Below are 57,671 nucleotides of genomic sequence, written 5' to 3'. Positions count from 1 at the left end.
TTTGGCATCTTGTCTAGACGCGGTGAGAGCGCTGATGTCGGCGGGAATCGCTTTTGCTGCGACATCGCCCGTGTCGATCGGCGGTTTCGGACAATTTGCTACTCGCAATTTATCGCAAAGCATTAATACACGCGCAACACCCTGGCCAATGTAGATAGAGTCACTGCTGGTTCCCGTTAATTGGGAATCCTTATTTTTTAAAGGAAAATCGTAATCGTTCCATTTATGCATGCTGTTGATGTCGGACACGACTTGTCCATCCGCTACGATGGTGCGTGACACGCCAGCGTCGGAATTCCCGCCAAGCCCTGTCAGACTAAGCGACGGGCTTACGACGGCTAGCATAGGCGCGAGGACCTTGTCGTTCTTCAGCAGATCAACGACTTCCTGATAGCGTTCAATTCCATACTGGCCTGGATTAGCCGTTCCGAAATCAAAGTAGCCTTGCTTGACGATCTGGAAGTGGCCTTCGTCTTGCACATAACCTGTTTCAAGTCCGTATTGAATGCTATCCACGTACCCACCGAACAACAGAACAGCAGTCACGCCAAGTGCCGTAGCGGCGACGGTTGCAAGCGAGCGTCGTTTATTGCGAATTAAATTGCGAAAGGCAAGGGCTATTGTTCTCATACCGCAAGCTCCGGATGATCGATGTGAGTTTTAGTTGAAATCACTTTTCCGTCACGAATCGTGAATATATCGTCGGCTGCTTTCAATACCATACTATCGTGCGATGAGAAGATGAACGACACACCGAGATCGCGTTGCATCTTTCGCATCAGCTCAATGATGGATGTGCCGGTCACGCTGTCCAGATTGGCGGTAGGCTCGTCGGCAAGTACGATGTCAGGCTGAGTAGCAAGCGCGCGTGCGATGGCAACGCGTTGGCGCTGCCCGCCCGACAACCGGCCCGGTGTATGGTGATGTTTGTCGGCTAGGCCAACTGCCTGCAGAAGGTCCAAGACCCGGCTTCGGCGCTTCGATACGGGAGTCTTCGCTAATATCAGCGGGTATTCAACGTTCTCATAGGCGGTAAGAACCGGCAGCAGATTGAAGTTCTGGAAGATGTAACCAATATGTTTTGAGCGGAATTCTGAAAGAGCGTTGTCTTTTAACTGGCCTACGTCGGTTCCCGCAATGACAACGCTCCCTTCATTGGGCTTATCGATACATCCGATGATGTTGAGCAACGTGGTTTTACCGCTGCCAGACGCGCCAGAAAGGACTGTAAAGCGTCCCGCCTCGACGTCTAGGCTGACATCGTTCAACGCCATAACGTTGACGTCATCCATATGATACGTCTTTGATATTTTCTTTAGTGACACAACAGGCATGACTCTCTCCAGGTTCAGATGTCATTCAAACGACTCTTTAAATTCTCGGCTAAGATTCCGAACTTTCCGACATCATTCGTTTCCGTCGATGATTCTTTTCAATTGGTCAACGTAAAGCGTGAATGCGCGCCGACCCACTGCTGTGATTGCTATGCGTGTGCGTGGTCGCTTCGCAGCGAAATCTTTGCTGATTTCAACGTAGCCGGCTTTCTCCAGAACGGCAACGTGCGCCCCGAGATTTCCTTCCGTCGTTCTAACGATTTCTTTTAGGCGAACAAATTCAATTTGTTCACCTTTTGGAAGCGCCTTCAAAGCGGCGACAATTCTGAGGCGTACCGGTTGGTGAATCGTGTCGTCGAGTTGGTCCATTCAAGCTGTCCTCAACCACAAGCCGGCGACGATCAGCGAGCCCCCTCCAAACACTGCCATCCAAAGGTTGTAATAGGAGGCGATGAAGAAGTATCCAAACAACGTGACAGCCGCGAGCAAGACTCCCATGACACCAATCCGCGGGCTACCCCACAGACCTCTGAAAGCGTATGCGGCTGCAACGATCAGTCCCATCAACGCTGTCGACTGTCTCTCAGCGGTGGGCGCCATAATGATCTGGACCAAAACGAAAAACGCAATGACGATCATGACTGACGCCAGCCAGCGCCAGGTTCTTTCCGATCTTTCGGGCATTGCGTGATCGGAGGAGTGTCCCCACAACCTCGCAAGATACATACTGCCTGCAATCCCGATCGTGTCAAGAACTGACCAGATCAGGTTGATATGGTCATGGAAGAAATTCGCCATGCCGAAACCGAACAGCCAGATCGCACCCCACAGAACAAGATGAGGTGCTGCACGCCGATACCCATATAAAGTTCCACTTAAGGCGCTTACTTCTTCTGCGTTGCGCAAAACCCGCGCAGCTTCTTCCGATGACAGTGGCATATATACTCCATACGTCTGTGTTTAGATAACTCTACAGCGTAGAGTTATCTACTGTCAACACATCACAATGCTTTCCCCCAATTCTCCTGGACGCATCAGCTGCGAAGCGCTCGCGCGATTTCGACCGGGAACATAGGGCGGCTCTACGCGAGTCAGAGCCGACGCTGGCGGGCTATTCGAGGAATAGGCGTGGAGAACCTGGCGAGGGTTGATTTATCGGTTATAGGCACACCGATTATCGTGCCGAGCTGCGCGATGGTAGGTGCGTTGAAAAACGTCTCAATCGTCAGGTTCGACTGGAATCGTTTCCTTATGTCGGACACGATCTTCACGGCCAGCAGAGAATGGCCACCGAGTGCGAAGAAGTTGTCGAAACGGCCCACGCGTTCCACGTTCAGCAGCGGTTCCCACAGTGATGCGAGCGTCGTCTCGACGTCACCCTGCGGGGGCTCATAGGCCTGACGTGCGAAGGCCGAGTCCTCGGGCGCAGGCAGCGCACGACGGTCAAGTTTGCCGTTTGGGGTGAGCGGCAGGGTGTCGAGCCTCACGTAGGCCGACGGCACCATGTAGTCGGGCAGCGAGCCGGCGAGGTGTGTGCGTAGCCGGCTGGCGAGGGTGGTTACCTGCGCGTGCGGGGTGGCCGTCAGGTATGCGACGAGGGCCCGGTCGCCGGGGGTATCCTCGCGAACGATGACAGCGGCGGTTTCGACATCCGGGTGTTCGGTCAGGCGTGCCTCGATCTCGCCGGGCTCGACACGAAAGCCACGGATCTTGACCTGCTGGTCGTTGCGGCCGAGGAACTCGATGTTGCCGTCTGCACGGTAACGCGCGAGGTCACCGGAGCGATACATGCGTGCACCGGGTACGGGGCTGAACGGATCGTGAACGAAGCGCTCGGCGGTCAGTTCGGGGCGGTTCAGGTAGCCCAGCCCGACGCCCGGGCCGCCGATGCAGATTTCGCCGGGGGCACCGATGGGCACGGGCTGGCCGAACGCGTCGAGCAGATAGATGCGCGTGTTCGCAACAGGCCGGCCAATCGGGATCGCGCGACCGGTATCGACCGAGACGATCGGATGAACGGCCGCGAACACCGTGGTCTCGGTCGGTCCGTAGCCGTTGATGAGGCGCTGTGGCGGCGTACCACGCAGGACCTCGGTGATCTTCAGCGGGTCGAGCGCATCGCCGCCCACCATGACGGTTCTGAAGCGAGGAAAGATCGGCGCGAGCGTGGCGGCGATCTGGTTGAACAGTCCCACCGTCAGCCAGATCGTGTTGACACCGGTTGCCTCCAGCGTGTCCCTGAACAGCTGGGCAGACAGCAGCGCTGCCTGGTCCACGATCACGACGGCGGCGCCGTTGAGCAGGGCAGGCCAGGTTTCAAGCGTATTCGCGTCGAACGCGGGATTTGAGCAGAACGCCATCCGGTCGCCCGGGCCATACTGCGCAAAGGTGCTGTTGATCGCGAGCCGGTTGATCGCGCGATGCGGGATCAGCACACCCTTTGGCGTGCCTGTGGAGCCCGATGTGTACATCGCGTAGGCGGCCGATTCGCTTGACAGTGCGAGATCGGGGTCGGTGTCCAGGCCGGGCGCCATCAGCGTGCTGACTGCGATGGTGGCTGACGTGGTGCCGGGGATCGCTGCGCCATCGTCTGTCAGTACGAGCGCTGCGGCGCAGTCGGCGACGATCCAGGCCTGGCGTTCAACGGGCGTCTGTGTGTTGATGGGCACGTAGGCGGCGCCGGCCTTCAGGATTGCGAGCTGGCTTGCGACGAGTGGCACGCCGCGCTCCAGCACGGTGAGGACATGATCGCCGGGGCGCACGCCCTGTGCAATCAGGCGATGCGAGATCCGGTTGGCGAGCGTGTTTGTTTCGGCGAACGTGAGTGTCTGCGTACCGTGCACGAGCGCGACCGCGTCCGGTGTACGGCGCGCCTGTTCCTCGAATACCTGATGCGTGCAGCGCGTGGCGGGAAACGGCGCATCGGTCGCGTTCCATGTTTCGAGCTGTAGCGTGCGCTCGGCATCGGAGAGCAGACTGACGCGTGCCAGCGGCTGCGTGTGGTCGGCGATCATTGCATTGAGCACGGCCAGCAGATAGCCCCTGTAGCGTTCGATCGTGGCAGTATCGAAGAGCGCGGTTGCGTAGCGCAGGTGGCCAGAAATGCCGTCCGCGTCTTCCGCCAGATCCAGTTCGAGATCGAATTTGGCGACTTCGTAGCCGGTATCGATCTCTTCAATGTGCATACCAGGCAGCTCAAGGCGTCCGACTTCGTTGCTTTGCCAGGCGAAGATAACCTGAAACACCGGCGTGCAGTCGGCGCGTCGTATCGGCTGGGCAATTTCGACGATCTGCTCGAATGGCACATCGGCATGCTCCTGGGCGGCGAGCGTGATGTCGCGAATGTGTGCGAGCAGGGTTGCGCAATCGGGGCGGTCGGAAAGATCGATGCGCAGCGGCAGGGTGTTCACAAAGAAGCCGATCAGCGGTTCAATGTCGAGATCCCGCCGGTTGGCCGTGGGAGTGCCGATAACCAGATCGTCCTGTCCCGAGAGGCGACTCAGGACCACGGCCCAGGCGGCCAGCACAACGACGAAAAGTGTGCAGTCGTAGCGACGTGCGAGCTGCGTGAGTTCGCGAGTCACTTTGGCGTCAATGCGCACCTGCAATGCGGCGCCCTCAAACGACTGTTGTGCGGGTCGCGATCGGTCCGTCTGCAGTTGCAGTGTTTGCGGCGCATCCCGTAGCATATCGCGCCAGTAGTCGAGCTGGGCCTGCAGGTGTGCGCCGGTGAGCCAGCGATGCTGCCACGCGGCATAGTCGAAATACTGAACCCGCAGTGAGGAAAGCGAGTCGCATGTCGTGCCGTGGTGGGCAGAGTACAAGCGGCTCAGGTCCCGGAAGATCAGATTCATCGACCAGCCATCTGTCGCGATGTGATGGAGCGTTAGGAGCAGGACGTGGTGTGCCTCATCCATCTGGATCAGCCGTGCGCGGATCGGCGGAGCGGCTGTGAGGTCGAAGCGCGCATGCGCTTCTTCTTGGGCCAATTGCCACAGTTGTCCGGCTTTGTCCAACTGATACCGTAAGTCGTGCTCGAGCAGCGGAAGACCGGTGTCAGGCGCGAGCAGCCTGACACGAGGCTGTCCGTGATGGGCGAGGAACGTAGCGCGCAGTGCTTCGTGCCGCGCAACGAGGTGATTCAGGCTATAGCGCAGTGCCGCGCGATCCAGCGCGCCGTGCATGCGTAGCGCGATAGGCACGTGGTACGTCGTCTCCTGACCTTCGAGCTGCGCAAGAAACCACAGGCGCTGTTGTGCGAATGACGGCAACAACAACGTGTCCCTTGCGACGGGTTCAATAGGCGGTAACCCGCTTCGCTCCATGGAGTCAATCTGTGCGGCAAAAGCTGCCAGTGTCGGATGAGAGAACAGCGTGCTCGCCGGAAAAGTAACGCCGAGCTCGCGATGCAGCAGACTGTTCAGACGCATCACGAGCAGAGAATGGCCACCGAGTGCGAAGAAGTTGTCGAAACGGCCCACGCGTTCCACGTTCAGCAGCGGTTCCCACAGTGATGCGAGCGTCGTCTCGACGTCACCCTGCGGGGGCTCATAGGCCTGACGTGCGAAGGCCGAGTCCTCGGGCGCAGGCAGCGCACGACGGTCAAGTTTGCCGTTTGGGGTGAGCGGCAGGGTGTCGAGCCTCACGTAGGCCGACGGCACCATGTAGTCGGGCAGCGAGCCGGCGAGGTGTGTGCGTAGCCGGCTGGCGAGGGTGGTTACCTGCGCGTGCGGGGTGGCCGTCAGGTATGCGACGAGGGCCCGGTCGCCGGGGGTATCCTCGCGAACGATGACAGCGGCGGTTTCGACATCCGGGTGTTCGGTCAGGCGTGCCTCGATCTCGCCGGGCTCGACACGAAAGCCACGGATCTTGACCTGCTGGTCGTTGCGGCCGAGGAACTCGATGTTGCCGTCTGCACGGTAACGCGCGAGGTCACCGGAGCGATACATGCGTGCACCGGGTACGGGGCTGAACGGATCGTGAACGAAGCGCTCGGCGGTCAGTTCGGGGCGGTTCAGGTAGCCCAGCCCGACGCCCGGGCCGCCGATGCAGATTTCGCCGGGGGCACCGATGGGCACGGGCTGGCCGAACGCGTCGAGCAGATAGATGCGCGTGTTCGCAACAGGCCGGCCAATCGGGATCGCGCGACCGGTATCGACCGAGACGATCGGATGAACGGCCGCGAACACCGTGGTCTCGGTCGGTCCGTAGCCGTTGATGAGGCGCTGTGGCGGCGTACCACGCAGGACCTCGGTGATCTTCAGCGGGTCGAGCGCATCGCCGCCCACCATGACGGTTCTGAAGCGAGGAAAGATCGGCGCGAGCGTGGCGGCGATCTGGTTGAACAGTCCCACCGTCAGCCAGATCGTGTTGACACCGGTTGCCTCCAGCGTGTCCCTGAACAGCTGGGCAGACAGCAGCGCTGCCTGGTCCACGATCACGACGGCGGCGCCGTTGAGCAGGGCAGGCCAGGTTTCAAGCGTATTCGCGTCGAACGCGGGATTTGAGCAGAACGCCATCCGGTCGCCCGGGCCATACTGCGCAAAGGTGCTGTTGATCGCGAGCCGGTTGATCGCGCGATGCGGGATCAGCACACCCTTTGGCGTGCCTGTGGAGCCCGATGTGTACATCGCGTAGGCGGCCGATTCGCTTGACAGTGCGAGATCGGGGTCGGTGTCCAGGCCGGGCGCCATCAGCGTGCTGACTGCGATGGTGGCTGACGTGGTGCCGGGGATCGCTGCGCCATCGTCTGTCAGTACGAGCGCTGCGGCGCAGTCGGCGACGATCCAGGCCTGGCGTTCAACGGGCGTCTGTGTGTTGATGGGCACGTAGGCGGCGCCGGCCTTCAGGATTGCGAGCTGGCTTGCGACGAGTGGCACGCCGCGCTCCAGCACGGTGAGGACATGATCGCCGGGGCGCACGCCCTGTGCAATCAGGCGATGCGAGATCCGGTTGGCGAGCGTGTTTGTTTCGGCGAACGTGAGTGTCTGCGTACCGTGCACGAGCGCGACCGCGTCCGGTGTACGGCGCGCCTGTTCCTCGAATACCTGATGCGTGCAGCGCGTGGCGGGAAACGGCGCATCGGTCGCGTTCCATCGTTCGAGAACTAGTCTGCGCTCGATGGGCGGTAGCATGTCGAGTCTTCCGATCGGAAGAGATTCGATGCAGTGCTTGGCCGCCTCACGCAGCAAGCACAATAGATAACGCGTCATGCGTACAACGCGGTTCCTGCTGACGCGCTGCTGATCGTAAATAAAGCGAAATCTGGGAGATTCGATCTGTACCTGCAAGGTGATCAGTGCACCAAGGGGAGTGGCTTCAGTAAGAGGTGATGCACTCATCCAAATAGCAACGTCGAGAGGCTTCTCTGGGTCGGCAGAATTGATCCTTTTGTTGAGAGACTTGTACGCCGAGGCTTTTACACGTTCGATTTCTTTCTCGATGGAAAAACATGTCGTCGTGAAGTTGCTTGTCGGATCAAGTCTGGCTCCGAACGGGATCAATAACTTTGCATGATGTTCGCGACAAAGCATGTGCGGCATGGGATCGGTGATCCAGCCGACTAAATATTGAGTTTCATTTGCGAGCCGTGACAAGCAGGTCAGCCACGCGGCAATCGGAGCAGTGCCCACGTTCGTACCCATGACGTAGAGATCCGGATTGACGCTGTTCCAGTCCGTCGCTTTCCATTCGGGAATGTCGCCTGGCTGGGCACCAAACCACGCATCCAGTCGCAGCGGATTCAGGTCTTCGGCTACGTCTTCAGTGTAAGCAAAGAGGGGAGAAGCATTAGCCTCAATCGTTACTTGTTTGGACATGGTATGACTCAGAATTGCGCATTCTTTATTGACGGATCCCCGGCCAGTTTGGCGGTGCCGTAACCTTTTGAGCCGCGCCGCTGGGCGAGACTCGCAACGAACTCAAATTTCCCCGCTCAGCGCAGATACGCCAGCATTTGCGTTTTGCTTCTCTGTGCGCTGAACGTCCAACCAAGCTACGGCGCGGATATCTGCAGCGCCTTCACTCGCCTACTCATCAAACAAATAGCGAATATCCATGTCAGTCAATGGCCGTGCAGCATGGATGTCAGCTTCCAGCGGGCGAGTATGTCGGTGACTAGCGAAGTTCGATGTGCCTTCAAATAAAAATGATCGCCTTCGAAACTACGAATCGCAAAATCTCCCGGCCGACTGTGCTCTGCCCACGCGGCTATGTCGGGAAACGCGACGCTCTCATCGTGGCTCCCCGTATAGGCAGTAATTGGAATGCCTAGCTCGCCGGATTCGTGTGCGATGTAACTGTCGACAATCCGGAGATCGGCACGGAGAACGGGGTACAGCATCGCCGCAAATTCAGGCATTTCCAATATCTCGCGCGGCATTCCACCCAGCTTGAGGAGCTTATCGATGAGTGCGGTGTTATCGAGTTCCCCCTGATTGGGTTCGGCTGGGGGTAGGTGCGGCGCGCGGCAAGCAGACACAAAAAGATGGTCGGGGCGCGATTTACCTCGCTCGCCTAACTGACGCGCAACCTCGAAAGCGACGAGCGCCCCGAAACTGTGGCCGAAGAACGCAAATGGTCTGTCGAGGGGCAGGGCGTCGACTAGGTGCTTGACGAGGAGTTGTATCCTGTCGACCGGGGGCTCCGCGATACGCGCCTCCCTCCCCGGCAGCGCGGCGGCTAGGATTTCCGTACCCAGCGGACAGTCGGGCCACCAATCACGAAATGCGGATGCACTGCCACCCGCATGGTGAAAACAGATGAGTCGCTGCTTAACGCCGATACCATCGCCAAATCGGCGATACCAGCCGCGTTGTGTATTAACGCTAACAGCCCTTGCCTCGCCGCTCATTCGTTTGCATCCTTGTGTTTATTCTGCCGCCGGATGCGCGGAATCGTCTCCGACCACACCCGCGAGATGTATTCCAGACATTCGTGCCTTGTTCCCACGTATCCTTCGCGCGACCATCCCGCTGGGGCGGGACGGTCGTTGGCCCAGATTGAATACTGCCCTTCTTGGTTGAAAACCACGGCGAATCTGACCACGTCATCCATTTAAAGACTCCCGCTCGATGCGAACTTGCCGGCACCGTTCTGCTGCCTCAGGTATTGATATCTTCTAGAGCGCGTTTTAGCGTGTCCTCGTCGAGGTCGTCGACGAGCGTGCCGACTATCGTCGCGGCGATTCCTTCGACGGTTGGGTTGCTGTAGAACGTCGCCACCGAAAGCTCGATCTCGAATTGCTGACGAATCCGCGAGGTCAACTGGATGGCAAACAGCGAATGTCCACCGAGGTCGATGAAGTCGTCGCAGACGCCGATTTGATCGAGGCCAAGTACGTCCTGCCAGATCTGTGCGATGGATTCTTCGAGGGGCGTGCGCGGTGCGACATATGGCGTCGCCAGACTGGGTCGCGGGTATCGCGCACCCTTATCCGCCGGCACGGAGTCGGCTGCGTTGGCTACCGAGTTGCGCGTGTCGGCAGACTCTTGAAGCAAATAGTGAATCTCGCGCGTCGACGTTTCCACACGCGAGACGCCTGACAGGCTTAGCACTCTGCGGAATACCTCGACGCCATCTTCAGAGGTGAGCTGCCGGTCGGCCCCTGGCAGCGCTGCCGAACGTGGCCCGAATTGCTGCAATTCCAAGGCCGGCGCCGCGACGTTCCTGACAAGTTTCATTCCGTACCCTTCGATGCGTATACATTCGCTACCGTCCGTGTCAAGTATCGACAGATCGAAGCTGAGGAATTCGTCGGTAGCCGATCTCGCCGGCACGAAGCGCGCATAGCTGACGACCTCAGCCGGCAACGCACGGTAAAGATGAATTCTGTTGTATCCGAAGGGCAAGTAACTGCCCCCCTTGCTAGCGAATTGAACTGGGAATGCGGTGGCGACATCCAGCAGCGCCGGATGCACCCCGTAGTCGCCCAGATCCGCATGATAGTTAGGCGGTAGAGCCAATGCGGCAAGCGCGGTATCAGCGCCATGTGTAATCGCGCGTACTGAGTTCCAGCGTTCGCCAACCTTTACCAGAGGATGGTCTTCCATCAAATTGGCCAAGTTGCCCTCAGCGCCGAGATAGAAGTCCGTCGGACACTTTTCGCGTAACGCTACGAGATCGTGTCGGCCACCAGTCTCATCCCGTTGCGTGCTGATGGTGCCCGTCGCGTGAACCATCCAGCCGCCCGCCGGCAGCAGGCTGCGAATCGCGAATTTCGCGTGATTGCCGGTATGCGTTAACCTCACCTGTAGTTCGCGCTGTTCCGTGGCTGCAAGCATCAGTGCGCCGGTGAAAACTAGATCGTGAATCTGCACGCTAGCGGGATTCCGGCGATACATGTAGGCGCTGGACGCGAATTGCACATAGCCAGTGCCGACCATGGCCGGCTGGCCGCCGAGATGATGCTCCGCGACCAGCCAATGTTTGCGTGCATCGAGATGCACGACGAACACCTCGTCGTTTTCGTCGACGAAACGGGCGTCGAACAGCGGATGATCGACCTCCTCGTAGGCGACTGCATGGTTGGCCTCCGGGATCGACGCGTCCGGATTCACTGCCATTCCGATCTCGTCCCAGCGGTCATAGTCAATAGAAACAGGCGCGACCCGGGTCTGATGCCGGTTCGAACTGACGAACGCGCCGATGAAAGAATTGGCCGCTGCGTAATCTGATTGACCAACTTCGCCGAGTACCGCCAGCAGCGAAGAACAACTGATGAAAAACCCGAGCGGGTCGTCTTTCAGCGTTGCATCGAGTACGATGGTTCCCTTGATTTTTGGGGCCAGCACGCGTGAGGCCACTTCGCGATTTTTGAGTTCCATCATACCAACGCCCGGTACGCCGGACGCATTGATTGCGCCTTCGATCGGACCGAACGTCTCTCGAGCCACTGCAACCGCGGCAGTCATGCTTTCCATGTTGGAGACATCAGCGGCTAATACCAGCACTTTGGCGCCGAGCTCTTCGAGCGCCATTACTTGGCGCATCCTCTTACTGTCACGGTTATGTTCCCCGCGCCTTTGCAGCCAGTTGTGCCATTCATCCCGCGGCGGCAAACCGGTCCGCGATACCAGCACGAGACGTGCACGCACCTGCTCCGCGATGAATTTGGCCAGCGTGAGCCCAATTGCGCCAAGACCACCGGCAATCATGTAGACCCCCCCGTCACGCAGTGGCAGCGCCGAGCGATCAGCCGGCCCTACCGGGAGTGCGGCGAAATCCTGCAGCCATCGCCGGCCGTTGCGGTACGCGACGACTTCCTGTTCGCAGCCATTTAGGCATTCTGCGAGAACGTCTTGCGAGAGGCGCTGTAGGCGGGTGTGGTCGCCCGCTTCCGGGAGGTGGATGTCAATCCAGTGGCTCTGGACGGCTTTTTGTTCGCGCGACAGAGAGCGGATCGGGCCGGCGACTGTTGCGTGAACGGGCTCAACCGGTTCGTCGCCGAGTACGTTGTGCGCGTTCGACGTGACTGCGTGCATCTTGACAGGCACGCCCGTCAGTTCGGAGCCGAGTGCGGCGCTGAGAAATAGCACGCTAAAGAACGAGGTGTCGAGTCCCGCATCGAGTCCCGTCATCGAGAGTGCGCCCTGCGAATGCGCAGACAATGCCCACAGGTGAAGAATCTCGTCGGGTGTTTGGGACGTGCTGCGCAAGGCTTTCATAAGCGTCGCGTAGTCGTCCTTTTCACCAGGTCGAAGCGTAAATTCATGCTCGTTTAGCCTTTGGAACTCGTTCCCGGGCGTCACTGTGACCACCTTGTATCCGCGCGCGGCGAGGCCTTGCACCAGACCCTGACCGAGTCCCGACTGGTCGACGAATACGAGCCAGTTCAATCCGGCCGCGCTGGTAACACTGGTAAGCGGGGCAGTGCCGGTCCACGTCGGCACAGTGAACCACTCCGCTATTTCTTTGCGCTTTTCTTCCGAGATCGATTTCACGTCGCGACCTGCCCCCGCTGAGGCGTCGAAAGTCAGCCGATAGCTCTGATGCTCAAACGGGTAGGTTGGAGCGGGCACGCGCGTGCGCGTTTCGGGTGCGTGGATGGCTTCCCAATCAGGCGTCGCGCCCTCGCACCAAAGCCGGCCGAGCGCCATCAGTAGCGCGTCGCGTGCATCTTTCGTTGCATTTTTTGCAGAGGGTAAAGACGAGACGACTGTGAGCGCTGGGCCTTTTGCTGGATGCTGATTGGCGAGCGCGGTCAAAGTCGTTCCCGGTCCGACTTCCAGAAGTATCGTGTCGGGTTCGCTAAACAGCACTTCGACGCCATTCGAGAACAGCACGGCTTGTCGCAGATGATCAACCCAATAGGTCGGGTCGGTGGCTTGTTGTGCAGTGATCCAGGTGCCCGTTACGTTCGACAGGTACGGCAACTCTGGCGGCTGCAGACGAACGGCTGCAACGATTTCACGGAACGCCGCGCAAGCCGGTTCCATCATTGCGGAATGGAACGCGTGCGAGGTTTTAAGGCGCGCACAGGGCACCTGCATCGCGGCCATATTTATTTCGAATTGCGCTACCTCTTCATGAGAACCCGAAACGACACAGGTGTCAGGCGTGTTGATGGCCGCAATGGATAGCGTCGGCATGGTGCGCAAGATCGGCTCGATGAGTGACGCGGAGGCGAGCACTCCGACCATTGCACCCGTGGGCAAATCTTGGATGAGGCGACCGCGAAGCGCGATGAGGTTCAATGCGTCGTCGAGAGAAATCACCGAAGCAAGGCAAGCGGCTACATATTCGCCGACGCTATGGCCGATCATGGCCGCCGGCTGAATGCCCCACGCCATCCAGAGGCGCGCGAGCGCATACTCGATCACGAACAGTGCCGGCTGTGTGTAGCGGGTCTGCGCAAGCTCGAGAGCAGCGGCTTCCTCCTGTCCGTTGACCGGATAGATTATCGCTAGTAGCGACCGGCCTAATAACGGCGTGAGTTTTTCACAGCATTCATCTACGACCGAGCGAAATAGCGGTTCCGTTTCGTAGAGTGCGCGTGACATATTCGGGTACTGTGAACCTTGACCGGGGAACATGAAGCTGACCTTCGCAACGTAACGATCACTCCTGAGCACCAAGGCGCCCGTCACACCGGCATCGCTGTGGGCAGCGGATAGTTCGTCACGATCATGAGCCACAAACGCCATTCTTTGTGCGAAGCGACGTCTGCCAACTTGCAGCGTATAGGCCGTGTCGGCGAGCTCAGCCTCAGGATGCTGATGGAGGTGTTCGCTCAGATTGGCGGCCATCCGTGTCAGCGCGCTTTCGGTGCGCGCAGACAGAAGCAGCAATTGGGAAGTGCGCAGACTTTGTCCTGATGTGCTCGGGGGAGCCTCTTCCAATATTACGTGAGCGTTCGTTCCGCCCATACCGAATGAGTTTACAGCTACGCGTCGCGGCGAATGGCCGCCGACCCAGTCCTGCAGCGTTGTATTGACAAAAAAAGGCGAGCGTTCGAAATCGATCTGCGGATTTGGTGTCGAGAAGTTCAGACTGGCCGGAATCTGGCGGTGACGTAGCGCGAAAACAGCTTTAATGAAACCCGCAGCGCCAGCCGCCGCGTCGGCATGTCCTATGTTTGTCTTGACCGAGGCCAACGCGCAACGGCCAGGCATGTCGGCTTGGCCACCGTAAGCTCGAGCGAGCGCCGTCACTTCGATGGGATCGCCGATTAGCGTGCCAGTGCCGTGACACTCGATGTAGTCGATCGTCTCAGGGGCGACGTCGGCCATTAGCAGGGCATCTCTCGCCGCAAGCACCTGACCTTCGACACCCGGAGCGGTGAAGCCGGCACGCGACGCACCGTCGTTGCTCAGACCATAACCTATCATCACTGCGTGAATCGTGTCGCGATCCGCGATTGCGTCCTCAAGACGTTTGAGCACAACGACACCGACTCCGGCCGCCCATACGGTACCCTTGGCGGACGAGTCGAACGTGCGGACCACACCGTCAGGCGAGTTTATGCTGCCTTCCATATAATTGTATCCCGGGGGTGCCTCCGCATCGAGCGACACGCCGCCAGCCAGGACCATATCCGTCTGATAGGTCAACAGACTCTGTGCGCCGAGCGAAATAGCGACGAGTGAAGTCGAACATGCTGTCTGCACTGCGACGCATGGTCCGCGAAGATCCAGTTTATGCCCCACGCGAGTGGCAAGATAGTCCCGGTCGTTGTTCGTCATGACCGCATAGGGATCGAGTGCACGAGACAGTGCGGGATCCTTGAGAATCTTGAAAAGATAGGTAGTGATGCCGGTTCCACCGAAGACTCCGATACGCCCGTCGTAGCGTAGAGAATCGTAGCCGGCATGCTCAAGCGCATGCCAGCTATGCTCGAGGAAAATTCGATGTTGTGGATCCATCACCTCGGCTTCACGCGGCGTGTAACCGAAGAACGAAGCGTCAAAATCAAACGGTCGCTCATAGATGCCACCGGCACCTACATAACTGGAACTGGCGGCCAACTCCTTGGGCACTCCCGCTTCGATAAGTTCTTCTTCGGAGAAGTAGGTGATGCTGTTTTTACCGGCCACTAGATTGGCCCAGAAGCCTTCCAGATTTTCCGCACCCGGATATCGGCCTGACAGTCCGACAATGGCAATTTTGTTGAAGTAATCGTTCGTTGTTGTATCAGTCATTGCAAACCCCGTTCGAGTGCGACTTAGGATTGACGCTTTGTTTGGCTTTGTTGTGCGAAATACTGCCGAGCAAGACCAGCGCGACGAACTTCTGCTGACAAGCTTGGTGTTCTGTTGGCGCTTCCTTCGACGTGGGCGATCAGGGAGCGGATCGTTGCATTGCCGAATAGGTCCACGATCGAAATGTCGATACCGTATTCTTTCTGAAGCGCAGCCCGCATTTGAAGTGCGAGCATCGAGTGGCCACCGAGATCAAAAAAATTGTCTTCAACGCCCACACGATTGATCTGCAGCAAGTCTGCCCATAGCTTTGCGAAGCCCTCTTCGAGTTCGCCACGCGGTGCACGATACTTACCGCTCGCGTAAGCATCGTCGTCGGGTTCGGGCAGCGCTGGTCGATCGATCTTGCCGTTGCCAGTCAACGGCATCCGCTTGAGCTGAACAAGCGCGCCGGGCACCATGTAGTCGGGCAAGCGGCGGGCCAGATGTTTTCGCAGTTTAACGATGTCTGGCATCTGTCCGGCGCCGCCGGCCACCCAGTAAGCAACGAGTCGTTTATTTCCTCGCTTATCCTCGCGTGCCACTACCACCGCTTCACGCACGCCTTCATGCGCGCATAAATGATCCTCGATTTCACCCAGTTCAATGCGGAACCCGCGCAACTTGACCTGAAAGTCATTCCTTCCAAGACATTCGACGGTGCCGTCGGGTAACCATCTACCAAGGTCGCCGGTTCGGTACATGCGCGCTGACGGATCGGCTGCAAAGTGATTCGTCACGAAGCGCTCCCGGGTCAGTTCCTCACGGTTCAGGTACCCATACGCCACACCGGTTCCAGCAATATAGATTTCACCGGTCACGCTGATTGGTGACGGCAGTCCGTGGGCGTCCAGAATATAGATCTGCGTATTCGCGATCGGTCGTCCGATCGGCACGGAGCGCGTCGAATCGGGGCGGCATGCATGGACGGTCGCATAGACCGTGGTCTCGGTCGGCCCGTAGGCATTGAACATGGTGTGCGTGGCGGACCATTGTGCGGCCAGCGGAGCCGGACAGATTTCGCCAGCCACAATGATCGCGACCTCGTCCGAGAACGAGTGCTCGGGTAGAGCGGCTAGTGCGGACGGTGGCAGGGAAATATGTGTCGGCGCATGCGCGGCGATGGTTGACAACAGTGGCTCGCCCGGATAGAGACGTTCCTTCTGCGCGAGACGGAGACTGCCGCCGGCGCACAGCGCCATCAAGTATTCCGAAATACTGACATCGAAACTCAGAGACGCGAATTGCAGAATTCGGCTTTCAGCACTCACGCCAAACTGGACGGCTTGCGCGCTTGCGAGATTGCACATTCCACGGTGGTGTCCCATAACGCCCTTCGGCATACCGGTTGAGCCGGAGGTATAGATGACGTATGCGAGGTGGGAAGGGGTGAGCCCGAGCGTATTTGGGGCAGGGTTCGTGTCCGGAAAGCTAGCGATGTGTGCGGCGTCGTGCGCGCGATCTAGAGCGATGAGCGGTACAGCGACGGGCGGAAGCGCAGTACTAACGTTCGATCGCGTCAGTACGGCGACAGGGGCGCAGTCGTCGATCATGTAGCTCAGGCGCTGGGTAGGGTAGCTGGGATCGAGCGGGACGTATGCGCCACCGGCTTTGAGGATGCCCAAGACGCCGATTACCATATCGAAGCTGCGGTCGACGCACAGCGCGACGCGGTCGTTAGGCCGAACGCCTCGCGCGATCAGTGCATGGGCAAGCTGATTGGCACGTCGATTTAGGTGTCCGTAGTCGAGGCTCTGGCTATCATAGGCGAGTGCGACAGCAGTGGGGTGACGCGCGGCCTGGTCTTCAAACAATTGATGGACCAGCGTATCGCGAGGGTAACTGGTGCGAGTGTCATTGAAGGCGTCCAGTACCAACAGGCGCTCGGCCTCCGACACAAGATCGAGTGTTGGCACTGGGATCTGGCGCGGGTGATTCACGAAACCTTGCAAGAGCGTCTCGAAGTTGGCGAGCAGGCGGCGTATGGTGTCGGCGTCAAATAGATCCGTGCTGTACGTGGCGAGCAGAGTGAGGCCGTCAGGACTGTCGACGAAGCTCACGCTGAGGTCGAACTTGGCGGAGGCGATATCGAGTTCGGCAATGTTGCAACGCGTACCATCGAACTGGTGGCAGTTGGAATCCGTATCGAGCATGCTAAGCATGACCTGGCACAGCGGCATATAGCTCATGCTGCGTTCGGGGCGTACGGCGTCGACTACGTGGTCAAACGGTAGTTCCGCGTGCGCGAAGGCACCGAGCGTAGTGTCGCGAACTCGTGCAAGCAGTTGCGTGACGGTGGGCTGGCCGCCGAGATTGGTGCGGATCGCGAGGGTATTGACGAAGAGGCCGACTAGTTGCTCGAGATCGACGTGTGGCCGATTGGCAACGGGAATGCCAACGACGATGTCATCGCTGCCGCAATAACGCTGCAGCAGCGCCTGAAACACCGCCAGCAGAGCCATAAACGGCGTGACGCCTTCGTTTAGGGCAAGTACGTGGACAGCGTCGCGCAATTTGGGCGGAATGGCATGGCTAAGGCTTGCGCCGTGCATCGACTGCACAGGAGGGCGTGGCCGATCGGTTGGGAGATCGAGCACGCCGCCGAATCCGGCCAATTGTTTGACCCAGTACTCACGTAGAGAGTCCGCCTGCGCAAGCCAGGCGCGTTGCCAGACTGCATAATCTGCGTACTGGATAGGTAAGGCGGGCAACGCCGCTTCGCGTGAACCTCGAGCAGCAGCATAGAGTTCGGCCAGATCGCGCCAGAGTATCTGCATCGAGAGTCCGTCGGTAACGATGTGGTGCAACGTCACCACGAGTACCGGTTGATCGGAGTCGGCGCGTAGCAGAAGGGCGCGCAGCAAAGGTCCGTGTTCAAGGTCAAAGGGGGTCTTGGCTTCGGCAGCCATGCGTTGCTGCAACTTGGCTTCATCCAGTTCGTCGGACGAGACGACCCAGTGGATGGACTCTGAGGCAGAACGAATCTCTTGAACAGGACCGCCTGCATGAACCGGAAAACGAGTCCGTAGCACTTCGTGACGGTGTAACACACGTTCAAACGCGGCTTCTAGTGCATCACCATCTACGCGACCATCGAAGCGTAGCGCGTATGGCACGTTGTAAAGTGCCTGTCCGGGATGCCATTGATCCAGAAACCATAGACGCTCCTGTGATGACGATAGTGTCAGCGTGTCGGCTTCTGCTAGGTCACTCCCGTCATTCGTCAGTACATCATCGCTACCGAAATGCGACCGGTGTATTTGTTCCATTTAAGCCAGGCCCCTGTATGGCAAAAGACACAGCAAAGCACCCGGCCTCGCGATTGTTTCGATGCCAAGTTCAGTGAAATACGGAATGGAAGAAGCGTCCGACCGGAGTGAGCGGGTAAGGTGAAAATTTGCCGCAAAGTCCCTGTCTTTGTTTCTTTAGGTACGTCGACAACAAGCGAAATAACCAGAAAGCTATTGGCGAAGCAATGTAAAGTCGAGATCGTTCCGCTTAGCGATAGACTCCAGCCTAGTCGCACGGATCCGTGGTGTCCGACAGCCGTGCACTTGGCCTGTTTCGTGTATTTTCGATAGCCTCCCTATTTGGTTGCCCAATCTTCGGAGATAAGTCCATCTTCTATCTATAAACATGCAACGCCCATCCTAATATGTCTATTGATCAGGTTGTCATCTGCGACGCTACGTAGTGCAAGCTGGCAGAGAAACCATATTTATTCCTGCGACAATGACGACGGAGAATGTGCCACAGCACACCACATACGCAGTATGAGTAGGAGTGCAAATTTCATGAAATATACCGAAAGGTACTTCCCGGCAACCAATTCAATAAGTCAGATTAGAGCCAATACATCAAATAGCTTGGCGCGTAACACATCCGTCTTATCAGATGGCCTCGCGAAAGAAAAAGGTTTTCCTCCGGACAATCTTGTCTTTTTCGAAGAGATAGACATCACAAAACTGTTCATTCAATGCGTTACCACTGCGTGATTTTCCATAGAATGAACCGCACACCGCCACGCCCCCCAATTCGGACTGGAAGAACGAATGAAGGGTGTGTCTGCCCTCGGCGATGATTCTTACCTTCTCATAGAAATGCATTAAGGCGGATAGGCCGTCGATGGTCTCGTAACCCGGTCGCTCATATGCAATCTGCGCATGGAAAAAATCTGGCAAGCGCGCGAAGTTTCGCGAATCGACGGCCTCGAACATGCGCTCGATAATTGCGTCCAACGAGATTTGTGTTTGTTTCTCTGGTGCTTGCAAAAGCATGCTGGTCCCCCATGGTCGATTTCTGTAGATCGTTTTTTCCATTCCGGCTGTGGGGCATTTGTTAGTAATCGATGTTCCCCGCACCATTTCGACTTCCACCGTCTCGATATACGACGGAGTAATGCACTAGCTTCATCAGCTGATGTTGATGGAACATCTAAACTTATACCCAAAACAAACTACCGCTCGTTTCGGCGCTCGACCGTCAATTCGATTGGCTCAGCCGAAGCTGCACGTGTAAAGCCGATGCTTCTAACCATTCAACTTTGTAATCAACCGTAGGCTGATTGACAAAGCCCCCGGAGAACTGATCATTTGTCTGACGATAACACGAACAATTTACTCTGTGTCAAGCATGATCAAAAATTTGCGTAGAAGTTCAGGAGTCGTCTTCACATTCAACTATGCCGAATGAATCGATCAGGGTGGTCGCCGCCCGTTTTGTCAGTTTTAGGGGGTTTTAGGCAAGGTGCTGAATCGCTTCAGTCGTCACAGGCACTTATGTGGCGACGGCTTTGTGCTCGTGTTCGGCCGGTATTTGCTGTCCGCTGCAAGTCGGCCTGACGGGTGACGGCCAATGTATCTGGTCAACAGCGGCTTGGTGACGTCGCTGATCGATGAAACGCGTTGTTCCAGAACTGCGCGAACTTTACAGCAACTATGGTGGTACATGTGCGACTTGAATCACTCCCACAAGGTCGTGATGGAATTCGCCGCTGCGAAGGCTGCTGCAATTTCTAGCGACATTCTGGTTCCGTTAGCGGCGACTGTTCGGCGGCGATGATCTCAGGCGGAAGCTTTTATCTTTTTAGCATGGATTGCACGCTGATAAGGCACGGGAGTCCATCGAAGATAGACGGATATACGTGCTGTGGGAGGTTCAATTTGCGCTCGATGGCGTTGCTCCCGAGTCTAATTATCGGAAGAGGCGAACTCACGATACCGTTGTCAAGGGAGCGTTTTCACACTGCAATGATTGCCGGTAACCGTACCTGATCTTCAGCGCACGTTGCTTAAGGGCATCTGGGATGCGATCGATCGGCCTGCTGGATCCGCCTCTGCGAGACAATCGACGATACGATTGTTCGGTGGCCGAGGTCGGAATCCTGTAATTCGAATTCTTAGAGGCAAATGTTTTCGGCCGACGGTTGGAATTTCAATGCGAAACGGCTGATTGGGCGAGCTACTTTGGCTGGATGCTCAGCGCCTAGTTAAGAGATTTACCCGTTCGCGAGATCTTTAGCGATACGTCAGGGGAGATGTCGAGAAGGATAGATGCCGTTGACGTGGTCTGAATGGATAGCTCCAATCGCACAGGAACCGATTGCCGCGCTCGGGTTGCATGAAAACTATCGACGAAGACGACGTAACTCATGTGCGCGAACGTTGTTCGCCTTCTCCAAATGACTGGCTCGACGACGAAGAGGGAGAGCTTACCTTGGAAAGTATGCAAATCGCTGTACGCCTCAAGAGGGTACACAAACTGTTTAATTATTTCGCGATGGCCCGTATGCGATGCATGCCGGATGTTCATCAACATCGAACAGCCAATGAAAGCGCAGCATATGCGCGTTGACTAACGCAGACGTCTCCTTGACTACGGGCTGTTGGACACCTTGAGAGGTTGGATCTACTATCAAATTTAGCAGGTCCTCGGCAATGCCGATACCCATCGCCTTAAGAATGGCTTCCTTCGCAACCCAGTAGCGCATGAAGAGTTCAGACTGCATTTGCTCCGGTGCGTCCTGCAAGACTTGTTGCTCGCCGCCGGTACAAACGAGCGCAGCGAGTTCCCGCCAATGAAGTGATGGGTCGCGAAGCTCCAGATCCACGCCTACGACACGCCGATCGGAAATCGCAAGCAGCGCAGCATTGCCGGAATGCGAAACGTTGAATGACAACTCTGGATGATCTGGTAGTTCGAGTCGCCCTCGCTCATTTGCGACGAATAGCAGTTCGTTTGGAGGCACTCCAAGTCGGGCGCCAAGTAGTTTTCGCAAGGTTGAGCGTGTTGTTATGAAGCGTCTGCGATCATCGCGCCGTACATAGCGATCTGCGCGCGCACGCTCAGCAACATCGAGGTTTAGGTGAATCGTATCCTCGAGAGCAGCAACGTCTCGCATGTCGACATGCCAGAGAGTGACGTCGTCTGGCCACCGTCCGTTACTTGGAATGCGTGCCGCCAAGTCAATGTCGTTTCCGCGCATACCTGTCCATTCTCCTTTCAAATTCCCTATGCTATGCGAGCATAGCTTGCTAGATCCTGTAACGCTTCTGGTGTCTGTCGACCGGAAGAATCCCAAAGCTTTTCCCGTGGCTTGCAAATGACCTCTGCATCAAGAGATTTCAAGTCCCAAGACTCGATACCTCCCGCAACTTTTGTGGATTTGTTCTTCTGTCGCTGGAATGATCCATGCGAATTGTATGCATCACTTTCTCAAGGGAGGCCCGTGGGATGCGTGGCTGCGGATGAAAAGCACCTGGGGACCGCCGCTCTCTACACTTGAGCGTGCGCAATGATATCTGACCTAATACTAAAAGCGTAGAACGTTAGGGCTTGTACGCGGTCGCGCTGTCTTATCGCCATATCTAATCAAAACGTAAGTCAGTAGATTCCAGCACTGCGACTGCGTTAGCCTGTCGCGAAGTAGTTGTCTTTGCCTGTGGTTTTGAGTTAATCGAACTGCCTCCCATTCCGCACGGCGAAGCTCTCTTTCGAATTCCCTGCGCGAGACACTATTTGTCTACATCGCGAGCCAATAGATCAATGCGGCCGAGATTGATTAAATTTTCAGCGCGTAAGTTGAAATGCGCTGTCGCAGCCAGCCGTTTTTCGATCTGTATTCAAGCCATCAACACAACTAAAATTTAAGACTTTGGCTCGTATTTGTCAGGCCTACTTAGTGACTGGGAATTGCAGCTCGGCGATCGCAAAATCAATCTCACATGCAAGCATCAGCTTTGAGTTTCGCTTGTTTGAGATTTAGCCAACCATTTGCGCCTCGTAATCTTCAAGTTTCAGAACGCAAGTTTATAGAGCGTATGCGTATTGAAGATTGATGCGGAATGGCAGCGATCATCGATAGCGCTATCGCTGAAGAAACGCTCAAATTCGGATAACTGCTTAACGTGTTGCAGCGGATTAGGATTTCGACGCAAAGCCTATAACTCGAGAGAGTTAGAAGGTTTATGACAGGAGTCGCGGGGGTATAGCGTTACTCCATGATGTGTAAGGCAAAAATGACTGCCGGCTGATTCGGACAGCCAGTTGCAAAAAACGATCGAAAATTCTAAGACGATGGACTTTATCAATCAACAGACGTATTTCGCTCGCCAATATGAGTTTGCGGTGAGTGCGCAAAATTCATTCGGATTGTTGCCAATCCGGGCAGCACTCGGTCCAGACGCCTGAATGGCTGGAGTCAACACACGCTTCGTTACCTTGCTCAAAAAAAAAGAAATTTGCCTTGACTACATTTGATGCGACGAACTGGAAAGTCGAAGCCGCAGTTTTGCAGCGCGGCGCGGACACGTTCGCGGCTTTCGCGCACTTCGAGATCGGGAAGTCCTACGATGGAAAAAGAGGGTAATCCGTTGGCGAGGTGGACCTCGACCGTTACTTCAGGCGCGCGGCCAGAGGCCGGCGCGCGACTGCGCACCACGGCAAGCGACATGTTTTCTCCCGTCAGACGGCGCGCCGGCGGCGCGCGCGACTCCCTAAAACGCTGATGACGTCACGGCTCGCTTGCCTGTGATGTGCAGCATTCGAAACTGCGTCAGGACGTGTGCGTCACCGGCAGCTTCTGTTCGAGCTCGGCGACACGCCGCTCCAGTTCCTCCAGCCGGGCGCGCGTGCGCACCAGTACCTGGGTCTGGGTATCGAATTCCTCGCGCGTGACCAGATCGAGCTTGGAGAAGCCCTGCGACAGCATGGCCTTGACGTTGCGTTCGACATCTTTGGCCGGCGAGTTCTTGAGCAGATCGCTCACGCGAGCCTGAAAATCGTTGAAGACGTCGTTTGGTTGTTTCATGGTGTTCCCCTTGGGTGCACAAAAAGTGTGCATATCTCATTACGTCTGTGCCCCGGCTTCTTCGATGCGCGATTCTGGTGCGTGACCAATTCACCCCTCCCGCGGCATGAGCGCCTTTGGTGCGCGCATTCGTATCCGTTGCGTGCGAACACTCTAGCAACGATCCAGGCGGCGCGCCACCGTCCACCGGCCACGTTAGCCATCCGGCCAGGGGCAAGCAGGGCGTTTTGGGGTACCGGTTCCAGCCCTCCTGAAAGGCACTTGGCATGCGAGTTGCTGTTACTGCCCGGCGCGCACCGCCGGCTGGTTTTTACCGGCGCTGCATCGAATGCGGTTTGAACACCGGTCGCAGATCGACGCAACGGTCCAGGGGAAACAGAGGTTACGCAAACGGGTTACGCAACTACAGCGAGGATTTCATGAAACTGATTACCGCAATCATCAAGCCGTTCAAGCTCGATGAGGCGCGCGAAGCCTTGTCGGCAATCGGCGTCTCCGGAATCACGGTGACGGAAGTGAAGGGCTTTGGGCGTCAGAAAGGCCACACCGAGCTGTACCGCGGCGCAGAGTACGTGGTCGATTTTCTGCCGAAAGTGAAGATCGAGGCCGCGGTCTCGGACGACATCGTCGATCAGGCCATCGAAGCGCTCGAACGTGCGGCACGCACCGGCAAGATCGGCGACGGCAAGATTTTCGTCACGCCGATCGAGCAAGTGATTCGGATTCGCACCGGGGAGACCGGGGCGGACGCCCTGTAATTAGAACGATAGCGACTAGCTACAAGAGGAAAACAAGATGCGCAAATTAATGATGTCCCTGCTGATGGCCGGATCGCTGCTCGCGGGCGGTGTCGGCGTCGCTCTCGCGGACGACGCGTCCGCACCCGCAGCGGCCTCGGCGCCTGCCGATACGACCGCAAGTGCTCCGGCGCCTGACGCATCCGCAGCCGCGGCCGCAGCCTCGGCGCCGGCAGCCGACGCATCCGCTCCGGCAACCGCCACGGCGGCATCCGCACCGGATGCATCGGCCGCAGCAGCCGCCGCCGCACCGGCCGCGCCGACCGCACCGTTCTCGGTCGACTCGTCGAAGATCAACTCCGGCGACACCGCCTGGATGCTGACCTCCACCGCGCTCGTGCTGTTCATGACGATCCCGGGTCTCGCACTGTTCTACGGCGGCATGGTCCGCAAGAAGAACGTGCTGGCGACGCTGATGCAAAGCTTCGCGATCACCTGCGTCGTGACGATCGTCTGGGTGGTGGTGGGTTACAGCATCGCGTTCACGCCTGGCGGCATGTTCATCGGCGGCTTCTCGCGCATCTTCATGTCGGGGATGAACTATATCCACGGCGACAAGGCGACTACGCTGACCGTGAGCCACCTGGCTCCGACGATCCCGGAAACGGTCTACTGCGTGTATCAGATGACCTTCGCGATCATCACGCCGGCGCTGATCACCGGTGCCTTTGCTGACCGGATGAAGTTCTCCGCGATGCTGGTGTTCATGACGCTGTGGTCGATCATCGTCTACTCGCCGATCGCGCACATGGTCTGGGAACCGACCGGCTGGCTGGCTACGGCAGGCATCCTCGACTTCGCCGGCGGCACGGTGGTGCACATCAACGCCGGTATCGCGGGTCTGGTGTGCTGCCTGGTACTCGGCAAGCGCGTCGGCTACGGCAAGGAAGTGATGGCTCCGCACAACCTCACGCTGACGCTGATTGGTGGCGCGATGCTGTGGGTGGGCTGGTTCGGTTTCAACGCAGGTTCCGCCGTGGCAGCAGACGGCCGTGCCGGCTTCGCCATGTTCGCCACGCAAGTCGCAACGGCAGCCGCAGCACTCGCATGGATGTTTGCTGAGTGGATCGCCAAGGGCAAGCCTTCGGTGCTCGGTATCGTGTCGGGTGCAGTGGCAGGTCTGGTGGCGATTACGCCGGCTTCGGGCTTCGTCGGTATCGGCGGTTCGCTGGTCATCGGTATCGCCGCAGGCGTGATCTGCTTCTGGTCGGCAACGTGGCTCAAGGCCAAGCTCGGCTATGACGATTCGCTCGACGCATTCGGCGTGCACTGTATCGGCGGGATCGTCGGCGCACTGCTCACCGGCGTGTTCGCAGTCAAGGACATCGGCGGCGCGGACGGCAGCGTCATCCTGCAGGCCAAGGGCGTGCTGACGACGCTGGTGTACAGCGGCGTGGTGAGCTTCGTCCTGCTGAAGGTCATCGACCTGGTGATGGGCATCCGCGTGACGGAAGAAGAGGAACGCGAAGGCCTGGACGTCAGCCTGCACGGCGAACACGTCGAATAAGGTTGCAAGGCTTCAAGGGCTTTACGTATCACGATCACGAAATCAAGCGCAGCGACTTTGGCCCGCCTTCTGGCGGGCCTTTTTCTTGTGGGTCCGCAATCTGCTGCGCATGGATGAATCGCGCTAAACTCGTTGGCAGGAGCCGTTCCCGCCGCTATCGTGCCGATAGCCAGAACGCATCGGTCCCTGCTTGCGAATGGAGAAACCGTCCCCAAATGGGCAGAGCGTTTGCTCTACAATCTTTTTTCTCCAGTCTGCGAGTGATCAATGGTTCCGCACCTAGTTACGGCGTTAAACGGCCCGCTGCTCGACCTCGAGCGGAAGATCCTCGACGCAACACCCGCTATCGAACGTTGGTTCCGTCTTGAATGGCAGGAACATACGCCGCCGTTTTATTGCTCGGTCGATCTGCGAAACGCGGGTTTCAAACTCGCGCCGGTCGACACCAATCTGTTCCCCGGCGCGTTCAATAACCTGCCGCAGGAAGTGTTGCCGCTTGCCGTGCAGGCGGCGATGGCCTCGATCGAAAAAATCTGTCCGGACGCTAAGAACCTGCTCGTCATTCCGGAGGGGCACACGCGTAACGCGTTTTATCTGGAGAACGTCGCGCGGCTCGCGACCATCATGCGTCAGGCCGGGCTGAACGTGCGTTTCGGCACGCTCGACGAAAGCATTGTCGGGCCGGTCACCATTGCGCTGTCGGACGGTCAGAAGATCGTGCTCGAACCGCTCGAACGCACGCCGCGCAGACTCGGGCTGAAGAACTTCGATCCGTGTTCGATTCTCCTGAACAATGATCTGTCAGGCGGCATTCCGCCGATCCTCGAAAATCTGCACGAGCAATACCTGCTGCCGCCGCTGCATGCGGCGTGGGCGGTGCGCCGCAAGTCGACACACTTCTCCTGTTACGACGACGTCGCGAAGAAGTTCGCCAAGATGGTCGAGATCGACCCATGGATGATCAATCCTTATTTTGCGCATGTGGAAGGCGTCGATTTCCAGGAGCGCACAGGTGAAGAAGCGCTGGCCGACGCGATCGACGGCGTGCTGAAGAAGATTGCCAGGAAGTACCGCGAATACGGCATTTCCGAGAAGCCCTATGTGGTGATCAAGTCAGACGCGGGCACCTACGGCATGGGCGTGATGACGGTGCACGATGCGTCCGAAGTCGCTGCGCTCACCAAGCGCGAGCGCACGAAGATGGCTGCCACCAAGGACGGCCTCGAAGTGCATGACGTGATCGTGCAGGAAGGGGTTTACACTTTTGAGCGCATCGGTGAGGAAGTGGCCGAGCCGGTCGTGTACATGATCGACCGTTACGTTGTGGGTGGTTTCTACCGCGTGCACGGTAGCCGCGAGCGCGACCAGAACCTCAATGCGCCGGGTATGCATTTCGTGCCGCTCGGCTTCGAACACACCGCATTGCCCGACGCGCATGCAAAGCCGGGCGCGGCGCCGCCGAACCGCTTCTATATGTACGGCGTGGTGGCGCGGCTTGGACTGCTGGCCGCTTCGGTCGAGCTCGAAAAGACCGATCCGGAAGCCATTCAGGTCTGAGTTCGGACCTCGCGTCTGTTTATTTCGGCGCAGCGCAGCTGCGCCTGACCGACGGGCGGCGCGAAGCACGCAACCGCCCTTGTTTAACGCATCATGCCAAGCCCATCAGGGCGCATCAGGACCCCCATGGACATTCTGTTTATCGCCGATCCGCTGGATCACTTCAAGATCTACAAGGATTCGACCTACGCGATGATGGCCGAGGCCGCGCGGCGCGGCCACACGCTCTACACCTGCGAGCCGAAACATCTGGCGTGGACGGGGGCGGATGTCGAGGCGAACGTGCAGCGCTTTGCGATCGTCGGCGATCAGACGGACGGCCATCGCGAGACCTGGTACGCGGCCGATGCCGCTGCGCCGCGCTCGCTGAAGAGCTTCAGCGCAGTGGTGATGCGCAAAGATCCGCCGTTCGATATGGAGTACGTGACGTCGACATGGCTGCTCGAGCTTGCAGAACGCGGCGGCGCCCGCATCTTTAATAAGCCGCAGGCGATTCGCGATCACTCCGAGAAGCTGGCCATCGGCGAATTTCCGCAGTTCGTGGCGCCGACGCTAGTGACGCGCGACGCGGCAAGGCTGCGTGCCTTTCACGCCGAGCATGGCGACGTGATCCTGAAGCCGCTCGACGGCATGGGCGGCATGGGCGTGTTTCGGGTGAAGGCCGACGGCATGAACCTCGGTTCGATCATCGAAATGCTGAGCCACGACGGCGCGCGTTCGGTGATGGCGCAGAAATTCATCCCGGAGATCAAGGACGGCGACAAGCGCATCTTGCTGATCGGCGGCCAGCCGGTGCCGTTTGCGCTCGCGCGGATTCCGCAGGGCAATGAAGTGCGCGGCAATCTGGCCGCGGGCGGCCTCGGGGTCGCGCAGCCGCTGAGCGCGCACGACCGCCACGTTGCCGAAACGCTTGCGCCGGTGCTGGCGGCACGCGGGCTTTTGCTGGTAGGCCTCGATGCAATCGGCGACTACCTGACCGAGGTGAACGTAACCAGCCCGACGTGCTTCCGTGAAATCATGGAGCAGACCGGTTTCGACGTCGCCGGCATGTTTATCGACGCGCTGGAGCGTGCGGCCGCGTAGGGAGCGAGGAGCGAACGCGTGGCGCAAGCGTGAAAATGGGCCTGTTACAATGCCCGCTCCTCAGCGGCGCCCAGCGCCCAGCGCCCGGCGTCATGGCGACGCACCGCAGCGAAGGTTGGCTGCGCAGTCGGCGTGAAAGGCGCAGCCGCAGAGATGAAGCAGGCATGACGCACGCATCGCCCGGCAGCACAGGCCAGGCAGGCGGGCGTCGAGAAACGCCGATCCGACCCTCACGACCATCGGCCGGTCAAGGGTGTGACGACCCGGTGCATACCGGGCCAAGGTTCAGGGCCGTTTTTTTGCAGCAAGGCTGACATGGCAGGCATTCTGATCATTGCACACGCTCCTCTCGCCACCGCGTTGAGGGACTGTATCGCGCACGTCTACGGTGGCTTACCGGCTCGTATCGGTGTCATCGACGTGTCGCCGGATTGCGATCCCGCAGAGGTGGTCGCATTCGCGTACTCGGAAATCGAGCGGCTCAAGGAAGAGAACGGCGCGCTCGTGCTGACCGACATGTTCGGTGCAACGCCCTCCAACATCGCCGCGCGACTCGCAACGCTACCGGAAGTGCGCGTGCTGGCGGGCGTGAATCTGCCGATGCTGCTGCGCGCCGTCTGCTATCGCGCAACGCCGCTCGACACGCTCGTCGACAAGGCGTTGTCCGGCGCGACGAAGGGGGTACAGCCTATCGTCCCGGGCACGCCCGCAGCGGTCACGTCGCCTTCCACGCTGGTGGACTGTGCACCGCCGGTCATGCCTCCCGAGGGCGATTTCAAGCAGAAGCTGGGCTCGACGAGCGTCTAACGGTTTCAATACGGTTTCATTTTCATCCTTCATAACATCTCATTACCCGCGCTTCGGACCATCACATGCTGCAACAGGAAACGACTATCGTGAACAAGCTGGGCCTGCACGCGCGCGCGTCGGCCAAACTGACTCAGCTGGCGGGTAACTTCCAGGCTGAAATCTGGATGAGCCGCAATGGCCGGCGCATCAACGCAAAAAGCATCATGGGCGTGATGATGCTGGCTGCGGGTATCGGCAGCACGGTGCTGATCGAAACCGAAGGCTCGGACGAGCAGGACGCCATGGACGCCTTGCTCAAACTGATTGCCGATAAATTCGGCGAGGGTCAGTAAAGGGCTGCGCGCACGGCTTTGTTCAGGCCATCACGCCGCGGTTTTCCGCGGCGTTTTTTTTAACCCGTCACAATGGGCCGTGTTGCGCTGCACATCCGCGAAACGCGCGTTGAGTGGCTGCGGAATTTATAATGGCGAGCAAGGTCTGAGAGCATTGCAGCGGTCCACCGCGGCATTACACAACTAGAGGAGGTGCGCGTGTCCTTCACGCTGCATGGAATTCCCGTGTCACGCGGTATTGCCATCGGGCGGGCCTATCTGATCGCCCCAGCGGCACTCGACGTCGACCATTATCTGATCGAACCTGCCCAGATCGAGGGTGAGGTCGAGCGTTTCCGCTCGGCCCAGCAACTCGTGCACGGGGAGCTCGACGCATTGCGCGAAGATCTCGCGGCCGACGCGCCGAGCGAGATGGGCGCGTTCATCAATGTTCATTCAATGATCCTGAACGATGCCATGCTCGTTCAGGAAACCATCGACCTGATCCGCACGCGCCGCTATAACGTCGAATGGGCGCTCACCGAGCAGCTCGAGCGTCTTTCGCGCCACTTCGACGACATCGAAGACGAATATCTGCGCGAACGCAAAGCCGATATCCAGCAGGTAGTCGAACGCGTACTGAAAGCGCTGGCCGGCGCATCGGCGGGAAGCCTCGTGCAGAACGTGCACGGCGCCTGCGATGAAATGATCGTCGTCGCGCACGACATCGCGCCTGCCGACATGATGCAGTTCAAGACGCAGACGTTCCAGGGCTTCGTCACGGACCTGGGTGGACGGACTTCGCACACGGCCATTGTCGCGCGCAGCCTCGGCATTCCGGCGGCAGTCGGCGTGCAGCATGCGAGCGCGCTGATTCGCCAGGACGACCTGATCATCGTCGACGGCGATCACGGCATTGTGATCGTCGATCCCGCGCCGATCGTGCTCGAGGAATATTCGTACCGGCAAAGCGAGAAGGCGCTCGAGCAGCGCAAGCTGCAGCGTCTGAAGTTCTCACCCACGCAGACGCTGTGCGGCACGCGTATCGAGTTGTGCGCGAACATCGAATTGCCCGACGACGCCAAGGCGGCAGTGGATGCCGGTGCGACCGGCATCGGCCTGTTCCGCACCGAGTTCCTGTTCATGAATCACAAGGACAAGCTGCCGGCCGAAGAGGAGCAGTTCGAGGCGTACAAGCGCGCCGTGGAACTGATGAACGGGTTGCCGGTGACGATCCGTACCATCGACGTGGGCGCGGACAAGCCGCTCGATTCGATGAACAGCGGCGACGGTTACGAGACCGCTGCCAACCCCGCGCTGGGGTTGCGGGCCATCCGCTGGAGCCTGTCCGAGCCGCACATGTTCCTGACGCAGTTGCGCGCGATTCTGCGGGCGTCGGCGTTCGGCACGGTGAAGATCCTGATTCCGATGCTCGCGCACGCGCAGGAGATCGATCAGACGCTCGACCTGATTCGCGAAGCCAAACGGCAACTGGACGATGCGGGCCTCGTCTACGACCCGAATGTGCAGGTCGGCGCGATGATCGAGATCCCAGCGGCGGCGATTGCGTTGCCGCTGTTCCTGAAGCGGCTCGATTTCCTCTCGATCGGCACCAACGATCTGATCCAGTACACGCTGGCAATCGATCGCGCCGACAACGCCGTCGCGCACCTGTACGACCCGCTGCACCCGGCGGTGCTGCATCTGATCGCCTTCACGCTGCGCGAGGCGAAGCGGGCGGGGGTGCCGGTATCGGTATGCGGTGAGATGGCGGGCGATCCGGCGTTGACGCGTCTATTGCTCGGTATGGGACTCACCGAGTTTTCCATGCATCCGAGCCAGTTGCTGGTCGTGAAGCAGGAGATCCTGCGCTCGCATGTGAAGACGCTGGAGAAGCCGGTGGCGGATGTGCTGGCTTCGTTCGAGCCGGAAGAGGTGCAGGCCGCCTTGAAGCGGGTGATGCTGGCTTGAGTCGTGGGTGGCGCCGCTTTCGAGCGGCGCCAAGGTGTTGGGATGTCCCGCTTGTCTTAACTACGATGCGCTTCGCCGCACACCGGGCAATCCGGCTGGCGCGCGAGGCGCATGGTATTCCACTCCATGCGCAGCGAGTCGAGCATCATCAAACGGCCCACGAGCGTCGTACCGATTCCCGCAATCACACGCAATGCCTCCGCTGCCTGCATCGCGCCAATGATCCCCACGGTTGGCGCAAACACGCCCATTGTCGAGCAGGCCACTTCCTCGAACGGCTGATCTTCCGGAAACACGCACGCGTAGCAGGGCGACGCCGGGTCGCGGAAGTCGAACGTGCTGATCTGGCCGTCGAAACGCAACGCCGCACCTGAGACGAGCGGCACCCGGTGCGTTACGCACGCACGGTTGATGGCATGCCGGGTGGCGAAGTTATCCGTGCAATCGAGCACGACGGTGGCGTGCGGTACAGCCGCGTCGAGCCAGGCGTCGTCCACGCGTTGGGCGATCGCGTCCACCACCACCTCGGGGTTGAGCTGCGCAATCGCATCGCGACCGGATTCGACTTTGCTGCGGCCGACCGAAGCCGTCACGTGCAGGATCTGACGTTGCAGGTTGGTGAGGTCGACCGTGTCGGCATCCACGAGGGTGAGCTTGCCGACGCCGGCTGCGGCGAGATACATCGCGGCAGGTGAGCCAAGCCCGCCGGCGCCGACGACGATCGCATGCGCATCGAGAAAGCGCTGTTGAGCCTCGATGCCGAGTTCGTCGACGAGGATATGGCGGGAGTAACGGAGCAGTTGATCGTCGTTCATGGCGGGGGCGCAGGAGTGAATCGCGCAGTGACGGCAGACAGGCCGACGGCCTGCAAGGTCAGGCATTGCCTGTTGCGCGAGTTTTCGTTCGGGTTATTTTAATCGCGCTGAAGGAGAGGGTCTTCGCAGCATGCGCTGCGAAGACCCTTAGGTGAAACTTGCTGCCTGGTTAGTTGCTTTGCGAGGCCGGCGTCGGCGCGGACGCCGGCGTGGTGCCCGATGCGCCCGTGCCCGGAACCTGCGCGGTCGATTTGACAGCCACCGGCGCCGAAGCCGATTGTTCCGGCTTGTTCTGCGCAAGACGGCGTTCCGAGAGCGACTTCGACTCCTGCACCGGCTTGCCTTCCAGCTTGTTCAGGCCTTGTTGCAGCATGAAGTCGTCTGCCGAACCGAACTCGACCGGCTTACGGTCGCGGTCTTTCTGACGTTGTTCCGGCGTTTTCTTGTCGTTCTGCTCTTCAAGAATACGCAGCTGTTCCATACGGTCCGTCTCGCGCTGATCCTGTTCCTTCTTCTCATTCGGATCTTGCGTGTTGGCAAGGTGATTCGAGTAGTCGACTTCGCGCGTCACCAGTGCGTCGTCCGGATCGCCGTCCGCATATTGATCCACTGCGAGGTCCGGGCGAATGCCCTTGTTCTGGATGGAGCGGCCGCTCGGCGTGTAGTAGTACGCCGTGGTCAGACGCAGTGCCGTGTCAGCGGTCATTGGGCGCACGGTCTGCACCGAACCCTTGCCGAACGACGTCTTGCCGACGATCAGCGCGCGATGCTGGTCCTGCAGCGCACCGGCGACGATTTCCGATGCCGACGCCGAGTAGGCGTTGGTCAGCACGATCATCGGCACGGTCTTGAAGATCGGCGCTTCGTCTTTCAGCGGATCGCTGTCGAACGACGGCAGGCGGTAGTTATCGTAGGTGTCGCGGTAGACCTGTTTCGAGTCAGGAATCTGCCCGTTGGTCGACACCACCACCGAATCCGGCGGCAGGAACGCACCCGCGACGCCAACCGCGCTTTGCAGCAAACCGCCGCCGTTGTTGCGCAGGTCGAGGACAAGGCCCTTCAGGTTCGGCTGCTGACGCGCGATTTCCTGCAGCTTTTCTGCCAGATCAGGTGTGGTGCGTTCCTGGAAGCTGGTGATGCGGATGTACGCATAGCCCGGCGCCAGAATCTTCATCTTCACGCTCTGCACGCGGATGATGGCGCGCGTGACCGTGAGCGGGAAGGTGCGGTCGTCGGTCTTGCGGAAGATCGTGAGCGTGACCTTGGTGCCTGGGTCGCCACGCATCTGCTTGACGGCCTGGTCGAGCGTCATGCCGCGCACCGGCTTGTCGTTGATGCGCGTGATCAGGTCGCCCGGCCGGATGCCGGCGCGGAACGCAGGCGTGTCTTCGATCGGCGAGATCACCTTGATCAGGCCGTCTTCCGACGAAATTTCAATACCGAGGCCGGCGAAACGGCCCTTGGTCTGCTCCTGCAGTTCTTCGTAATCGGTCTTGTCGAGATACGACGAGTGGGGGTCGAGGCTCGACACCATGCCCTTGATAGCGGCCGTCAGCAATTTCTTGTCGTCGACCGGTTCCACATATTCATGCTTGATCTGCCCGAACACTTCGGCAAAGAGCCGCAACTGGTCGAGCGGCAACGGCGCGGCCGCGTTAACGGCAGCCGCGCTGCTGGCGGGCTGCTGGGCCGAGGCCGAAAGTTGCAGAGTTGCAAAAACGCCGGTAACAAGGCCCGCGGCAATCAGGCCGATATTTTTCAGGTTCTTTCGCATAGAGTCTGTTGCGGTCGGAAGCGCGTGGCAGCGTCAAAGAGATGGGGACGGACAAGTATAACTGCACACCTGCTCAGGCAGTGCACAGCATCGTAATCGCAGTTCGACAGCCTGTGGCGTGTCAGGTTCTGGGGATTTGCCCTGTGGTACGGAAGAAATGTCCCGTAATAGGGGAGGGTTGGGCCCGCCACGGCGGCGCAGGCCACCGTGCGCTGCGCACCCGGCTGCTGTTTGCCGGTGTGCACAGTGCGTTTATGGCAGTGTTGAATTGCGCGTTCTGAAGCCAATGCGCACGCTCCGCCGGCGGTCAATCAGGAGCCCAAACGAGCGCCGGGCAGGCCCGCCGCGCGGAATCAGCCTGCCTTGCCCTGCTTGGCAACCGCAGCCTGGGCCTTCGCGATGGCTTCCGGGTCTCCCAGATAGTAGTGCGTGATGGGCTTCAGGTTCTCGTCCAGTTCATAGACGAGCGGTACGCCGTTCGGGATGTTCAGACCGACGATGGCGTCGTCCGAAATGTTGTCGAGATATTTGACCAGCGCGCGGATCGAATTGCCGTGCGCGGCGATCACCACCTTGCGGCCGGACTTGATGGCGGGCGCGATCGACTCGTTCCAGACCGGCAGCACGCGTGCCACCGTGTCTTTCAGGCACTCGGTGAGCGGCAACTGTTCGCGCGGCACCTTGGCGTAGCGCGGGTCGTTGTAGGCGGTGCGTTCGTCGGACGGGTCGAGCGCCGGCGGCGGCGTGTCGTAGCTGCGGCGCCAGACCAGCACCTGTTCGTCGCCGAACTTCGCCGCGGTTTCCGCCTTGTTCAGGCCGGACAGCGCGCCGTAGTGACGTTCGTTGAGGCGCCATGAATGGACCACCGGCAGATACATCAGGTCCATCTGGTCCTGCACGTGCCACAGCGTGCGGACCGCGCGCTTGAGGACCGACGTGTAGGCGATATCGAACGTATAGCCCGATTCTTTCAGCAGCACGCCAGCCTGCTGCGCTTCACGATTGCCCTGCTCGGTCAGGTCGACGTCGACCCAGCCCGTGAAGCGGTTTTCCTTGTTCCACGTCGATTCGCCGTGGCGGATGAGAACGAGTTTGTACATAAGATGGCCGGTCGGTAGTAAGGAAGCGGTAAAGCGCGGCGGACGCGGCCCGATGGGCCGTCGCCATCGCGTCAGGCGGTTATTTTATAATGGTCGGATTGCCCCTTTCTGATTTTTCCGATTTCTCTCTTTTTCGGCGGATTTTCCGTGAAGTTTTTCACCGATTACACAAACCTTGTACTCATCGCGATCGTCCTCATCTCCGGTGGGTTGCTCCTGTGGCCGACGATCAGCCGCCGGGGCCGCGGCGGCCTGTCCGCCGCGGCTGCCACCCAGCTGATCAACCGGCGCAACGCTGTGGTCATCGACCTGCGGCCGTCCGCGGAATTCGCCAACGGTCATCTGCCCTCGGCACGGCATCTAGAATTCGCCGATCTGCAGGCGAAGGTCGGCCAGCTCGTGAAGAACAAGAGCAACCCGGTGCTGCTGGTATGCCAGACCGGCCAGCAGTCGAACAAGGCGGTACGCGTCGTGCAGGACGCGGGCTATGCCGAAGTCCATGTGCTCGAAGGCGGTCTGAACGCCTGGCAGCAAGCCGGCATGCCGGTTGTGAAACAAGGAGCAGTGAAGTGAACAAGGTAATCATGTACAGCACCCAGGTGTGCCCGTATTGCCAGATGGCCGAACGTCTTTTAAAGTCGCGCGGCGTCGAGAACGTCGAAAAGGTGCTGATCGACAAGGATCCGGCCCGGCGTGAGGAAATGATGAGCCGCACGGGGCGTCGTACGGTGCCCCAGGTGTTCATCGGCGAGACGCATGTGGGCGGCTATGATGACCTTTCCGCGCTTGATCGCGCGGGCGGCCTGATGCCGCTGCTCGAGGCAGCCTGAGGCTGCGCGCTGAAGAGGTAGCTCACAGGCTGCCTTGCTGGCGCCTTGCAGCCGCTACGGTGGGTTAAGCGGCTGCGCGCACGCAAAGCAGTACCCAAACAAGTCGGTTCGTGGACGCCCGTGGTGGGCGGCGCGCACCGCACAGATCCGGCACGTCATGGAAGCATGACGTGCCGCAATGACCATATTCAGGGAATATCCAATCATGTCCGACGAGAATAACCAGCCGTTCTTCAACATCCAGCGCATCTACCTGAAGGACATGTCGCTCGAGCAGCCGAATTCGCCGGCCATCTTCCTCGAACAGGAAATGCCGTCGGTCGAAGTGGAAGTGGACGTGAAGGCCGAGCGCCTCGCCGACACCGTGTTCGAAATCCTCGTCACCGGTACGGTAACGGCCAAGGTGTCGGACAAGGTGGCGTTCCTGATCGAAGCCAAGCAGGCTGGTATTTTCGACATCCGTAACATTCCGGCTGACCAGATCGATCCGCTGGTTGGCATTGCCTGCCCGACGATCCTGTTCCCGTACCTGCGCTCGAACATCGCCGACGCGATTACCCGCGCCGGTTTCCCGCCGATCCACCTCGCCGAAATCAACTTCCAGGCCCTGTACGAGCAACGTCTCGCGCAGATCGGCACGCAAGAAGGCGCGGCGCAGAACGGCGTCACGCACTAAGCGTCGCGCGCGGTGCCGGGTATGAAAGTCGCCGTTTTCGGCGCTGGTGCATGGGGTACCGCTCTCGCGGGCCATCTGGCTGCGCGGCACGACACGGTGCTGTGGGCGCGCGAGCCGGCGCTGATCGCCGAGCTTGCCGCCGCGCAGGAAAACGCCCGCTATCTGGCGGGCGTTGCTTTACCGGCTGCGCTTCGATATGAAGCGGATCTCGGCGAGGCGCTCAGTCACGGGCAGGCAGACGACGCGCTATGCGTCGTAGCCACGCCGGTGGCGGGCTTGCGCGGGTTGTTTCAGGCCATGCGCGACGCCGGCAAGGTGCCGGCTCATGTGGTCTGGCTTTGCAAGGGCTTCGAGGCGGATACCCAGTTGTTGCCGCACCAGGTGGTCGCGGCGCAACTGGCCGGCCACGCGAGCAATGGCGTGCTGTCGGGCCCCAGTTTTGCACGTGAAGTGGGACAAGGCCTGCCGGTTGCGCTGACGGTCGCCAGCGCCTCGACGGCTTGCCGCGAACGGACCGTGGCGGCGTTTCACCACGGCGCAATGCGGATCTACACGGGCGACGACGTCGTCGGCGTGGAGGTGGGCGGCGCGGTGAAGAACGTGCTGGCCATTGCCACGGGCATCGCCGACGGTCTGGGTCTTGGACTCAATGCACGCGCCGCGCTGATCACGCGTGGCCTCGCCGAAATGTCGCGCCTCGGCGTGACGCTGGGTGGTCGTGCGGAAACGTTTACCGGTCTCACCGGTCTCGGCGATCTGATCCTGACGGCTACCGGCGACCTGTCGCGCAATCGGACGGTAGGTCTACAACTGGCCGCGGGGCGTACGCTGGCCGATATCCTCGGCGGGCTCGGTCATGTGGCCGAAGGTGTGCGCTGCGCCCAGGCGGTGCTGGGCATTGCCCAAGCTCACTCGATCGATATGCCGATTACCGAAGCCGTCTGCGCCGTGCTGTTCGACGGTGTCGCGGCACGCGATGCCGTCAGTGCGCTGTTGCGCCGCGACGCCAAAGCCGAATAAGCACTGCTCAGCGCAAGTGGAAGCGCCTGCCAGGCGCTTCCACTTGCGCTTCCTCGCGCCTCCTCCGGCGCTTCCACTCGTGGCTCCTCTTGCGGTTCTCAAGGCTCCGTCAGGCGCCGCCTTCGAAGCCTGCCTGACGCCACGCTTCGAATACCACCACCGCGACGGTATTCGACAGATTCAGGCTGCGGTTGCCCGGCCGCATCGGCAGGCGCACGCGCTGTTCAGCGGGGAACGGCTGCAGCACCTGATCCGGCAGCCCGCGCGTTTCCGCGCCAAACACGAACCAGTCGCCGGGCAAGAACGCATGCGCATGGAATGCGCCGGAGCCGCGCGTGGTGAACGCGAACATCCGCGCCGGATCGGGCGCCGCCGTGTTCAGGAACGCGGCCCAATCGGCATGCACATGCATCTGGGCGTATTCGTGATAGTCGAGTCCGGCGCGCCGCATTTTCGCGTCGTCGAGTGGGAAGCCGAGCGGCTCGATCAGATGCAGGCTGGCGCCGGTATTCGCGCACAGACGGATGACGTTACCGGTGTTCGGCGGAATTTCGGGTTCGACGAGAACGACGTTAAACATGATGTGAGCCAGTGGAAACCATGATGTGAACCGTTGGAAACTAGTTTTTCGGCGTGCGCAATGCGACGAAGTTGGTCACGCGGCGCGCGCCGGCGGCCTTCAGCACATGCGCGATCGCTTCGAGGGTGGCGCCGGTGGTCATCACATCGTCGACGACACCCACATGCAGGCCGTGCACCGTGTTGTTGACCCGGAACGCCCGTCCGACATTCTGCCGCCGCGCGTCGAGGTCGAGCCGCGACTGCGGCGCGGTTTCGATCACGCGTGCGAGCAGGATGGCGTCGCTGCGCACCTGCAACGCGCGGCCGAGCGGCTTCGCAATCTGCCACGCCTGGTTATAGCCGCGTTCGACGAGACGTCTCGCCGCCAGCGGCACGGGCGCGATCACGTCGGGCCGATGCGAGGCGTCCGGCATATCGTCCGCGAGGCGCGCCAGCCGTTGCGCGAACTCACCGGCCAGCCTGAGCCGGGCGCGAAACTTCAGGCCCACGGCCAGCGTATCGAGCGGCGCACGGTAGTCGGCAAGAGCCAGCGTGGCATCGAACGGCGGCAGCGTGACGACACAATCCGCACAACGATAACCGGCGCTTCTGTGATGGCGCGCATTGGCTAGCGGCACAGCGCAAACCAGGCAACGCAGCCGCGTTTCATTGGCATAAGCCTCGTCACATCCGCGGCAAAGCGTGTTCTGCGACATATTGCCGCACAGCGCGCAGAGGTTCGGCAGAAGTGCCTGAGCGAGGCCTGGCCATGACGAACCGAGCCGGGTTGCAAACTTTGCAAGCCGGCCGCGTGTTGATGAACCGGATGCCGGAAATCGCATCGATGGGCCGCCCGCGAGGGCCTCCTACGCTGAAGGGAGAGGAGCGAGCGAGTATACTTCGAGCTCTTCGTCCGTGTGACTCCCATGCCCCCAACACCCGCAAAATCTAGCCGTCCGGCCTATGATTCCCGGCGCCTTCGACGGATTTTCGACCGTCGTGCCGCGACCTTCGACGACGTCGCATTCCTGCCGCGCGAAATTGCGCAACGCATGCGCGAGCGTCTCGAGTACATCAAGGTCAGCCCGGCCAGCGTGCTCGACGCGGGCTGCGGCGCGGGCGACGACCTGCCCGGCCTGCGCGAGCGGTTTCCCGAGGCACCCGTATTCGGCATGGATCTCTCGCATGCGATGCTCGCCCGCGCGCTGCATCATGACGCGGGCGACACGAGCTGGCGGCGCTTTCTGCCGGCTTCGATCGGCAAGGCGCTGGGCGCGCGTGGCCCGCGCTTCGCACAGGCCGACTTTTCCGCGTTGCCCTTTGCGCCCGCCGCGTTCGAATTCATCTGGTCAAACCTGGCCTTGCACTGGCACTCGCGGCCCGATCTCGTGTTTCCTGAATGGCAACGCGTACTCAAGGTAGGTGGTCTACTGATGTTCAGCACGCTCGGTCCCGATACACTGAAGGAACTGCGCGGTGCGTATGCTGAAGTGGAAGCGGCTCATGGTGTCCCGTCCGCGAAGCATGTGATCGATTTCGTCGACATGCACGACCTGGGCGATATGCTGGTGGAAAGCGGCTTTGAAATCCCGGTGATGGATCAGGAAACGATCACGATCACCTATCAGTCGCCGCGGTCGCTGCTCGCAGATGTTCGCCGCTGGGGCGCTTACCCGTTCCAGCGCGAGGCCGGCGGTAATCCGGCTGCACGGCGTCTGCACAAGGCATTGCTGGGGGCATTGGAAGCCCGCCGTCGCGCTGACGGCACACTTCCCCTGACCTTCGAGGTGATCTACGGACACGCATGGAAAGCGGTGCCCCGCATGACGGCTGAAGGACATGGGATCGTGCGTCTCGAGGACATTGGACGAGGCCCGTCGAAGAATCGCTGAAGCGGTAAAGAGGGCATCTGTTATGTCTGAAATTACGCGGGCAAAAGTGTCTCGCAAGTTGCGTCAAAATGGCGCAGAGGCTTGTCGGGCTTGGCTTTCGGGTCGATGGGGCGTTGCTTGTGGATGCCATGGAACGCGCCTATAATGCGTCAGTTTGTCGCTCGGGGCTCCCATGTCCGCGGCGGCAGGCCCGAAGGGCTGGGCAGCAGGGCAGGGCGGCATGAACTGGCAAGAGGCAAGGTAAGAGGCAACTCGCAGGAGACAGCGATGGCGTCATCTGATCTGCTGGCGGAGTCGGAACCGGTCCTCAAGGACTGGACGATGAAACGCAACTGTTCGGTGTCCCCTAAGCAGTTTGTTTGCTTCTATCTGTCGCTTGCAGTGGTCTCACTGGTTATTGCTTTCATGCTGGATCTGATCGGCGCCTGGCTGGTGCTGCCGTTCACTGGCATCGAGTTGCTGGCAGTCGGTATCGCTTTTGCAATTTACGCGCGTCATGCTGTGGATTACGAACGCATCAGACTGTTTCCGAACCGGCTCGTGATTGAGCGGGTGAGTGCGGAGCAAGTCACGCAGTTCGAATTCAATCCGCGTTGGGTGCGGATCGAGCATGGCGCAACGCCGCGTGACCCTATCAAACTGGTCTCGCGTGGTGAGACGATCATGATCGGGCAACACCTCGCGCAGTATCGGCGCGCGCAATTCGCAGGTGAGTTGCGCATGTGGCTCAGGCGTTGCTAGACGCTTCGAGGCTCGCGCCGTTACGGGGGCGCGCGAGACAGCCTTCCAGCGGGGTCGAGGGTTTGAATGGAAAATTTGGGTAAGGAAGCTATGAAAACAATCAAGCGAGCCCTCATGGGCGGGCTGGCGCTTACCGGACTGCTCTTTGCCGGCGCTGCACTGGCAGTCGGCGACAGTCCGGGCGGCCCCGCCGTCAACGAGATCAACCTCCAGCCGCCTGCAACCGCTATCGCTGAGGAGCTCTATCACCTTCACACCTTCATGTTGATCCTCTGTACGGTGATCTTCGTGGGCGTGTTCGGCGTGATGTTCTATTCGGTCTTTGCCCACCGCAAGTCGAAAGGCTACAAGGCCGCCCATTTCCACGAAAGCACCACCGTCGAAATTATCTGGACGATTGTCCCGTTCATCATCGTCGTGCTGATGGCGCTGCCTGCCACCAGGACGGTCGTGGCGATGAAGGACACCTCGAACGCCGACGTCACCATCAAGGTAACCGGCTACCAGTGGAAGTGGGGCTACGACTACGTGAAGGGTCCGGGCGAAGGCATCAACTTCCTGTCCACCCTCAGCACGCCGCGCGCCGAGACGGACGGCCAGCAGCCCATCACCGATACATATCTGCAGGAAGTCGACAACCCGCTCGTGGTGCCGGTCGACAAGAAGATCCGCATCATCACCACCGCCAACGACGTGGTCCACTCCTGGTACGTGCCGGCCTTCGGCGTGAAGCAGGACGCAATTCCGGGCTTCGTGCGCGACACATGGTTCAAGGCCGACAAGGTCGGCACGTTCCGCGGCTTCTGTACCGAGCTGTGCGGCAAGGAACATGCGTTCATGCCGGTCGTGGTCGAAGTGCTTTCGGCTGACGACTACGCGAAATGGGTCGACGACCAGAAGAAGAAAATGGCCGCCGGTGCTGACGATCCGAACAAGACCTACACCATGGCCGAGTTGATGGAGCGGGGCGGCAAGGTCTACGCATCGAACTGCGCCGTGTGCCACCAGCCGACCGGCAAGGGCGCAGGCGCCTTCCCGGCGCTGGACGGCAGCAAGATCGCCAATGGTCCGATCGCGCAACACGTGAGCATCGTGCTGAAGGGCAAGAACGTGATGCCGTCGTGGGCGCCTACCCTGAACGACGTCGAAATCGCCTCGGTCATTACGTTCGAGCGCAACTCGTGGGGCAACCACACGGGCGACATTCTCCAGCCGAAGCAGGTTGCGGACGCCCGCAACGGCAAGCTGCCGGAAGGCGGCGACCACCTCGCAGCGGGCGCTGCAGCAGGCGCGAGCAGTGCCGCTGCGGCTAGCGGCGCGGACGCCGCGTCCGGCACGGCGCCGGCCTCCGGCGCGTCGGACAGTGCCGCGGCCTCGCAGCCGCAGGCAGCCCTGCCGGCCAATACGCTGAAGACAGCCAGCATTGCCGGAAACTCCATTACTTCGAAGAAACCGCAAACGGTCACCGGCGGTAGCGACGCCAAAGAAGCCCAGCGTGTTCAGATCAGCCCGGCTGCCTGACGTGTTCATGGTCAGTACCGCAGAATTAGCTTTAGGAGATTGTCATGTCTAGCGTTGGACACGATGTAGTTGCGGGCCACGAGCACGTCCATGGCGACCCCCATGCTCATGGGACGCCGCATGGCTGGCGTCGCTGGTTGTACGCCACGAACCACAAGGATATCGGTACGCTGTACCTGATCTTCTCGTTCACCATGTTCCTCTCCGGGGGCGTGATGGCGCTGTTGATCCGTGCCGAACTGTTCGAACCGGGCCTGCAGATCATGCGTCCCGAGTTCTTCAACCAGCTGACCACCATGCATGGACTCATCATGGTGTTCGGTGCGATCATGCCGGCCTTCGTCGGCTTCGCGAACTGGATGGTGCCGCTGCAGATCGGCGCATCGGACATGGCCTTCGCGCGCATGAACAACTTCAGCTTCTGGCTGCTGCCGGTGGCGGCGGTTCTGCTGGTGGGTTCGTTCTTCGCGCCGGGTGGTGCCACGGCTGCCGGCTGGACGCTGTACGCGCCGCTGTCGACGCAGATGGGCCCGGGCATGGACTTCGCAATTTTCGCGGTCCACTTGATGGGTGCCTCGTCGATCATGGGCGGGATCAACATCGTGGTGACGATCCTGAACATGCGCGCGCCAGGCCTCACGCTGATGAAAATGCCGATGTTCGTCTGGACATGGCTCATCACCGCTTACCTGCTGATCGCCGTGATGCCGGTTCTGGCCGGCGCCATCACCATGCTGCTGTTCGACCGCCACTTCGGCACGTCGTTCTTCAACGCAGCAGGCGGCGGCGACCCAGTGATGTACCAGCATATCTTCTGGTTCTTCGGGCACCCCGAGGTGTACATCATGATCTTGCCGGCGTTCGGGATCGTGTCGCAGGTGATCCCGGCCTTCGCCCGCAAGCCGCTGTTCGGCTATAGCTCGATGGTGTACGCCACGTCGTCGATCGCGATCCTGTCGTTCATGGTCTGGGCGCACCACATGTTCGCGACCGGCATGCCGGTGACGGGCCAGCTGTTCTTCATGTACGCCACCATGCTGATCGCCGTGCCGACGGGCGTGAAGGTGTTCAACTGGGTCGCCACGATGTGGCGCGGTTCGCTGACGTTCGAAACCCCCATGCTGTTCGCGGTGGGCTTCCTGTTCGTGTTCACGTTCGGCGGTCTCACGGGCCTGATGCTCGCCATGGCGCCGCTCGACATCCAGTATCACGGGACCTACTTCGTGGTGGCTCACTTCCACTACGTGCTGGTGGCGGGGTCGCTGTTCGGTCTCTTCTCCGGCTGGTACTACTGGTCGCCGAAATGGACCGGCTGGATGTACAACGAGACGCGCGGCAAGATCCACTTCTGGGCCTCGATGATCTTCTTCAACCTCGCCTTCCTGCCGATGCACTTCGTGGGTCTCGCAGGTATGCCGCGTCGTTATGCGGATTACCCGGCGCAGTTCACCGACTGGAACCAGGTCATCACGATTGGCGCATTCGGCTTCGGCCTCGCCCAGGTCTACTTCCTGTTTGCGGTCGCACTGCCGGCATATCGCGGCGGTGGCGAGCTCGAAAAAGCGGGCGACAAGCCGTGGGACGGCGCAACGGGCCTCGAATGGACCGTACCGAGCCCGGCTCCGTTCCACACGTTCGAACATCCGCCGACAGTCGAGTAAGCCAGGTTGTGAGGCGGCATTCCCGGTTCTGGCGCAAGCCGGACCGGGTGCAGCGAAGGCGCAGTGCCGCAGCGTCATAGCGTGGTCCGGCGGCGCCCCTATTGATGAAGTACCGAGAAACTCCAGCATGACCCGGAATCCACTACAAAGACGTACGCCCGAGGAGATCCGCGCGGGCAATCTGCGGCTCGGTCTCGTCATGCTTGCCATTGCCGCCGCGTTTTTCGTGGGTATCTTCGTCAAGCGGAGCTTTTTCTCCTGAAGGCCATCGTATGAGCGACAACAGCGGTAGCGGTGGTGGCCCCAGCCCTGGTGCCCGCAAGGGCGGCTTCGGCAAGTCGATGAAAGCGGTGTTCTGGGCGTTTTTTGGCGTGCGTAAGGGCCGTGATCTGGAGTCGGACGTCTCGCAGCTCAATCCGCTTCATGTGGTGGCGGCGGCGGTGATCGGCGCGGCGATTTTTGCCGCCATTCTGTTGCTCGTCGTGCGCGCGGTGGTGCACTGAGGCACCCGGCTCGACGCGATGAAAGCACGATAAAGGCGGCAGCAACAGGCCAGACGCGGCCTCGACATTAGAGTGAAGCGGTGCGGTATCGACGCATCGCCGATGAGACAGCCGGACCCAACCGGATCAAGCGGAATAACTGGACTGAAGTGGAGAATCAAGAATGAGCGGTCAAAACGAGAGCCCGTACTATTTCGTACCGCATCCGTCGCGGCATCCGATCAGCGCGGCCGTCGGGCTGCTGGTCATGCTGTCATCGCTTGCGGCGTGGATCAATGGCGATAGCTGGGCGCCTATCACGGTATTCGCTGGCTTGCTGTGGCTGCTCTTCACGTTGTGGCACTGGTTCGGCGACGCGATTTCCGAATCCGAAGGCGGCATGTACGGCCAGAACGTCGACAAGTCGTACCGCTGGAGCATGAGCTGGTTCATCTTCTCCGAAGTCATGTTCTTCGGCGCATTTTTCGGCGCGCTGTTCTACGCCCGTCAGATCGCCATGCACGAACTGGGCAGCCTCGACTACAAGCTGATCTGGCCGGATTTCACGGCGGTGTGGCCGAATATCGGCCCGGCAACCCTCGTGTCGCACTTCAAGTCCATGCAACCCTGGCCGGTGCCGACCATCAACACGGCGTTGCTGCTGTCCTCAGGCGCGACGCTGACCGTCGCTCACCATGCGCTGCGTGAGAACCATCGCAACAAGACCATCGCCTGGCTCGCGGCAACCGTGGTGCTGGGCCTATGCTTCCTGTTCCTGCAAGGCTTCGAGTACTACCACGCGTACAACGAACTGAACCTGACGCTGGCTTCGGGCGTGTATGGCTCGACGTTCTTCCTGCTGACGGGCTTCCACGGCTTCCATGTGTTCCTCGGCGGCACGATGCTGACGGTGGTGCTGATACGTGTGATCCGCGGCCACTTCACGGCAGACCACCACTTCGCATTCGAAGGCGCGGCCTGGTACTGGCACTTTGTGGACGTGGTGTGGCTCGGGCTGTACGTCGTCGTGTACTGGCTGTAAGACTTGTCGGACCTGCGTGCGGCCGCTGTTGCCGGCTACGCGTGGGTGTCTGAATTGCCGGATTCGCTGCAGGTAGCGACGCCCGCGAGTAGTATGCAGCCTGACGCAGCGCCGCCCTCGAACCTGTCAGGGCGGCGTTTTGCTTCTGGGGACTGAAGCCGGATACGCGGTCGCATGGCGGCGGTGCTGGCAAATCGGACGCAAGAAACGCTGTCACATGGCGACGCGCGCTGGCCGATCAGACGCCGGGGGCCGTGTCCTGTCAGCGGCCGTAAGGTATGCCGGTGGACTGGATCCAACCCATCCAGTGAGCAAACAGGATGAAGAGGAACAGCGAGATCGACAGGCCCACACGAGTGGCCAGCGACCAGACCATGCGTTTTGTCTTGCCTTTGTCGTGCATCATGAAGTACAGCGCCGAGGCCATACTGGCGATGATCAGGACAAACACGATGGGAACGAGAATGTGCATGGAATCAGCTGAAAGTCAGGCGCGCAAAGGCAAGGTGGTCATTATCGCACCGTGCGTTGCGGCGCGTAGGACGTCGGGGCCGGTACGATGAAGATCCGCTGGTTGCCGGCACTGCTGATCCTGCTCGTCATAGCGGTGACGGTGCGGCTGGGTTTCTGGCAGCGCGATCGCGCGCATCAGAAAGAGGCCCTGCAGGCTCACATCACGCAGTTCGAAAATGCGCGGGCCGAGCCGGTCAGCCGTGCGCCGGTTGCGCTGAAAGAGATCGAGTTTCATCGCGTGCGGGCACGCGGGAGCTTCGTCGCGGATAAGGTCGTCTACCTCGACAATCGCCCGTATAACGACCAGCCGGGATTTTACGTCGTCATGCCGTTTAAACTCGCGGACGGTGGCTATGTGCTGGTCAATCGCGGCTGGTTGCCGCGTAATATCGCCGATCGCACCACCATCGAACCGTACGCCACGCCGTCCGGTGAGATCGAGATCGAAGGCATTGCGCGCGCCGATGCGACCCGCGCGTACGAGTTGGGGCAAGGCGGCTCGGATGCGCACCAGTTGATCCGGCAGAATCTCGACGTGGGCGCATACGCCGCGGAAACTGGATTGCCGCTGCAGCCGTTCGTGATCGAGCAACTGAGCGACGATGGCGACAAGCTCGTGCGCGACTGGCCGGCGCCGATCACCGACGTCGAGCGTAACTACGGCTACATGTTTCAATGGTGGGGCATGGCCGTTGCGGCGCTGGCGTTCGGCCTCTACGCCGCGCGCCGCGCAGCAAAGAAAGAGCACGTGCCCAGCGCTTAAAACTGAAAGAGGTTTAGTAGTGTCGACGCAATCTCCCCGTTCGCCGCAAACCGGCAAGCCTGCTACGCCTGCGGCCAGGTCCGCGCAACCTGGCGCGAAGAAAGGATCATGGAATCGCGGCCGCTGGATGATGCTGCTGATCGCCCTCGTGTGCGCGGCTCCGGTGATCGGCTCGTATTTCACGTACTACGTGATCAAGCCCAACGGCGGCACCACCAGTTATGGCACGCTGGTCGAACCGCAGCGGCCGATTCCCGATGGCCTCGTGGTGACCGGTGAAGACGGCAAACCGCTGCAACTCGCGTCGCTGCGCGGGAAATGGCTGCTGGTGTCCGTCGACAGCAGCGCCTGCGACAAGGCCTGCGTGACCAAGCTGTATTTCATGCGCCAGGTTCGCGCGACGCAAGGGCCCGAGCGCGAGCGGGTGGTCGAGGTCTGGCTACGCACGGATGCGGGCAAGGTGGCCGAGGTGATCGAGAAAGCCTATCCGGACACGCACAAGCTGATCGCCGACCCGGCCGCGCTGTCCGCCTGGCTGCCCGTGGATGCCGGCACGAGCCTCGCCGATCACATCTTCGTGGTCGATCCGAACGGCAATCTGATGATGCGTTTCCCGAAAGATCCGAACCCGAGCAAGATCAAGGGCGACATCACGAAGCTGCTGAAGTGGTCGAGCATTGGTTGATGCGGCGTTTTATCGCAGGGCGAAGAGCACCGCGGATCGGACCGCCTGTAGCACCATGGGCCGCTTTGTTTATCGCGAGAAGGTAGAGAGATGTTCGTATTGCAACTGGGCCTGATCGGCTTGTGCATTGCGTTGTTGCCGCTGTCCTATGTCTGGGTCAAGGCTGACGACGACAAATTCCGCAAGCTGGTCTGGCTCACCACCTTCATGACGCTGGATCTGGTGATGTTCGGTGGCTTCACGCGCCTCACCGACTCCGGTCTCGGCTGCCCGGACTGGCCGGGTTGCTACGGCACGTCCTCGCCGTTCATCGCCCATGCGGCGATTGCCGCCGCCCATCAGGCCATGCCCACCGGACCCGTCAGCATGACGAAAGCGTGGATCGAAATGATCCACCGCTACTTTGCGATGGCAATTGGCGTGCTGATCGTCGCGCAGACGCTGATTGCGTGGGTCGCGCGCGTCAAGCGCCGCCCGTTGCATGTGTCGCCGTGGTGGCCGACGTCGCTCCTGCTGCTGATTCTCGTGCAGGGTGCGTTCGGCGCGTGGACGGTGACGCAGAAACTGCAACCGGTGATCGTCACGACCCACCTGTTGCTGGGCCTGGCGTTGCTGGGCACCCTCGGCTGGCTGGCGGCACGCCAGACGCCGTTGCCTGCCTATGAACCCGAGGCCGCGCAGTGGCGCGCGGCCGCGCTGGCAGGCCTCGCGCTGCTGATTGTGCAGATCGCGCTGGGCGGCTGGGTGAGCACTAACTACGCCGTGCTGGCCTGTACCGACTTTCCGACCTGCAACGGCCAATGGATTCCGCCGATGGACTTCGCCCACGGTTTCCACCTGTGGCGCGCGCTCGGCATGACCGGCGACGGCGAGATGATCACCCAGGATGCGCTGGTGGCGATTCACTGGACCCACCGGACCTTTGCGATCGTGGTGATCGCCTATCTGCTCTGGTTTGCACTGAAAGTACGCCGCTTCGAATCGCTGCGACGGCCCGCCAACGGCCTGCTGCTGGTGGTGCTGATCCAGTTCATCACCGGCCTGTCGAACATCGTCCTGCAATGGCCGTTAGCCATTGCAGTCGCCCATAACGGTGGTGCCGCAATCCTGCTGCTCCTGCTCGTTATGCTAAACTTTCGGATCGCTTATAGCCGTCCCGGCCGCGCTGCGTTGCCTGCGCGCGACGCCGCGCCAGCGTGACCCCACATGGACAGCACAACTCTTTCCCAGACCCCCGGTAGCCGGATCTCCCAATACATCGCGCTGACCAAGCCGCGCGTCACGCAGCTTGCCGTGTTCTGCGCGGTGATCGGTATGTTCCTCTCTACGCCCGGCATGGTGCCGTGGACCGTGCTGATCGGCGGTACGGTCGGCATCTGGCTGCTGGCCGGTGCGGCGTTCGCCATCAACTGCCTCGTCGAACAGAAAATCGACGCGAAGATGCGTCGCACGTCGTGGCGTCCGTCTGCACGCGGCGAGATCACCACGGCGCAAATCCTGCTGTTTTCGGCGGTGCTGGGCGGCCTTGGTATGTGGACGCTCTATACGTTCGCCAATCCGCTGACCATGTGGCTGACTATCGCCACCTTCGTCGGTTATGCGGTCATCTATACGCTGTTGCTCAAACCCGCTACGCCGCAGAACATCGTGATCGGCGGCGCTTCGGGGGCGATGCCGCCGGCGCTGGGTTGGGCCGCGGTCACGGGTCATGTGCCCGGCGACGCGTGGATTCTGGTGCTGATCATCTTCGTGTGGACGCCGCCGCATTTCTGGGCGCTTGCGCTGTATCGCCGCAAGGACTACGAAAACGCCGGTCTGCCGATGCTGCCGAACACCCATGGCGAGCAGTACACACGGCTGCATATTTTCCTGTACTCCGTGATCCTGTTTGCGGTCGCGCTGATGCCCTTCATCTCGGGTATGAGCGGCGTCGTGTATCTGGTGGCGGCGGTGCTGCTCGGCGCCGTATTCCTCGCCTATGCGTGGAAGATCTATCGCGAGTATTCCGATGCGCTCGCGCGTCAGCTGTTCCGTTACTCGATCATCTATCTATCGCTGCTGTTCGCCGCGCTGCTGATCGATCACTATGCACGTGTCCTGATCGGCGCGTAACACCATGCTCACACACCGGCTAGCGCGCCTCACGCGCGCCGCCTTGATGGCCTGCGCACTCGGCGGCGCGGTGTTGGCCTCGGGTTGCGGCAAACCCGCCCCCTCGTTCCAGAACGTCGACATCACCGGCAATACCCAGTTCGGCACGGACTTCTCGCTGCCCGACACCAGCGGCAAGACGCGCACGCTGGCGGACTACAAGGGCAAGGTGGTGGTGCTGTTCTTCGGCTATACGCATTGCCCGGACGTCTGCCCGACGACGATGGCCGAGCTCTCGCAAGCCTTGCAACAACTGGGAACCGCGGACGCGAGCCGCGTCCAGGTCCTGTTCGTCACCGTCGATCCCGAGCGCGACACCGCCGCGTTGATGGCGCAGTACGTGCCGGCCTTCAATCCTTCCTTTGTCGGCTTGCGGCCCGCGGATGAGGCGCAACTCACCAAAGTCACGAAGGACTTCCGCGTCTACTACGCGAAGGTGCCGGGCAAGACGCCCGACAGCTACACGATGGATCACACAGCCGCCAGCTACGTCTTCGATCCGGACGGCAAGTTGCGGCTCTTCGCTCGCGATGGCCAGGGCGCAGCACCTTGGGTGCACGATATCAAGCTGCTGCTCGATTAAGGCTTGAGTGCCATGCGCCTGCCCGGCAGGCGATCCAGTTGGCGGCACGTACCGCGCGTCGCTGGTTTTTTACCCGAATCTGACAACGATCAGAACTCACGAGAACATCATGCAACGCAGAAATCTTCTGAAAGCCCTCTCCGCAGTCGTCGCCACCGCAACCTTCGCGACCAGCTTTGCCGCCCATGCGGATGACAAGGTCATCAAGGTCGGCACCGTCAGCGGTCCCGATGCGCAAGTGTGGGCCGTGGTCCAGAAAGTGGCGCAGCGCGAAGGTCTGAACGTGAAGGTCATCGAGTTCAACGACTACGTGCAGCCGAACGCCGCGCTCGACGCAGGCGATCTGGATGCGAATAGCTTCCAGCATCAGCCCTATCTAGACAGCCAGGTGAAGCAGCGCGGCTACAAGATCGTGAGTGTCGGTCTCACCTATATCTCGCCGCTCGGCGTCTATTCGAAGAAGATCAAGTCGCTGAAGGATCTGCCGCAGGGCGCAAAGGTCGCCGTGCCGAACGATCCGTCCAACGAAAACCGCGCGCTGCTGTTGCTGCAGACGCAAGGTGTGCTCAAGCTGAAGGCCGGTGCCGGCACGAACGGCAACAACGCCACGCCGCTCGACGTCGCCGACAACCCGAAGAAGGTCAAGCTGGTCGAACTGGACGCTGCGCAACTACCGCGCTCGCTATCTGACGTCGATGCCGCGGTGATCAACACCAACTATGCGCTCGCCGGCGGCCTGCAGCCGACCAAAGATGCCATCGCGCTCGAAGACATCCACAGCCCGTACGCCAATCTGATTGCCGTGCGTACGCAGGACAAGGACAAGCCCTGGGTGAAAAAGCTGGTGGCGGCCTATCAGTCGGAAGACGTGCGTCAGTTCATCAAGACCCAGTTCAAGGGTGCCATGGTGCCGTCGTTCTAGGCACCCCGTGACGAGGTGAGCGCGCTTACAGCCCGCGCTCCCAGCGCTCCACCGTCAGCTCTCGGCCGAAGTGCAACTCGGGTGCCGAGCTGACGCAGACAAAACCGGCGCGCTCGCAGAGCCGCCGCGACCCGGCGAGTGCGGTGACGGTCGAGAGTGTGAGCGTCGTATAGCCCACGCGCTTCGCGAAGCGCACGCATTCGTCCATCAGTTGAGTGCCGATGCCGAGCCGGCGCATGTCGGGCTCGATATAAAGCAGTTCAATGCGTGCGATCGTCGCCGACAAAGCCACCACCATCGCCGTGCCGACGATCGAATGATCCTGTTCGGCAATCCAGCAGATCTCGCGCTGCGGGTCGCCATTCAGAGTGAAGTCGGCGACGGTCTTGGCGAGCATTCCTTCGAACGATTGATCCCAGCCGTGTTCATTCGCGAACAGAACGGCTTGCCGGTGTACCAGCCAACCATATTCGCCGCCACGCGGCGGCTGCAACGTGACGATGCCGCGTCGAGGCTGATCGTCCAGCAGCCGCTCCACCACCCTCATGGCACCGATCAACTGCTCCTGAGAATTGGGCGTGAGCCGTTCCAGCACCGCCATCACGACTTCGATTGCCGCAGTGTCGAGCGGTTCGTGGGCGGCATGCCCCTCGTCCGTCAGCGCAATCAGCGACTGACGCGCGTCGCTCTCCGAAGCACGCCGGGTGATCAGCTTGCGGCGCTCGAAGTTCGTCAGCAGACGGCTGAGATAGCCGCTATCGAGCCCCAGGTTGCGCGTCAGTACCGCCGCGGTTTGCGCGCGACCGCGTGCCAGTTCGTGCAGCACACGTACTTCAGTCAGCGAGAACGCGCTCTTTTGCAGACGCTCGTGCAGCGCGCCAATGTGCTTCGTATAGAAGCGGTTGAAATGGCGGACTGCCTCAGCGCGTCGCAGCGCTGCGGAATCGGTCAACGTACGGCCCTCGAAATTTTTATGGGTATTACCTGAACACTATATTGGCTGCCCTCTCGTTTAAAAGCTGCAAAAATTTGCGCAGAATCATGACGCCCACATATTGGTAATACAAAACTACAAGGACGTGGTGGCGGACTCTGTGCGGTAGCGAACCAGTGGTACGCTACCGGGCCATAAATTGGCTTGAATACGGGTAAATACTGATCATGGAATCAGCCCGAATAATCTTCGCAAAATCCGTGAAACTCCTTTTCCAACAGGACTTTGCGGGGAATTCTCCACCCATGAAACAACGTGATTGACTGGTATTATGGTGGTTATATAATGGGCTCTCATTTCGTAGCCCATTGCTGGTTCTTCCGACCCACCTGAGCCCATGGAAACACGCTGGTCCGCATTGATGCCTGACGCTCGCAACGTCACGCCGCTCTACCTGCAGCTCGCGCGCAATCTGGCCACGGCAATCCACTGTGGCGTCTGGTCGGCGGGTGAGGCGCTGCCGTCGGAGCGCACGTTGTCGGATGCGATTGGCGTGTCGCGCATTACCGCGCGCAAGGCCATTGAGTTGCTGGTCGAGCAAGGTCTGATCCGGCGTGCACGAGGGGCGGGCAGCTTCATCACGCCGCGCGTGGAAGATCCGCTGTCGCGGCTGACCGGCTTCACGAAGAAGATGCAGCAGCGCGGTTTTCGGGCGGACTCGGTGTGGCTCGAGCGCGGCATCCGTGCGGCGAATCGCGACGAGCTGGTGCATCTCGGTTTGTCGCCGGGGGCGGCCGTGACGAGTTTGCGGCGCCTGCGGCGCGCAGACGGCATCGTGATGGCGGTGGAACATTCGGCGCTGCCGGCTGCGATCGTGCCTGATCCGCAAGCCATCGGCGTGTCGCTCTATAGCTATCTGGAGCAGCGCGGCATGGCCGTGGTGCGCGCGCTGCAGCACTTTCGGGCCGTCAACGCAACGAGCGAGATCGCCGCGCTGATGGACATCGAACCGCGCTCGGCGCTGCTGGTAATTACGCGTATTGGCTATAGCGCGGACCAGCGCGCGATCGAATTGACGGACACCTACTGCCGGGACGATCACTACGATTTTGTCGCCGAGTTGCGCCAATGACGGCGCGTTAGCGTGACCGTAGCGGCGCAGTCCGGCGCCGCATCGGCGAGACCCTCGCGCAACGCTGAAGAGCGCGAGTTGGCAACGTATCGCACTACGTAATATCAGAGAGACTCATGCTGACCGGAAACATACTCACCACCGATGGGTGGATTTACGGCACGCTCGAATACGAAAACGGCCGCATCACGGCGCTGACGGGCGAGCGGGTCGACCCGTCGACGAACGACGCGCCCTACATCCTGCCGGGCTTCATCGATCTGCACGTGCACGGCGGCGGCGGTTCCGATGTCATGGAAGCAGGCAACGCGATCGAAACGATCACGCGCACCCACGCCCGCTTCGGCACCACGAGTTTGCTCGCCACCACCATGACGGCACCGCGCGATGAGTTGATGAACGTCGTCGCGAATCTTGGTAACGTCGCCCGGTTGCGCACGCCGGGTGGCTCGCGCGTGCTGGGGGTTCATCTCGAAGGCCCGTATATCAATCCTGGCAAGCTCGGCGCGCAGCCCGACGCCGCGGTGTCTGCGGTGCTGGACGAAGTCCTGAAATATCTGTCGATCGCGCCGATCCGCGTGGTCACGATCGCGCCGGAAATCTCCGGGCACATGGAGATCATTTCCGAAATCGCCGCGCGCGGTGTGCGCGTGCAACTGGGCCATTCGCTCGGCACCTACGACGACGCGGTCGCGGCGCTCAAGCACGGCGCGTGCGGTTTCACGCATCTGTTCAACGCGATGTCGCCGCTGCATCACCGCAATCCGGGCATGGTCGGCGCAGCGCTCGCGCACGCCGAATTCGCGGAGATCATCCCCGATCTGCTGCACGTTCATCCGGGTGCGATTCGCGCCGCGATGCGGGCGATTCCGCGCGTCTACGTGGTGACCGACAGCACTTCCGCCACCGGCATGCCGGACGGCGAATACCGTCTCGGCAGCCAGCATGTCACGAAGTGTCTGGGCGGCGTGCGGCTTGCCGACGGCACGCTCGCGGGCAGCACCCTGACGATGGATCAGGCGCTGCGCAATCTGGTATCGATCGGTCTGCCTATGGCCGATGTTTCAAATCGTCTGTCGCGCTACGCCGCCGACTATCTCGGCATCGAGGACCGCGGCCGCATCGCGCGCGGTGCGTGGGCCGACCTCGTCGTGTTCGATCGCGAACTGGCGCTGACTGCGACTTACGTCGAAGGAGAATCAATTGTCGAATATGCTTAACGAAGCGCTGGCGTCCGCAGAAGTGGTCGCCGCGCAGCTTGCCGATACTTCACGCGTCGAGGCGCTCGCGCAGAAGCTCGCCGAACAGCCGCGTCATGTCGCGCTCACGGTGGCGCGCGGCAGTTCGGATCACGCAGCCAGTTATTTCGCCAGCCTGACCATGAGCCGCATCGGCGTTCCGGTCGCTTCATTGCCGATGTCCGTCGCGACGCTGCAGCAAGCGCCGCTGCACGTGCGCGATCAGCTCGCGCTGGCGTTTTCGCAGTCCGGCAAGAGCCCGGATCTGGTCGGGACGATGGCCGCGCTGCGCGAGGCCGGCGCGCTGACCGTGGCGGCCGTGAACGCGCCGCAATCGCCGCTCGCCGACGCCTGCGAATGGCATCTGCCGCTCGTCGCGGGTCCCGAACTGAGCGTCGCGGCCACCAAGAGCTATATCGCGATGCTGTCGATTGCCGCGCAACTGGTGGCGCACTGGCAGCGTGATACCGCGTTGCTCGCGGCGCTCCATGACCTGCCCGACGCCTTGCGGCGCGCTGGCCAGCTGGACTGGAGCCAGGCGGTCGAACAATTGCGCGGCGTCGAACGCATGATCGTGATTGGCCGCGGTCTTGGGCTCGCGATCGCACAGGAAGCGGCGCTCAAGCTCAAGGAAACCTCCGGCATTCAGGCCGAAGCGTTTTCAAGCGCGGAAGTGCGTCACGGTCCGATGGAACTGATCGATCAGGATTACCCGCTGCTCGTGTTCGCCCCGCGTGGCCCCGAGCAGGCCGGTCTGATCCAGCTTGCCCGCGACATGCAGGCACGCGGCGCGCGCGTGCTGCTCGCCGCGCCGGCCGATGTGCCGGAAGCCACCTTGCCGCTCGTCACGACGGCTCATGCGGCGCTCGACCCGATCGCCGCGATTCTTTCCTTTTATGTGATGGCTGCCGGCCTCGCTGCCGCACGCGGACGCAATCCCGATGCGCCGCGCCATCTGAATAAAGTCACCGAAACTCACTGATCGAGAAAGTCAGATGCGACGTGTCGAGGAGTCCCGCTTGATGAGCCCTTCCCAAGGCCATATTGTTTTGCTCGCGCCCATGACCGGCCCGGTCGTACCGCTCGCGAACGTGCCCGACCCTGTGTTTTCGGGCGGCATGTTCGGTGACGGGATTGGCGTGGATCCGCTGGAAGGCAAACTCGTCGCGCCGTGCGACGGGGTGGTCACGCATCTGGCGCGGACCGGCCACGCGTTGACGCTCGCGACAGCCGAAGGTGCGGAAATCCTGTTGCACATCGGCATCGACACGGTCGAACTGAACGGCCGCGGCTTTGCACCGATGATCGCGCAGGGTGCTCATGTGCGTACCGGCGATCTGCTGATCGAATTCGATCAGGATCTGGTTGCGTGCAATGCGCCGAGCCTGGTGTCGGTGATTGCGATTGCGAATTCGGATGCGTTCGAGATCGTCGAGCGCGCTGAAGGCGGCATGCTGAAGGCCGGCGCAACATCGTTGCTGGTGCTGCGTCCGCGTGCTGGCGCGGCGGCGGAAGCGTCGCGCCAGGCCACCCACGTCACGGAAGAAGCGCGTCAGACGGTGACGCTGGCGCATGCAGGCGGTTTGCATGCGCGACCTGCGGCACGCGCGCGCGAAGCGGCACGCGGTCTGGATGCACGGGTGGAAGTGCGTTACGAAGGCCGCAAGGCGCCGATCGAAAGTATCGTAGGCCTGCTGAGTCTTGGCGCGGGCGAAGGCGCGACGATCGAAATTCTCGGCGTCGGTCCGCAGGCGACGGCCGCGGTCGAAGCGGTTGCGCATGAACTGCTTCGCGAAGCGCATGGCGAAGCCGAAGAAAAACCGGCCCGGCAGATTTCGCCGGCGCCGCAACTGGCACAAACCGGCGGCGCGCCGCTGGCGCCGAACACGCTGGCGGGCGTCTGCGCGGCGCCGGGCGTCGCGGTCGGCAAGCTGGTGCGCTGGGACGATGCGGATCTCGATCCGCCCGAGACGGCGAGCGGTACGTCGGCGGCCGAAAGCCGTCTGCTCGACAAGGCACTCGCCACGGTCGACGCGGAACTGAACACCACCGTGCGTGACGCGTCGCAACGTGGCGCGCATGGCGAAGCGGGGATTTTCGCAGTGCACCGCGTCCTGCTCGAAGATCCGACGCTGCTCGACGCGGCACGCGATCAGATCAGCCTCGGAAAGAGCGCGGGTTTTGCATGGCGTCAGTCGATTCGCGCACAGATCGCCGTCCTGACCCAGGTCGACGACGCGCTGCTCGCCGAACGCGCCGCGGATCTGCGCGACCTGGAAAAGCGCGTGCTGCGCGCGCTCGGCTATTCGAACCACGCGGCCCGTGCGCTGCCGGACGAAGCGGTGCTGGTCGCCGAAGAGTTCACGCCTTCCGATCTGTCGTCGCTCGACCGCGCCCGTGTCACGGCGCTCGTGATGGCGCGCGGCGGCGCGACCTCGCACGCTGCGATCCTTGCGCGGCAGAGCGGTATTCCGGCGCTGGTGGCGGTCGGCGACGCGCTGCTGGCGATTACCGAAGGTACTGAAGTCGTGGTCGATGCGAGCGCCGGGCGGATCGAATATGCCCCGACTGCGCTCGACGTGGAGCGCGCGCGCCGCGAACGTTCCCGGCTTGCCGGTGTGCGTGAAGCGAACCGCCGCACGTCGCAACAGGCTGCTGCCACGGCTGATGGCCGGGCGATCGAAGTGGCGGCGAATATCGCCACCCTGGACGACGCGAAAACGGCAGTCGAGAACGGCGCCGATGCGATTGGCCTGCTGCGCACCGAACTGCTGTTCATCCACCGTGCCGCAGCCCCGACCACTGACGAACATCGCGAAAGCTATCAGTCGATCGTCGATGCGCTCGCTGGCCGTACCGCGATCATCCGCACGCTGGATGTCGGCGCGGACAAGGAAGTCGACTATCTGACGCTGCCGCCCGAGCCGAATCCCGCGCTCGGCCTGCGCGGCATCCGTCTGGCGCAGGTGCGCCCGGACCTGCTCGACGACCAGTTGCGCGGCCTGCTGGCCGTGCAACCGCTCGGCGCCGTGCGCATCCTGCTGCCGATGGTGACCGACGCCGGCGAACTGATCCGCTTGCGCAAGCGCATCGACGAATTCGCCCGCGAAATGGGCCGCACGGATCCGATCGAAGTCGGCGTGATGATCGAAGTGCCGTCGGCGGCGTTGCTGGCCGATCAACTGTCGCAACACGCGGATTTTCTCTCGATCGGCACCAACGATCTGACGCAATACACGCTCGCCATGGACCGCTGTCAGGCCGACCTCGCCGCGCAATCC

47 protein-coding genes and 1 pseudogene (2 of these 48 cut by a window edge) are annotated in these 57,671 nt (G+C 60.7%); 28 read left to right on the top strand and 20 right to left on the bottom strand.

What is annotated here, in order from left to right; all coding sequences use genetic code 11:
- The 13 genes and pseudogenes from P3T43_RS27590 to P3T43_RS27530 all read right to left on the bottom strand — a co-directional run.
- Window positions 1-630: the beginning of an ABC transporter permease gene (locus P3T43_RS27590; RefSeq protein WP_429284173.1), read on the bottom strand. It extends 768 nt beyond the left edge of the window; 630 of the gene's 1,398 nt are visible here — the first part of the coding sequence; its start codon is at window positions 628-630; its stop codon lies off the left edge, out of view.
- The gene (locus P3T43_RS27585) at window positions 627-1,334 is read right to left on the bottom strand and encodes an ABC transporter ATP-binding protein (protein ID WP_429284172.1); all 708 of its coding nucleotides are present in this window, start codon (window positions 1,332-1,334) and stop codon (window positions 627-629) included. The genes P3T43_RS27590 and P3T43_RS27585 overlap by 4 nt, the downstream gene beginning before the upstream one ends.
- A gap of 72 nt (window positions 1,335-1,406) precedes the next feature.
- On the bottom strand, window positions 1,407-1,703 hold the full coding sequence (locus P3T43_RS27580) for a transcriptional regulator (protein WP_429284171.1): 297 nt from the start codon (window positions 1,701-1,703) through the stop codon (window positions 1,407-1,409).
- Window positions 1,704-2,273, bottom strand: a complete 570-nt coding sequence (locus P3T43_RS27575; protein WP_429284170.1) for a hypothetical protein — start codon at window positions 2,271-2,273, stop codon at window positions 1,704-1,706.
- A 152-nt stretch (window positions 2,274-2,425) separates the two neighbouring features.
- The gene (locus P3T43_RS27570; RefSeq protein WP_429284169.1) at window positions 2,426-7,468 is read right to left on the bottom strand and encodes an amino acid adenylation domain-containing protein; all 5,043 of its coding nucleotides are present in this window, start codon (window positions 7,466-7,468) and stop codon (window positions 2,426-2,428) included.
- Window positions 7,469-8,397: 929 nt separating this feature from the next.
- Complete coding sequence (locus tag P3T43_RS27565) at window positions 8,398-9,186, bottom strand: thioesterase II family protein (RefSeq protein WP_429284168.1); 789 nt, start codon at window positions 9,184-9,186, stop codon at window positions 8,398-8,400.
- Window positions 9,183-9,389 (bottom strand): MbtH family NRPS accessory protein, encoded by a 207-nt coding sequence (locus P3T43_RS27560; protein ID WP_429284167.1) that lies wholly within the window; start codon window positions 9,387-9,389, stop codon window positions 9,183-9,185. Before P3T43_RS27560 ends, P3T43_RS27565 begins: the two co-directional genes overlap by 4 nt.
- A gap of 47 nt (window positions 9,390-9,436) precedes the next feature.
- Window positions 9,437-14,971 (bottom strand): SDR family NAD(P)-dependent oxidoreductase, encoded by a 5,535-nt coding sequence (locus tag P3T43_RS27555; RefSeq protein WP_429284166.1) that lies wholly within the window; start codon window positions 14,969-14,971, stop codon window positions 9,437-9,439.
- A 23-nt stretch (window positions 14,972-14,994) separates the two neighbouring features.
- Window positions 14,995-18,279 (bottom strand): non-ribosomal peptide synthetase, encoded by a 3,285-nt coding sequence (locus P3T43_RS27550; protein ID WP_429284165.1) that lies wholly within the window; start codon window positions 18,277-18,279, stop codon window positions 14,995-14,997.
- A gap of 621 nt (window positions 18,280-18,900) precedes the next feature.
- Window positions 18,901-19,386, bottom strand: coding sequence for a nuclear transport factor 2 family protein (locus P3T43_RS27545; RefSeq protein WP_429284164.1), 486 nt, complete (start codon window positions 19,384-19,386; stop codon window positions 18,901-18,903).
- A gap of 1,388 nt (window positions 19,387-20,774) precedes the next feature.
- Window positions 20,775-21,494 (bottom strand): 4'-phosphopantetheinyl transferase family protein, encoded by a 720-nt coding sequence (locus P3T43_RS27540; protein ID WP_429284163.1) that lies wholly within the window; start codon window positions 21,492-21,494, stop codon window positions 20,775-20,777.
- Window positions 21,495-22,766: 1,272 nt separating this feature from the next.
- Window positions 22,767-22,961: pseudogene (locus P3T43_RS27535) on the bottom strand (magnesium chelatase domain-containing protein); the annotation flags it as partial.
- Window positions 22,962-23,063: 102 nt separating this feature from the next.
- Complete coding sequence (locus P3T43_RS27530; RefSeq protein ID WP_144157807.1) at window positions 23,064-23,318, bottom strand: accessory factor UbiK family protein; 255 nt, start codon at window positions 23,316-23,318, stop codon at window positions 23,064-23,066.
- Window positions 23,319-23,737: 419 nt separating this feature from the next.
- Between P3T43_RS27530 and P3T43_RS27525 the strand changes: the two genes are divergently transcribed.
- The 7 genes from P3T43_RS27525 to ptsP (P3T43_RS27495) all read left to right on the top strand — a co-directional run bounded on the left by P3T43_RS27525 (window position 23,738) and on the right by ptsP (P3T43_RS27495) (window position 31,354).
- Window positions 23,738-24,076, top strand: a complete 339-nt coding sequence (locus P3T43_RS27525; protein WP_006048089.1) for a P-II family nitrogen regulator — start codon at window positions 23,738-23,740, stop codon at window positions 24,074-24,076.
- Between the two features lie 37 nt (window positions 24,077-24,113).
- Window positions 24,114-25,622 carry an ammonium transporter gene (locus P3T43_RS27520; RefSeq protein ID WP_429284162.1) on the top strand — a complete coding sequence of 503 codons (1,509 nt, stop codon included), beginning with the start codon at window positions 24,114-24,116 and terminating at the stop codon, window positions 25,620-25,622.
- Window positions 25,623-25,889: 267 nt separating this feature from the next.
- A complete protein-coding gene (gene gshA / locus P3T43_RS27515; RefSeq protein ID WP_429284161.1) occupies window positions 25,890-27,179 on the top strand; it encodes a glutamate--cysteine ligase in 1,290 nt (429 codons plus the stop codon).
- A 126-nt stretch (window positions 27,180-27,305) separates the two neighbouring features.
- On the top strand, window positions 27,306-28,262 hold the full coding sequence (gene gshB, locus P3T43_RS27510) for a glutathione synthase (protein WP_429284160.1): 957 nt from the start codon (window positions 27,306-27,308) through the stop codon (window positions 28,260-28,262).
- A 315-nt stretch (window positions 28,263-28,577) separates the two neighbouring features.
- Window positions 28,578-29,069 (top strand): PTS sugar transporter subunit IIA, encoded by a 492-nt coding sequence (locus P3T43_RS27505; RefSeq protein WP_429284159.1) that lies wholly within the window; start codon window positions 28,578-28,580, stop codon window positions 29,067-29,069.
- Window positions 29,070-29,134: 65 nt separating this feature from the next.
- Window positions 29,135-29,404: an HPr family phosphocarrier protein gene (locus P3T43_RS27500; protein ID WP_424063460.1), complete on the top strand. Its 270-nt coding sequence runs from the start codon at window positions 29,135-29,137 to the stop codon at window positions 29,402-29,404.
- 198 nt (window positions 29,405-29,602) lie between these two features.
- Window positions 29,603-31,354, top strand: coding sequence for a phosphoenolpyruvate--protein phosphotransferase (gene ptsP / locus P3T43_RS27495; protein WP_429284158.1), 1,752 nt, complete (start codon window positions 29,603-29,605; stop codon window positions 31,352-31,354).
- A gap of 56 nt (window positions 31,355-31,410) precedes the next feature.
- On the opposite strand, the gene P3T43_RS27490 is transcribed toward ptsP (P3T43_RS27495), so the two are convergent.
- The 3 genes from P3T43_RS27490 to gpmA form a co-directional block, all read right to left on the bottom strand.
- On the bottom strand, window positions 31,411-32,169 hold the full coding sequence (locus P3T43_RS27490; protein ID WP_429284157.1) for a HesA/MoeB/ThiF family protein: 759 nt from the start codon (window positions 32,167-32,169) through the stop codon (window positions 31,411-31,413).
- A 169-nt stretch (window positions 32,170-32,338) separates the two neighbouring features.
- Entirely contained in the window at window positions 32,339-33,943 is a 1,605-nt protein-coding gene (locus P3T43_RS27485) for a S41 family peptidase (protein WP_429284156.1), read from the bottom strand.
- 353 nt (window positions 33,944-34,296) lie between these two features.
- Window positions 34,297-35,043 (bottom strand): 2,3-diphosphoglycerate-dependent phosphoglycerate mutase, encoded by a 747-nt coding sequence (gpmA, locus tag P3T43_RS27480; RefSeq protein ID WP_429284155.1) that lies wholly within the window; start codon window positions 35,041-35,043, stop codon window positions 34,297-34,299.
- Window positions 35,044-35,190: 147 nt separating this feature from the next.
- Here gpmA and P3T43_RS27475 point away from each other — a divergent pair, with 147 nt between their 5' ends.
- The 4 genes from P3T43_RS27475 to P3T43_RS27460 all read left to right on the top strand — a co-directional run bounded on the left by P3T43_RS27475 (window position 35,191) and on the right by P3T43_RS27460 (window position 37,569).
- A complete protein-coding gene (locus tag P3T43_RS27475) occupies window positions 35,191-35,616 on the top strand; it encodes a rhodanese-like domain-containing protein (protein WP_429284154.1) in 426 nt (141 codons plus the stop codon).
- Window positions 35,613-35,873 carry a glutaredoxin 3 gene (gene grxC / locus P3T43_RS27470; RefSeq protein WP_074300906.1) on the top strand — a complete coding sequence of 87 codons (261 nt, stop codon included), beginning with the start codon at window positions 35,613-35,615 and terminating at the stop codon, window positions 35,871-35,873. Before P3T43_RS27475 ends, grxC begins: the two co-directional genes overlap by 4 nt.
- Before the next feature lie 205 nt (window positions 35,874-36,078).
- Window positions 36,079-36,549 carry a protein-export chaperone SecB gene (secB, locus tag P3T43_RS27465; RefSeq protein ID WP_429284153.1) on the top strand — a complete coding sequence of 157 codons (471 nt, stop codon included), beginning with the start codon at window positions 36,079-36,081 and terminating at the stop codon, window positions 36,547-36,549.
- 21 nt (window positions 36,550-36,570) lie between these two features.
- On the top strand, window positions 36,571-37,569 hold the full coding sequence (locus tag P3T43_RS27460; protein WP_429284152.1) for an NAD(P)H-dependent glycerol-3-phosphate dehydrogenase: 999 nt from the start codon (window positions 36,571-36,573) through the stop codon (window positions 37,567-37,569).
- A 109-nt stretch (window positions 37,570-37,678) separates the two neighbouring features.
- Here P3T43_RS27460 and trmL read toward each other — a convergent pair whose 3' ends face one another.
- Both trmL and P3T43_RS27450 read right to left on the bottom strand, forming a co-directional pair.
- A complete protein-coding gene (gene trmL / locus P3T43_RS27455) occupies window positions 37,679-38,149 on the bottom strand; it encodes a tRNA (uridine(34)/cytosine(34)/5-carboxymethylaminomethyluridine(34)-2'-O)-methyltransferase TrmL (RefSeq protein WP_429284151.1) in 471 nt (156 codons plus the stop codon).
- A 40-nt stretch (window positions 38,150-38,189) separates the two neighbouring features.
- Complete coding sequence (locus P3T43_RS27450; protein ID WP_429284150.1) at window positions 38,190-38,972, bottom strand: double zinc ribbon domain-containing protein; 783 nt, start codon at window positions 38,970-38,972, stop codon at window positions 38,190-38,192.
- Window positions 38,973-39,056: 84 nt separating this feature from the next.
- Here P3T43_RS27450 and P3T43_RS27445 point away from each other — a divergent pair, with 84 nt between their 5' ends.
- From P3T43_RS27445 to P3T43_RS27415, 7 genes are all read left to right on the top strand, one after another.
- On the top strand, window positions 39,057-40,022 hold the full coding sequence (locus P3T43_RS27445; protein WP_429284149.1) for a methyltransferase domain-containing protein: 966 nt from the start codon (window positions 39,057-39,059) through the stop codon (window positions 40,020-40,022).
- 267 nt (window positions 40,023-40,289) lie between these two features.
- On the top strand, window positions 40,290-40,763 hold the full coding sequence (locus tag P3T43_RS27440; protein WP_429284148.1) for a DUF2244 domain-containing protein: 474 nt from the start codon (window positions 40,290-40,292) through the stop codon (window positions 40,761-40,763).
- A gap of 66 nt (window positions 40,764-40,829) precedes the next feature.
- A complete protein-coding gene (gene coxB / locus P3T43_RS27435; protein ID WP_429284147.1) occupies window positions 40,830-42,284 on the top strand; it encodes a cytochrome c oxidase subunit II in 1,455 nt (484 codons plus the stop codon).
- Between the two features lie 44 nt (window positions 42,285-42,328).
- Window positions 42,329-43,945, top strand: coding sequence for a cytochrome c oxidase subunit I (gene ctaD, locus P3T43_RS27430; RefSeq protein ID WP_429271097.1), 1,617 nt, complete (start codon window positions 42,329-42,331; stop codon window positions 43,943-43,945).
- Window positions 43,946-44,072: 127 nt separating this feature from the next.
- Window positions 44,073-44,207 carry a cytochrome oxidase small assembly protein gene (locus tag P3T43_RS27425; protein ID WP_429284146.1) on the top strand — a complete coding sequence of 45 codons (135 nt, stop codon included), beginning with the start codon at window positions 44,073-44,075 and terminating at the stop codon, window positions 44,205-44,207.
- A gap of 10 nt (window positions 44,208-44,217) precedes the next feature.
- Complete coding sequence (locus P3T43_RS27420) at window positions 44,218-44,448, top strand: DUF2970 domain-containing protein (protein WP_429284145.1); 231 nt, start codon at window positions 44,218-44,220, stop codon at window positions 44,446-44,448.
- Between the two features lie 163 nt (window positions 44,449-44,611).
- A complete protein-coding gene (locus P3T43_RS27415; protein ID WP_429284144.1) occupies window positions 44,612-45,469 on the top strand; it encodes a cytochrome c oxidase subunit 3 in 858 nt (285 codons plus the stop codon).
- 262 nt (window positions 45,470-45,731) lie between these two features.
- On the opposite strand, the gene P3T43_RS27410 is transcribed toward P3T43_RS27415, so the two are convergent.
- Window positions 45,732-45,941: a twin transmembrane helix small protein gene (locus tag P3T43_RS27410; RefSeq protein ID WP_429284143.1), complete on the bottom strand. Its 210-nt coding sequence runs from the start codon at window positions 45,939-45,941 to the stop codon at window positions 45,732-45,734.
- 87 nt (window positions 45,942-46,028) lie between these two features.
- On the opposite strand from P3T43_RS27410, the gene P3T43_RS27405 reads away from it, so the two are divergent.
- The 6 genes from P3T43_RS27405 to P3T43_RS27380 all read left to right on the top strand — a co-directional run bounded on the left by P3T43_RS27405 (window position 46,029) and on the right by P3T43_RS27380 (window position 51,086).
- Window positions 46,029-46,745, top strand: a complete 717-nt coding sequence (locus tag P3T43_RS27405; RefSeq protein ID WP_429284142.1) for an SURF1 family protein — start codon at window positions 46,029-46,031, stop codon at window positions 46,743-46,745.
- A 19-nt stretch (window positions 46,746-46,764) separates the two neighbouring features.
- A complete protein-coding gene (locus P3T43_RS27400; RefSeq protein ID WP_429284141.1) occupies window positions 46,765-47,430 on the top strand; it encodes an SCO family protein in 666 nt (221 codons plus the stop codon).
- Window positions 47,431-47,520: 90 nt separating this feature from the next.
- Window positions 47,521-48,630 carry a COX15/CtaA family protein gene (locus P3T43_RS27395; protein ID WP_429284140.1) on the top strand — a complete coding sequence of 370 codons (1,110 nt, stop codon included), beginning with the start codon at window positions 47,521-47,523 and terminating at the stop codon, window positions 48,628-48,630.
- Window positions 48,631-48,636: 6 nt separating this feature from the next.
- The gene (gene cyoE, locus P3T43_RS27390) at window positions 48,637-49,542 is read left to right on the top strand and encodes a heme o synthase (protein ID WP_429284139.1); all 906 of its coding nucleotides are present in this window, start codon (window positions 48,637-48,639) and stop codon (window positions 49,540-49,542) included.
- A 4-nt stretch (window positions 49,543-49,546) separates the two neighbouring features.
- Window positions 49,547-50,164: an SCO family protein gene (locus P3T43_RS27385; RefSeq protein WP_429284138.1), complete on the top strand. Its 618-nt coding sequence runs from the start codon at window positions 49,547-49,549 to the stop codon at window positions 50,162-50,164.
- Between the two features lie 109 nt (window positions 50,165-50,273).
- Window positions 50,274-51,086, top strand: a complete 813-nt coding sequence (locus P3T43_RS27380; RefSeq protein ID WP_429284137.1) for a MetQ/NlpA family ABC transporter substrate-binding protein — start codon at window positions 50,274-50,276, stop codon at window positions 51,084-51,086.
- 25 nt (window positions 51,087-51,111) lie between these two features.
- Here the strand turns inward: P3T43_RS27380 and P3T43_RS27375 are convergent, their stop codons facing one another.
- Window positions 51,112-52,038, bottom strand: coding sequence for a bifunctional helix-turn-helix transcriptional regulator/GNAT family N-acetyltransferase (locus P3T43_RS27375; protein ID WP_429284136.1), 927 nt, complete (start codon window positions 52,036-52,038; stop codon window positions 51,112-51,114).
- Between the two features lie 379 nt (window positions 52,039-52,417).
- Between P3T43_RS27375 and P3T43_RS27370 the strand changes: the two genes are divergently transcribed.
- The 4 genes from P3T43_RS27370 to ptsP (P3T43_RS27355) form a co-directional block, all read left to right on the top strand.
- Complete coding sequence (locus P3T43_RS27370) at window positions 52,418-53,152, top strand: GntR family transcriptional regulator (RefSeq protein ID WP_429284135.1); 735 nt, start codon at window positions 52,418-52,420, stop codon at window positions 53,150-53,152.
- Window positions 53,153-53,268: 116 nt separating this feature from the next.
- Window positions 53,269-54,372, top strand: a complete 1,104-nt coding sequence (gene nagA / locus P3T43_RS27365) for an N-acetylglucosamine-6-phosphate deacetylase (RefSeq protein ID WP_429284134.1) — start codon at window positions 53,269-53,271, stop codon at window positions 54,370-54,372.
- Entirely contained in the window at window positions 54,365-55,372 is a 1,008-nt protein-coding gene (locus P3T43_RS27360; RefSeq protein WP_429284181.1) for an SIS domain-containing protein, read from the top strand. The genes nagA and P3T43_RS27360 overlap by 8 nt, the downstream gene beginning before the upstream one ends.
- A 40-nt stretch (window positions 55,373-55,412) precedes the next feature.
- Window positions 55,413-57,671: the 5' portion of a phosphoenolpyruvate--protein phosphotransferase gene (gene ptsP / locus P3T43_RS27355; RefSeq protein WP_429284133.1), read on the top strand. Its footprint extends 297 nt past the window's final position; only the first 2,259 of its 2,556 coding nucleotides appear in the window; it begins with the start codon at window positions 55,413-55,415; its stop codon lies beyond the right edge, outside the window.

Source organism: Paraburkholderia sp. GAS41 (assembly GCF_050436545.1).
Classification (GTDB): Bacteria; Pseudomonadota; Gammaproteobacteria; order Burkholderiales; family Burkholderiaceae; genus Paraburkholderia.
The sequence above is the reverse complement of the archived record's forward strand: the minus strand, read 5'-3'. Positions and strand labels throughout refer to the sequence as shown.

Excerpts from the sequence above, each read along its gene's own strand:
- P3T43_RS27395 (WP_429284140.1), top strand. The coding sequence starts at position 47,521 with ATGTTCGTATTGCAACTGGGCCTGATCGGCTTGTGCATTGCGTTGTTG.
- cyoE (WP_429284139.1), top strand. The coding sequence starts at position 48,637 with ATGGACAGCACAACTCTTTCCCAGACCCCCGGTAGCCGGATCTCCCAA.
- P3T43_RS27410 (WP_429284143.1), bottom strand. The coding sequence starts at position 45,941 with ATGCACATTCTCGTTCCCATCGTGTTTGTCCTGATCATCGCCAGTATG.
- P3T43_RS27415 (WP_429284144.1), top strand. The coding sequence starts at position 44,612 with ATGAGCGGTCAAAACGAGAGCCCGTACTATTTCGTACCGCATCCGTCG.
- P3T43_RS27505 (WP_429284159.1), top strand. The coding sequence starts at position 28,578 with ATGGCAGGCATTCTGATCATTGCACACGCTCCTCTCGCCACCGCGTTG.
- trmL (WP_429284151.1), bottom strand. The coding sequence starts at position 38,149 with ATGTTTAACGTCGTTCTCGTCGAACCCGAAATTCCGCCGAACACCGGT.
- P3T43_RS27420 (WP_429284145.1), top strand. The coding sequence starts at position 44,218 with ATGAGCGACAACAGCGGTAGCGGTGGTGGCCCCAGCCCTGGTGCCCGC.
- gshB (WP_429284160.1), top strand. The coding sequence starts at position 27,306 with ATGGACATTCTGTTTATCGCCGATCCGCTGGATCACTTCAAGATCTAC.
- P3T43_RS27370 (WP_429284135.1), top strand. The coding sequence starts at position 52,418 with ATGGAAACACGCTGGTCCGCATTGATGCCTGACGCTCGCAACGTCACG.
- P3T43_RS27440 (WP_429284148.1), top strand. The coding sequence starts at position 40,290 with ATGGCGTCATCTGATCTGCTGGCGGAGTCGGAACCGGTCCTCAAGGAC.
- P3T43_RS27450 (WP_429284150.1), bottom strand. The coding sequence starts at position 38,972 with ATGCGATTTCCGGCATCCGGTTCATCAACACGCGGCCGGCTTGCAAAG.
- secB (WP_429284153.1), top strand. The coding sequence starts at position 36,079 with ATGTCCGACGAGAATAACCAGCCGTTCTTCAACATCCAGCGCATCTAC.
- P3T43_RS27580 (WP_429284171.1), bottom strand. The coding sequence starts at position 1,703 with ATGGACCAACTCGACGACACGATTCACCAACCGGTACGCCTCAGAATT.
- P3T43_RS27360 (WP_429284181.1), top strand. The coding sequence starts at position 54,365 with ATGCTTAACGAAGCGCTGGCGTCCGCAGAAGTGGTCGCCGCGCAGCTT.
- P3T43_RS27555 (WP_429284166.1), bottom strand. The coding sequence starts at position 14,971 with ATGACTGATACAACAACGAACGATTACTTCAACAAAATTGCCATTGTC.
- P3T43_RS27560 (WP_429284167.1), bottom strand. The coding sequence starts at position 9,389 with ATGGATGACGTGGTCAGATTCGCCGTGGTTTTCAACCAAGAAGGGCAG.
- P3T43_RS27500 (WP_424063460.1), top strand. The coding sequence starts at position 29,135 with ATGCTGCAACAGGAAACGACTATCGTGAACAAGCTGGGCCTGCACGCG.
- P3T43_RS27550 (WP_429284165.1), bottom strand. The coding sequence starts at position 18,279 with ATGGAACAAATACACCGGTCGCATTTCGGTAGCGATGATGTACTGACG.
- P3T43_RS27425 (WP_429284146.1), top strand. The coding sequence starts at position 44,073 with ATGACCCGGAATCCACTACAAAGACGTACGCCCGAGGAGATCCGCGCG.
- P3T43_RS27570 (WP_429284169.1), bottom strand. The coding sequence starts at position 7,468 with ATGCTACCGCCCATCGAGCGCAGACTAGTTCTCGAACGATGGAACGCG.
- P3T43_RS27460 (WP_429284152.1), top strand. The coding sequence starts at position 36,571 with ATGAAAGTCGCCGTTTTCGGCGCTGGTGCATGGGGTACCGCTCTCGCG.
- P3T43_RS27540 (WP_429284163.1), bottom strand. The coding sequence starts at position 21,494 with ATGCGCGGAAACGACATTGACTTGGCGGCACGCATTCCAAGTAACGGA.
- gpmA (WP_429284155.1), bottom strand. The coding sequence starts at position 35,043 with ATGTACAAACTCGTTCTCATCCGCCACGGCGAATCGACGTGGAACAAG.
- coxB (WP_429284147.1), top strand. The coding sequence starts at position 40,830 with ATGGAAAATTTGGGTAAGGAAGCTATGAAAACAATCAAGCGAGCCCTC.
- P3T43_RS27385 (WP_429284138.1), top strand. The coding sequence starts at position 49,547 with ATGCTCACACACCGGCTAGCGCGCCTCACGCGCGCCGCCTTGATGGCC.
- P3T43_RS27585 (WP_429284172.1), bottom strand. The coding sequence starts at position 1,334 with ATGCCTGTTGTGTCACTAAAGAAAATATCAAAGACGTATCATATGGAT.
- ctaD (WP_429271097.1), top strand. The coding sequence starts at position 42,329 with ATGTCTAGCGTTGGACACGATGTAGTTGCGGGCCACGAGCACGTCCAT.
- P3T43_RS27520 (WP_429284162.1), top strand. The coding sequence starts at position 24,114 with ATGCGCAAATTAATGATGTCCCTGCTGATGGCCGGATCGCTGCTCGCG.
- P3T43_RS27525 (WP_006048089.1), top strand. The coding sequence starts at position 23,738 with ATGAAACTGATTACCGCAATCATCAAGCCGTTCAAGCTCGATGAGGCG.
- P3T43_RS27405 (WP_429284142.1), top strand. The coding sequence starts at position 46,029 with ATGAAGATCCGCTGGTTGCCGGCACTGCTGATCCTGCTCGTCATAGCG.
- P3T43_RS27490 (WP_429284157.1), bottom strand. The coding sequence starts at position 32,169 with ATGAACGACGATCAACTGCTCCGTTACTCCCGCCATATCCTCGTCGAC.
- P3T43_RS27380 (WP_429284137.1), top strand. The coding sequence starts at position 50,274 with ATGCAACGCAGAAATCTTCTGAAAGCCCTCTCCGCAGTCGTCGCCACC.
- P3T43_RS27575 (WP_429284170.1), bottom strand. The coding sequence starts at position 2,273 with ATGCCACTGTCATCGGAAGAAGCTGCGCGGGTTTTGCGCAACGCAGAA.
- P3T43_RS27485 (WP_429284156.1), bottom strand. The coding sequence starts at position 33,943 with ATGCGAAAGAACCTGAAAAATATCGGCCTGATTGCCGCGGGCCTTGTT.
- nagA (WP_429284134.1), top strand. The coding sequence starts at position 53,269 with ATGCTGACCGGAAACATACTCACCACCGATGGGTGGATTTACGGCACG.
- gshA (WP_429284161.1), top strand. The coding sequence starts at position 25,890 with ATGGTTCCGCACCTAGTTACGGCGTTAAACGGCCCGCTGCTCGACCTC.
- P3T43_RS27565 (WP_429284168.1), bottom strand. The coding sequence starts at position 9,186 with ATGAGCGGCGAGGCAAGGGCTGTTAGCGTTAATACACAACGCGGCTGG.
- P3T43_RS27445 (WP_429284149.1), top strand. The coding sequence starts at position 39,057 with ATGCCCCCAACACCCGCAAAATCTAGCCGTCCGGCCTATGATTCCCGG.
- P3T43_RS27530 (WP_144157807.1), bottom strand. The coding sequence starts at position 23,318 with ATGAAACAACCAAACGACGTCTTCAACGATTTTCAGGCTCGCGTGAGC.